We start from the raw sequence: 57,671 nt of genomic DNA, 5'->3' as shown, positions 1-57,671 counted from the left end.
CGCCTCGTCGATGTCGTCCGGGTCGTGGATCACCTGCGTGCCCACGGCCGCCTGACGGTTCGACGGCTTGAGCACGATCGACCGGTGGCCTCGCATGAACGCCAGCACGTCCGCCGGGCTCGTCACCCGGACGCTGACCGGGTTGCGGATGCCGGCGGAAGCGGTGACCTGGCGCAGCAACGTCTTGTCCCGCATGATCTCCGCCGCGCCGAACGTCGCGCCGGGCAGGCCGTAGCGTTCGGCGAGACGGGCGGCGAACGGCGTCGCGTACTCGATCGCCGGGATGATCGCAGCGGGGTCGAGGTCGCGGTGGGTGTGGAAGAACTCGTCGGCCTTGCCCGGGGTGAGGTACTCCCACTCGATCAGGCCGCGGACGAACCCGACGCCCTCGATCTGGTCGCGCACGTGCCGCTTGCGGATCACGTCCGGTTCCTCGACGTAGATCACCGAGTCGTCCGGCTGGAAGTCCGCGACCAGGCCGATCGTGACGCCGACGAACCCGACGACGAGGACGGGCCTCATGCCGCACCTGCTTCGACGGGTTCCTTCTGGGCTTCCCGGACGCCGTACACCGCGAGCAGGCCCGCGACGCCGTTCACCAGCGCGATGACGATCCAGAACGCGCCGCCGAGGGAGTTGAACGTGAACACGCCGAACAGCGGGCCGATCGCGGAGGCGAGTCCGATGACCGCCTGCATCGTGCCGATGTAGCGGGACTTGTACTCGGCCGGGAACTTCGCCGGGTGCGCGAACATCGTCGGGCCGGCGATCATCAGGCCGCTCACCGCGAACACCGCGCCGAGGATCACGAACGTTCCGGACTGGAACGCCAGCGCGTAGAGGACGAAGCCGAGCGAGTTCACCATGTGCCCGGCGAACACCGCGATGTGCTGCGGGATCTTGACGATGTACGACGTGATCTTCAGCTCGCACGTGATGAGCACGAGCGACGAGACCGTGAGCACCGCGCTGTAGAGGCTGGTCGGGTACTTGTCCGCGACGATCTCCAGCGGCAGCGCGGTGACCGACTGCGCGTAGGCGATCGTGCCGAGGAACACCGCCGCGAGATAGGCGAGGTACTTCCGGTCGCCCGCCATCCTCGCGTAGGCCGCGCGGGCGTCCACCGCGGGCTTCTTCTCTTCGTCGTCCTTCGGAGCCTCGACGCGCGGCAGCAGCAGGTATGCCAGCAACCCGTAGAGCAGCGCCGTCGCACCGTCGAGGTAGAAGAGCAGGTCCCAGTCGATCAGGATCAGCCCGGCGGCGATGAGCGGGGCCACCGCGGCACCGGTGTTCAGCGCGATGCGCATCATCGAGAACGCCATCACCTGGTGCTCTTCCGGCATCAGGTCGCTGAGCAGCACCGCGGCGGCCGGCCGGTATGTCTGGGTGACGAGCCCGGCGAGGCCGACGACCAGGAACAACACCACCGGGATCGTGGCCACGAACGGGATCGACGCCACCAGCGGCGCGGACGCCAGCATGGCCATCGTGATCGTCGTGCGCGGCCCGAACCGGTGCGTGAGCTCGCCGCCGAGCAGCGTGCCGAAGATCGACCCGACGCTGTACGCGGCCAGCGACAGCCCGGCGATGCCGAGCGCGTCGCCGCGGAAGGTCAGGTACAGCAGGATGAACGTCTGGACGAAGGCGCCGAGCTGGTTGATCAGCACGCCGCCGAGGAGGTAGCGGACTGGTGTGGGAGTCGCTCGCAACGTGGCGAGAACTCCGCTGTCAGTGGACATCAGGCTGCCTCCTCAAAGGCGTGCAGGGCATCGACGATCCGTCCGGCGACCAGCGGTGCCGTGGCGAAACCGGACCCACCGCAGGCCGCCCGTGCCCAGACGGCCGGAGCCACCTCGGTGAGCAGCGCGCCACCCGTGGCGGCGTCGGTGGTGTAGTGGCAGTGTTTGACCGCGACCACGGTGTATCTGTCCACATCGGACACGATGGACGCGGCGAGCAGGCGGTCGACCCACCTGTGGTCGAGCTCGTCGCTGTCGACGGAGGCCACTTCGCGGCGCACGGCGTCGGAGCTGATCTTCAGCAGGGTGCCGTCGCCCGGCGGCAGCAGCCACCCCCGGCCGTCCCGGCCGAGCCGTCCGGCACCAGGAGCGTTCTCCCACCACTGCATGAGCCGCTCGGGCGGCCGCAGGTACACCATGGTCTGGCGGTGCACGCGAACCGGGACGTCGACCAGCTCGGTCGTCCAGGGACCTTCGGCGACCAGCACCAGATCCGCGTGGACCGTGCTGCCGCCCTCGACCTCGACCCGGCCGGTGTCGACGGCGACGACCCGGCTGTTGGGGCGCAACGACACGAGCGGGTGCTCGATCAGCCAGCGCACGGCGGCGACCAGCACGCGTTCGGCGAGCAGCACTCCGGCGTCGATCTCCAGCACGCCGGCCGTGTCGTCGGCGAGGACCAGGTGCGGCAGCTTCTCCGGCTCCACCGTCTCGACGGGCAGCCCGCACCTCGCCGCCTGCTCGGCCATCGCCACGGCTTCGGCGCGCGGCCAGGCCGTGACGACGCCGACCCGGCGGTAGAACCTGGTGTCCAGCAAGGACTCCAGCTCGAGCCAGCGCCGGTGTGCGGCGACGCGGGCGAGGGTGGCGTCCACGTCGCCCGGGACGAACGTCCGGAGCGCGCGGTGCTGGTCGAACGACGTGGACACCGGACTGGGGATGCTGCGGCGGTCGAGCACCGTCACCCGATGCCCGGCGAGTGCGCACTCGACCGCCGTCAGCAAGCCGGTGACGCCGGCTCCGACGATGACGACTCTGGCCATCACTCGGACAGTTCCGGCAGGTGTCGCGGCGTGAACTCGTGAGCGTCGAACGTCGACGGGATCACGCTGTCCCCCAACGCCTTCCCGGCGAGGTCGGTCAGGATCGGCCCGGCGCAGCGCAGGAACGTGTCGACCTCGTGGCAGAAGTCGCCCGCGTTCTCGGCGGTGAGCGGGAAGGAGTCCAGGCGGGCCAGCTGCTCGGTGAGCGTGAACGCCGCCGCCGTGACGCTGAACCGCCGCACGTCATACGCACCCGCGAACCGTTCGACCATCAGCCGGGCGGCGACACGGGACCGTTCCGAGACCGGCAGCGGAGACTCCGCAAGCGCGTTGACCTTGGCCGCGATCCTGTTCCACGGCGCCACCAGGCGCGACGACGTCACCTCCGCCATCGCGGCACGGGTGAAGTTCGTGCGCTGGAACTCCGGGCTGGTCGAGGCCAGGTAGAACCGGATCAGGTCGCGCGGGACGTCCTCGTCCAGCAGCTCCTGCCCGGTGACGAGGTGGCCGCGGCTGGTCGAGAACTTGTCGTTCTCCAGCTCGTAGAACTCGTTGGTGACGAACTGCTCCGGCAGCACGTACTGCTCCAGCGCCAGCAACATCGCGACGCCCGCAACGGCGAACGCGAAACCCGCGTCCGAGCCGAAGAAGTACACGACCTCGGTGTCGGCGAACCACAGCTGGTCGTCGCTCTCCAGCACCTCACCACGGGCCTGGGCGGCCAGCGCGGAGGCGTGGATGCTCCAGGTGATCGTCTCGGTGTCCGAGTAGAACACCTGACCCGCGACCTCCGGGAACGGCGCCGGGATGCCCCAGGAGATCGGCAGCGTGACCGGGTAGTCCGGCAACGGCCGCGCCAGCATCTCCTCGATCATCCGGGCGAGACGAGGCCGCAACGTCGGCGCGTGCCGGGCGAAGAACTCCTCCAGCCCCGCCCGGTACTCCTCGACCGGCAGGACGAGCACCTTCTCCTCGCGCAGCTCGACCGGGTCCGAAGGGTCCAATGTGGACTTCGGGTCGACCAGCTCGCCCGAGGCGATCCAGTGGCCGCAGCCCTCGCACAGCCCGGCGCAGCCGTCGGTCAGGCACACCGGGCAGCCGCCGCGCACGTACGCGTCGGTGAGGAACTCCCCCGTGCGCGGCGAGTACGGGAACTTCACCGCGCGCAGCCGCAGCTTGCCCGCGCTGTGCAGGCGGTCGAAGAAGGTGACGACGGTCTTGACGTACCGCTCGTCGAACCGCACGAACCCGTCCGGCTGGATGTCCATCGCCGCGAGCGACGCCTCGACCTGCCCCGCCGACTTCTCGCGCAGGTCCTCGGGCTTCACTCCGAGGCGGCGCGCGGTGGTGACGATGTAGTTCTGCGTCGAGTGGATGCCGGTGCCGAACAGCACGTCGCACCCGGCGGCACGGGCGTACCGCGCACAGATGTCCGCGGCGAGGAACGGGCCGGCGAGGTGGCCGAGGTGCAGGTCGCCGTTCGCCGTCGGGCCGGGGGCGATCACGAGAAGCTTGCTCATCAGGCGGTCCTCAGCTCGGCGGTGCGGCGGGCGAGCAGGTCGTTGACGATGTCCTGCGAGCGGTGGGCGAGCACGCTGATCAACGAGTCGGACATGCCGTGCGTCTTCTCGTTGACGCCCTGCAGGTACAGCGCGCCCCACGCCGCGTCGCCGATGTCGACGCGGTACTGGCGGCTCACGGCGATGTCGTCCAGACCGAGCTGCGAGGCGAGATCCCTCGCCATCGCGGGCATCCGCTGGTCGTAGCCGGTGCCGAGCACCACGAGGTCGCAGCGCACCGGCTCGACCTTGCCGGTCCTGCGGTCGTGCAGGTCGAGCACGACCTCGTCGCCGTCCATCCTGGCGCCGCCGACCTCGGTCATCGACCGGACGCTGGAACGCTGCGGCCCCAACGCCTTCTGCTGGTAGAGCATCGTGTAGAGCTCGTCGAGGAACGGCGGCGCGAGACCCGCGTAGTTCGCGAACCGCATCTCGTCGAGGATCTGCGCGCGCACCTCTTCCGGCGTGTCGTAGAACTCGTCCACATAGGACGGGAAGAACGCCTCGTTGATGAACTTGCTGGTCTGGTAGTTCTGCAGGCCGATCGACCGCACCACCATCGTGACCCGGCTGTCGGGCAGGTCTCCGTGCAGCGCGTAGAACATCTCGGCGGCACTCTGCGCGCCACCCACCACGACGGCGTGCAGCGGCCGGTCCTTCGGCACGTCACCGATGCGGTTCAGATACTGCGAGCTGTGCAGGACCTTCTCGGTGGGCAGGCCGGCGAACACGGCGGGCACGTGCGCGTCGCGGCCACCGCCGACGACCAGGTCACGGCACCGGATCACGTCGCCGTTCGCGAGCGTCACGGTCCACCCGGTGATCACGCCGTTCTCGACGGTGGGCTCGATGCGCCCGGCTTTCGCGTTGTAGCGCACCTGCACACGGTCCAAAGAGGACGCGACCCACTGCAGGTAGTCCGACATCTCCCAGCGGTACGGGTGGAAGGTGCCGAGGTTCACGAACTCGTCGAGCCTGCCCTGCTCGTACAGGAAGCTCAGGAACGAGAAGCGGCTGGTCGGGTTGCGCAAGGTCACCAGGTCCTTGAGGAACGAGACCTGGCTGCGCGCCCACGGCATCAGCGTGCCGCGCTGCCACTTGATGTCCTCGTACTGCTCCAGCACGAGCGTATCGCCCGCCAGTTCCCGCGCCCCGGACTCCTCGATCGCGACGGCCAGGGCGAGGTTCGCCGGGCCAGCGCCGATCGCCAGTACGCCCACGTCTTGGACAGTCACAAGTCCCCCTCCAGTCGTCCCCGAGTGCGTTCCAGAGGCTAGGTAGCGGGGTTTCCCAGCAGATAGGGGAACTGTTCCCGGCAGCATGGGCAATTGCCGATTCGCTTATGGGGCTATGAACTCCCGCACCGGTTCACCGAGAGTGATCATGGGCCCGGTCACCGGCTGTCACCTCATGCGGCCCCTCGTTGGGCCGCTTCGCCGAACGGACGCGGCGATCGCAGGCACGCCATTGCTCCGGTTGTCACGGGCATGCGGCAGTACGTTGGGCCGAACGAGTGAAAATCGCCATTCTGAGATCGCGACTCACCCCGATGGAGCGATATACCCTACGGCCGGTGCCGCTCTTTGGGGGAGAACAGGTGACCGCTATGGAATGACACGAAGAGCTATTTATCGGGGGAAGACCGATGACTCAGGTGGAACACTCGGCACTACCGCACCTACGCCGCGGCGTCGACATCGCGGTACTGCACAGACCTGCGGCAGTCACCGTGGTGCTCGCCGACACGCAGCCCGCCATCAGGCACGGAGTGCGTTCCGTGCTCGAACGCGCAGGCGGGCTCACCGTGATAGGTGAAGCTTCTACTTCTTCCGAGGTCGTGGCGGAGACAATGCGCTGCCGACCCGACGTGCTGGTGGTCGACGTCGACACCATCGGTTCGGGAAACTGCCTATTAGTAGAACAAATAGCGCGCGCATGCCCCGAAACGGGCATTCTGGTCTTCAGCGCCCGCGATTGCGATGTGACCGTGATGGCCGCCATTCGCGCAGGCGCACGGGGCTATTTGTTGAAGAACGCCGACCCGGACCAGATCGTGCGCGGCATCCAGGCGGTGGCAGCCGGCGAGTTCCTCATCGGCAAAACCATCGCCTCCCGTTTCGGCGCACTCATGCACCCGGCGAACGACCACTCGCCCTACCCGTTCCCGCAGCTCACCGCCAAGGAGCGGGAGGTGCTCGACAGGATCGCCGCCGGCCGGTCCAACGTGGCCATCGCGCGCGAGTTCGCGCTCGCGTCGAAGACCATCAGCAACCGGGTGTCCGCGATCTTCGCGAAGCTCGGCGTGGCGGACCGCGCGCAGGCGATCGTCATGGCCCGCGACGCCGGCCTGGGGCGGTAGTTCCTGGCAGGTGAGGGAAAGCCTCCCCTGTCGGAAGGGAAGCCCGCGAACCTACGCTCCGCCTCGTCGCCGAACGTCGATCGGAGTTGGGATGCCGACGGACAAAGTGGACTTTCGCCGGAGCGAGCCCGAGAACCTCCAACGCGAGCACGGGCTCGACCTCAAGCTGCTGCACCCGTGGCCGGGCCTGGCCACGCCGTTCCGCGGCGCCTGGTGCGTGCTGCGCCCCGGCGACGTCACCGACCGGCACCAGCATCGCGAGCAGGAGCTGTTCATCGCGATGTCCGGCCGGGCCGAGGTCGTCGTGGGCGGGGACACCCACGTGCTGGAGGCGGGCGACCTGGCGTTGATGCCGGGCAGCGTCGACCACCACATCCAGAACCCGCACGAGGAGGACTTCTCCTACTACGCGATCTGGTGGGACGGGATCATGGCCGGCGAGTACCTGGCCGAGGAGCGCCCGGCGTGATCGACTACAACGGCCGCCGCTTCCGCAAGCCCGACAGCGACCCGCACACCGTCGCCGAGTACCACCAGGACGGCGACCTCGTGTGGGCCGACTTCGCCGGTGGCAAGGTCCGCCGCGGCTCGATCGCGGGCACGCGCGCGCCCGACGGCACCCTCCACATGGGATACACGATGGTGCTCGAGAACGGCGACGTGATCTGCGGGCACACCGTGAACACGCCGGAGTTCACGGCCGAGGGACGGCTCAGGCTGCGCGAGGAGTGGGAGCGCTACGGCCCGCACGCCGCGGCCGGCACCTCCTACATCGACGAGGTCGGCTGATTCCAAGGCGGTGGCTCTGTTGGCGTCTGCAAGTACCACCAACCCTTGATCAAATCGCCTCTAACTACTACCAACAGCCCCGGAACCCGCCGTCGCGCGGCGCAGCGGCCGGGCCGGTTGGTAGTAGGAAAGCGCTGGATGATCTTGGGTTGGTGGTACTTGCAGACGCCATGGCCACCAGACCTTCTAGAGCAGGCCGGCGAACGTCCTGGCGAACAGGTAGGCGTCGCCCGGCCACCGCGCGGACACGTAGTTGCCGTCCCGCACCACGAACGCGGGCCCGTCGTCGGTCGCCGTGCCGCGGCGGGAGAGCTCGGTCGGGCCGCGTTCGAACGTCGCGCCGGCCGCCACCACCTCGTCCTGCACGTAGGCCGGGTAGGTGCGGTAGTAACGACCGCGGCGCCAGGCGGTGAGGTAGTAGGCGGAGCGCTCCATGTACTTCGGCAGGCAGGTCGTGCGGCGGCCGGCCAGCGGACTGCGGCCGGTGACGGGGTCCGTCGCGCGCGCCAGCACCAGCACGCCGTGGCAGATCGTGCCGACCGGCCGTTCCAGAGCCCAGAACGACGCGACCTTGGTCTGCAGGACCGCCGAACCGAGGTACTGGCGCATCCCGGGAGCGTGGCCGCCGGGCAGAACCATTCCGTCGTACGACGACGGCTCGATGGCGCTCCACGCGATCGGTGCGCGGTACTCCGGGGCTTCGGTCAGCAAGTCGTAGAAGGCCTTGGGCTCGGGCTCCGCGCCCAGCTGTCCGAAGAGGACACCGGACAGCAGCAACGGGTCGGCCCGCGGCCGCTGCCCGCCGTGTTCGGTGGCGAAGACGACCTCGTGGCCGGCGTCGGTCAGCACCCGCCAGGGCACCGCGACCTCGGTCACGTCGAAGTCGTGGTCCGGCAACGGCATCAAAATGCGCACGACGGCGATCCTCCTTCATCCGGTGAGAACCGCGGCACGTTCCCGCCCGATCCCGGGCCCGAGTGAGTACAACAACGATCATGAGTGCACGGATCACGGTCTGCCGGGGATGTTGCTGCGGCACCGAGCGCAAGCATCCCGAGGTCGACCACGACCGCCAACTGGACCTGCTGCGTTCCCGGCTCACCGCGGTGAAGGTCGCCGACTGCCTGGACGCGTGCGAGGTGTCGAACGTGGTCGTCGTGCAGCCGAGCCCGTCCGCGCGGGCCGCCGGTGCCAAACCCGTGTGGGTGGGGTCCATCCTCGACGACGCCGCCGTGCACGGGGTGGCCGACTGGGTCGACGCGGGCGGCCCCGGTCTCGCCGCGCCGCCACCGGCGATCGCCACGCTGATCGTCGACACGCCTGGCCCGAAGTAGCCTCGCTGTCATCTTCTCGTCATGCCACTTTCTGCCAGCGCAGAGCCTCGTTTCCGCAGGCCGCGGGTGCTGATACTGGGCACCCGCTCCCCCACGGCACCGAGGAGAACCATGAGAAACACCATCGCCTCCCGCCTGGCGGTGGCCGTGACGGCTGCTGTGACAACTCTTGGGACCGTCGGCCTGATGCCCCCTCCGGCCTGGGCGCAGACGGCCCCCGACACTCTGCTGAACCTGCCCGCCGAAGCGGTCGCGCACGCGAGCCGGTTGCAGGCGGGTCTCGACATCGAGGTCATCGACCCGAGCGCCTACGTGTGCTCGACCTCGACCCCGATCCGGGACTGGCTCACCGCGAGCAAAGCCGGTTGGACCGCCACGGACCACAACCTCGCCAACCTCGCGCAGCAGCTCGTGCTGCTCGACACGGTGTTGTTCCCGGACGACGCGGGCAGCGGCTTCGGGCCGTTCACCACCCAGGTCACCCACACGTTCCGCGACCTCGGCAGGTTCTGGGACATCGACCCGGGCAAGATCCGCCTGCTGCCGCTGCGCAGCACGATGCTGACCGACCGGGCGAAGCTGACCAGGGTCTTCACGGTCGGCTGGGGCTTCCCGGAGCCCGTGTCGGCGAGCCTCGCCGACCAGATGGCGACGCTCATGGACACCGACAAGTTCCAGCACGGCCGCCACCCCGGCTTCACGTTCAACGCCTTCGCCATCAACGGGCTGGAGGTCCCCGGCGTGGGCACGGTGCCGCCGGAGATCGTCATGGGTGACGGCGTGCTCGCGGGCATGCAGGCGGTCGGGCTCGGCGACGTCGCCCCGCAGGCGATCCTCGCGCACGAGTACGGCCACCACGTGCAGTACCAGCGCGACCTGTTCGACTCGGACCTCACCGGTCCCGAGGCGAGCCGGCGCACGGAGCTGATGGCTGACGCGTATGCCGCGTACTACCTGACGCACGCACGCGGCGCGACCATGCAGTGGAAGCGCGTCCAGCAGTTCGTGCAGGTGTTCGGGCAGCTCGGCGACTGCGGGTTCGCGGGCGACAGCCACCACGGCACGCCCAACCAGCGGCTGCACTCCGCAGAGTGGGGCTACGGTTTCTCCTTCTTCTCTCAGAAGCAGGGTCACGTGATGTGTATAAGAGCAGCTCCCGATCCTGGTCGCACCGGACGCCTGACGTGCTGCAGCCGTCCTCTCAAGACGGTTGCGGTGGTACAACGGCAGCTGTGCAGCCGTTGCAGGCCCTCGGACTCTCCGAGGCGGCGGAACGCACCTATCTCGACCTGGTCGAGGTAGGTGCGTCGTCGCTCGCCGACCTCACCGCACGGCTCAAGACCGACTTGTCCGCGCCGCTGGCCGAACTGTCCGCGATGGGCCTGGTCGAGCTGACCGGCGACACCGTCATCCCGACGCCGCCGCGGCTCGCGATGGAGGCGCTCGGGAGATGTTGTCGCGCTTGTGGACCCGCGGTCTCGAACGGCGCACGGACTTCGAGCTGCTGCCGTCCCACGAGGCCGGACGCGCGGTGCTCGACAGCGTCCAGGCCGACGCCCGCGAACGGGTCAGGGCGATGACGCTCGGCAACCTCTCCACCGAGGGTCACAAGATCGTCGAGGGGTTCTTCGAGGCGCTCGCCCGCGGCGTGTCGTACCAGGTCATCTACGGCGCGCACGTACTGCACGACACGCATGCGCTCGAGATGGTGCAGCAGTGCGTGGTGGCGGGCGAAGAGGCCAGGGTGTTCCCGCACGTGCCGATGAACGTGACCATCGTGGACGATCGCTGGGCACTCGTCGCCGCGCGGGCTCCGGTGGCGGGCAAGCCGAACATCGCCGCGGTCGTCGTGCACGACTCGCCGTTCCTCAGTGGACTGGCCGGGTTCTTCGACGCGTTCTGGCGGATGGCGGTGCCGGTCACCGCGAGTACGAAGGTGGACAGCGCACCGCAACAGGAGAACAAGCAGCTGCTCACGTATTTGTTGGCAGGACTGACCGACGAGGCGATCGCGCGCGAGTTCGGGGTCAGCGAACGCACGATCGCTCGGCGGATCAGCAGGCTGCAGGAGACGCTCGGCGCGCAGACCCGGTTCCAGCTGGGCGTGCAGGCCTCGCGCCAGGGCTGGTTGTAAGGGTCCGCACTTTCCCGGTCCACAGACCGGAATTCCCGCACGAGCAGGACATTGATGACATCGATGTCTTGGCTCAGAAATCCTGTCTCGCTTGTCGTATTGACGGCGCAAGTAACGCCGCCGAAGCTTCCTGGCAACGTTGTCAGGAACAGGATCGGAGCTCGCAATGACGCAGGACTTCGGCGACGGCGTCTCGAGACGGCAGGCGCTGACCATGGGCGGCGGGCTGCTCGCGGGCTTCGGGCTGGGCGCGCTGGTGCCCGCCACCGCGTCCGCCGCGCCGGAGCCGACAGCACCACAGACAGCGGACCTGGCGTTGTTCCGCCCCGTCTCGGTCTCCTCCACCGACTACGCGGCCACCCCTGCGGAGTTCGCCGTGGACGGTCTGGCACAGGTCGGCGTGCAGGGTTCCGGCTGGCGCGCGGCGCAGGGCGACGGCCAGTGGATGATCGTGGACCTGCAGGGGCGCTGCGACATCAGCTCGGTCGTGCTCACGTTCGAGGCCAAGCCGGGCGACCCCGCGTTCGACGCCAACGGATCCCGCGCCGACACCATCGGCACCGAGATCCTCTCCAGCTACGCGGTCGTGTTCGACCTCGACGTGTCGGACGACGGCCGTACCTGGCGGACGGTCTACGGCACCGAGTCCGGCACCGGCTCCGTCGTCACCATCCCGCTCACACCGGCAGTCCGGGCGCGCTGGGTCCGGTTCACCGCGTCCCGCCGCTCGACGTCGAACCCGTTGGGACTCAACGGCTTCCAGGTGTTCGGCACGAGCAGGGACAACCGGCCCGCGGTGCAGGGCTGGACCAACTGGCCGGTGCAGAACCGGGAGAACCCGGCGCTGACCGTGGCTCAGGACGGGTCGGTGCCGCTCGAGTCCGGCTGGGTCCTGACCATGCAGGACTTCGCACCCGCCAAGGACGGCGCCGCGCTCTCCGCCCCGGACGTCGACACCCGCGGCTGGGTGCCCGCGACCGTCCCCGGCACGGTCCTCGCGTCGCTCGTCGAGCAGAAGCACCTGCCGGACCCGGTGTACGGCATGAACAACCTGAAGATCCCGGAGGCGCTGTCCCGGCACGTGTGGTGGTACCGGCGCACGTTCAGCTTGCCGCGCGGGCTCGACGTCAGCGCGGGCCGGCACATCTGGCTCGAGTTCGACGGCATCAACCACGAGGCCGAGATCTGGCTCAACGGCACCAAAGCCGGCGCGATGAGCAACCCGTTCGGCCGGGCCGCGCTGGACGTCACCACGACCTTGTACAAGAGCGGCGACCAGAACCTGGCCGTGCGGATCGCGCCGATGCCGTTCCCCGGCAGCCCCGGCGACAAGGGGCCGCGCGGTGAGGCGTGGGTCGGCGCGAACAGCACGATGTTCAAGAACTCGCCGACGTACCTCGCGGTGTCCGGCTGGGACTGGATGCCCGCCGTCCGCGACCGCGCCTCCGGCATCTGGAACCACGTCCGGCTGCGCTCGACCGGTGCCGTGGTGATCGGCGACCCGCGCATCGACACCGTGCTGCCGGACTCCTCGACCGCTGAGGTCACGTTCACCGTGCCGGTCCGCAACGTCGAGGCCACCGCGCAGAACGTCACCGTCACCGCCGAGTTCGACGCCATCTTGGTCAGCAGCACCGTCACCGTGCCCGCGAACTCCGAGTCCTCGGTCAGGTTCGCCCCGTCCACGCACTCCCAGCTGCGGATCAGGAACCCGAAGCTGTGGTGGCCCAACGGATACGGCGACCCCACCCTGCACGACCTGACGCTCACCGTCGCGAAGGGCAGCGCGGTCAGCGACAAGAAGAAGCTGAAGTTCGGCATCCGGCAGATCACCTACCAGTACGAGCTGCCGATCACCATCGTCGACGGCGCCGCCGACCAAACCGTCGACTTCCCCGCCCAGCAGGCCCGCTACGTCCGGATGCAGGGCGGCCGGCGTGCCACCAGCTGGGGTTTCTCCGTCTTCACGCTGTCCGTTGTGGACAGCAAGAACCCGGACACCGACCTCGCGCGCGGCAAGAACGCGGAGGCTTCGTCGAGTGCGGACTGGACCTCGCCCGGCGCCGTGACCGACGGCGACCCGAAGTCCCGGTGGACCTCGAACTACAACGACAACGAGTACGTGCAGGTCGACCTCGGCTCCGCTGTCTCGTTCGACCGCGTGAAGCTGCGCTGGGAGACGGCGTACGCGGCGACGTTCAAGATCCAGGTCTCGCAGGACGGCCAGACCTGGACCGACGTCGCGAACAAGGACAACTCCCCCAAACCGCTGATCATCATCGTCAACGGCGTGAAGATCTTCGCCCGCGGTGGCAGCTGGGGCTGGGACGAGCTGCTGCGCCGCATGCCCGCCTCCCGCGCGGACGCCGCCGTCGCGCTGCACAAGGACATGAACTTCACCCTGATCCGCAACTGGGTCGGCTCGTCCTACCGCGAGGAGCTCTTCGACGCCTGCGACAAGTACGGCATCCTGCTGTGGAACGAGTTCTGGCTCGGCTGGTCCGCCGACCCCGCGAACCACGACAAGTTCTTCGAGCAGGCCAAGGACACCGTCCTGCGCTACCGCTCGCACGCCTGCTGCGCGGTGTGGTTCGGCTGCAACGAGGGCAGCCCGCCGTCCTCAGTGGACAGCGTGCTGAAGGAGATCGTCAGCACCAACACGGACCTGCTGTACCAGCCGAACTCGGCGAGCGGCGTGATCACCGGCGACGGCAACTACCGCTGGATCGACCCGAAGCAGTACTTCACCGGTGAGGCCACCGGCGGGAAGTTCGGGTTCTGGAGCGAGACCGGCCTGCCGACAGTGTCCGTCGTGGAGTCGATGCGCAACCTCGTCGGTCAGGGCAACGCGGGCTGGCCCATCGGCGACGCCTGGTACATGCACGACTGGTCGGAGAACAGCAACCAGCAGCCGAACGGCTACAAGGGCGCGATCGACGCCCGGCTCGCGCCGTCGAGCAGCCTGGAGGAGTTCTGCCGCAAGGCGCAGTTCGTGAACTACGAGAACATGCGCGCGATCTTCGAGGCGTGGAACACCAAGCTGTGGAACGACGCCACCGGTGTGCTGCTGTGGATGTCGCACCCCGCGTGGCACAGCACGGTGTGGCAGACCTACGACTACGACATGGAGGTCAACGGCAGCTTCTACGGCTCGCGCAAGGGCTGCGAGCAGCGCCACGTGCAGGCCAGCCCGACCAACTGGCAGGTCAACGCGGTCAATCACACGGCCTCCGCGCTGACCGGCGTGACGGTGAAGGCCCAGCTGCACGGCCTGGACGGCAAGACGATCGGGCAGGCGCAGGAGCAGAAGCTCGACGTAGCCGCATTCTCCGCTCCCGCGCTGTTCACCGTGCCGTTCGACAGCGCGCTGCCCGCGTTCCACCTGCTGCGCCTCACGCTGACCGACGCCCAGGGCAAGCAGATCTCCGAGAACACCTACTGGCGGTACCGGACGGAAGCGTCGATGCACGCCCTGAACCAGCTGGCGTACACGCAGCTGGCGATCACGATGACGTCCACGAAGGACGGTTACACCGCGATCGTGCGCAACACCGGCAAGACGGTGGCCGCGATGGTCCGGCTGTCCCTGCGGGAGCGCAACGGGACGGATCGCGTGCTGCCGACCCTGTACAGCGACAACTACTTCTGGTTGCTGCCGGGGGAAGCCAGGACCGTGACGATCAGTCCGCAGAGGACGGTTCGTTCGGCGCGGCTGCGGGCGGAGGCCTACAACTCGGCGCCGAAACTGACCTGATGAACGACAAAAGCGAGGAGACTCGTCTCCCCGCCATGTTCAACTTATAGCGCACCGGGGGTCTTGTGGCAAGACCCCCGGTGTGCTGCACACTCTCCGGCCATGGGGATCTATGTGCTGGACCTGCACGACATCGATCAGACTCAGATCGCGACCGCCGGCGGCAAAGGAGCGAATCTCGGCGAACTGACCCGGATCGACGGCATCAGCGTGCCCGCGGGGTTCGTGGTGACGACCGAGGCGTTCTCGCACGTGGTGCGGGACGCGCTCGACGAGCAGCTGGAACCGGCCGAGCTGCGGAAGATCATCGAGGGGATCGCCATTCCGGACGAGGTGGCCGCGGAGATCACCTCGGCGCTCGGTGAGGGCCTGTACGCGGTCCGGTCGAGTGCCACCGCCGAGGACCTGCCCGGTGCGTCGTTCGCCGGTCAGCAGGACTCGTACCTGAACGTCGAGGCGGGGGCAGTCCTGCGGCACGTCAGCCTGTGCTGGGCCTCGCTCTTCACCGACCGCGCGGTCGCGTACCGGCAGCACAACGGGTTCGACCAGCAGGCGGTGACCATGGCCGTCGTGGTGCAGGAGATGGTCGCCCCGCAGGCAGCCGGTGTGCTGTTCACCGCCGACCCCGTCACGTCGAACCGGAAGATCGCCCGCGTGGAGGCGGTTCCGGGGCTCGGCGAGGCGTTCGTGTCCGGCCTGGTGAACGCCGACAGCTACCAGGTGCGCGACGGCGAGATCATCGACCGTGCGGTCGCCGCCGGCGTGATGACGGACGCGCAGGTCGTGGAGCTGGTGCGGCTGGGGCGGCGGATCGAGGAGCACTTCGGGCGCCCGCAGGACATCGAGTGGTGCCTGGCGGACGGCGGGTTCCAAATCGTCCAGAGCCGGCCGATCACGACCCTGTTCCCCGTTCCGGAGGTCGCTGACCAGGACAATCACGTCTACGTCTCCGTCGGCCACCAGCAGATGATGACCGACGCGATGACGCCGCTCGGCCTGTCCGTGTGGCAGCTGACGACCCCTCGGCCGATGGCGGAGGCGGGTGGCCGGTTGTTCGTCGACATCACCCCGGTGCTGTCCGTCACGACGAGCCGCAACGCGTTCCTGGACATGGCCGGGAAGTCCGATCCGCTGATGGGCGACGCCCTGCAGACGGTTCTCTCCCGCGAGGGCTTCGTCGCGTTGTCCGACGACGACGGTCCCGGACTGCCGATCCCCGGCTCCGAACCGGCCACGATCGAGACCGATCCCGCCATCGTCACCGAGCTGATCGAGCAGAACGAGGACTCGGTCGCCGCGTTGAAGCTCGCGATCCGGGAGAAGTCCGGGTCCGAGCTGCTCGACTTCATCCTCGAGGACTTCCAGGAGCTGCGGCGGCTGTTGTTCCACCCGCGCAGCAGCCAGGCGATCATGGCTGGGATGCAGTCGACGTGGTGGCTGAACGGCCACCTGCAGGAGTGGCTGGGCGAGAAGAACGCGGCCGACGTGCTCACGCAGTCCGTCCCGCACAACGTCACCTCGGAGATGGGGCTGGCGTTGCTCGACGTCGCGGACGCGATCCGGCCGCATCCCGAGCTGGTCGAGCTGCTGGAGAACGCCACGGACGAGTCCTTTGTGGACGAGATTCCCGCGCTCCGGGCGTACCTGGACAAGTACGGGATGCGCTGTGTCGGCGAGATCGACATCACCCGGCCGCGGTGGGCCGAGCAGCCGAGCGCGCTGGTGCCGGTGCTGCTCACCAACGTCCGGAACTTCGAGCAGGGCGCGGGCAAGCAGCGCTTCGAGGAAGGACTCCGGCAGGCCGCGGCCAAGGAGCGGGAGGTGCTGGAGCGCCTGCGCGCGTTGCCGGACGGCGAGGAGAAGGCGGACGAGACCCGGCGGATGATCGAGCGCGTCCGGACGTTCACCGGCTACCGCGAGTACCCGAAGTACGGCATGGTCAGCCGCTACTTCGTCTACAAGCAGGCACTTCTCGAAGAAGCGGGTCGCCTGGCGCGGGCCGGTGTCCTCGATGAGCGCGAGGACATCTACTTCCTGCGGTTCCAGGAGATCCAGGAAGTCGTGCGCACGCAGAAGGCCGATGCGGAGCTGATCAGGCAGCGCAGGGACGCGTTCCGGTCGTACCAGGCACTCACGCCGCCTCGGGTGCTCACGTCGGACGGTGAGGCCATCTCGGGCTCGTACCGGCGCGACGACCTGCCTGCTGGTGCGATCGTCGGGCTGCCCGTGTCCGCAGGGGTCGTCGAAGGCCGCGCACGGGTCGTGCTCGACGTGGCGGACGCGGACCTCGAACCGGGCGACATCCTGGTCACGGCGTACACGGACCCGAGCTGGTCGCCGCTGTTCGTCGCGATCGCCGGCCTGGTCACGGAGGTCGGCGGCGTGATGACGCACGGCGCGGTGATCGCCCGCGAGTACGGGCTGCCCGCGGTCGTCGGGGTCGACGGCGCCACACGGCTGATCCAGGACGGGCAGCGGATCCGCGTGCACGGCACCGACGGTTACATCGAGGTCGTCACCGACTGATCGGCCCTGAGCTCGCGGACGGCCGGCGAGTGCCTGGCCGCGGTGGTGGTGACGTGGACCAGCCTGCGGGTGGGCCGGTCAGGTCCGAGGTCGACGACCTGCTCGGCTCCTCCAGCCGCACCGCACAACCTGGCCGAGGTGATGTTCAAGACCCTCGCGTGGAGGGCTTCCTGGTCCGCGAGCACCTGGACGCGCGCCCGCGGTTCGAAAGCTTCTGGTGCCGCACATCCAGAACGGCTCGGTGACCGTTGACGAGACCGTTGTGGACGGTTTCGCCAACGTCGTCCCGGCGTTCCTGGGCGTGCTGCGCGGCAACACGGGCAAGATGCTCGTGCGGCTCTAGGGGTAGTAGCCCTCCACCGGCACCTTCGCCTCGTCGTAGAGGTGCGGTCCGTCCGCGGGCACGTCGGTGAACCCGCCCGTGGTCTTCAGCCCGTTGAGCTGACGGGTCGCGAGCGCGAACACCACCTGCCCGATCCCCGACCGCGCCAACGCTCCACCGCACATCCCGCACGGCTCGCAGCTCGTGTACATCGTGGTGCCGGCGGCGGTGTCCGCGTCGAGGTTCCGCGCGGCCCACCTCGCCAGCTTGAGCTCGGGGTGGGCCGTGATGTCGTCGTCGGTCAGGCAGGAGTTGCGCTCCTCGGCGAGCACGGCTCCGTCCGGCCCGACCAGCAACGACCCGAACGGCGGGTTGCCGCTCTCCCGCGCCTCGCCCGCCAGCTCGATCGCCCGCCGCAGGTGTGCCTCGTTCACCGGAACTCCTTCCGCACCGCGGCGAGGGCGTGCCAGGCGACTTCCGGATGCCGCGTCTCCTCCGGATCGCCTACGAACGGGTCGAGCACCACGGCGTGAGCACCGTCGGTCTGCAGCTGCCGCAGGTCCGCGACGACCTGCTCGATCGTGCCCTCACCCAGCCTGCGTTCCTCGATGGGCTCATCGGTGAGCCTCAGCATGATGCGCGGCGCCAGCAGCGGCAGCTCCCGGTTCTCCTCGGCGGCGCGGACCTTCAAGCGCTGCAACGACTCCCGCCACGCTTCGGGCGTCTGCCGCAACGGGTGCCAGGCGTCGCCGAGCCGGGCCACGCGGCGCAGGGCTCCGTCGCTGTGCCCGCCGACCCAGATCGGGATGTGCCCGGCGCGGTAACCCTCGTCCTGCCACGCCTCGCGCACGGTCGTGATCAGCTCGTCGGTCAGCTTTCCCCTGCGCTCGAACGGAACCCCGAGCTTGTCGAACTCCTGCCGCGCCCACCCGACCCCGAGGCCGAGCACGAACCGCCCGCCGCTGAGGTCGCTGAGGTTCGCCGCCGTCCGCGCCACCAGCAGCGGATGCCGGTACGCCGCGATCAGCACGGTGGTGCCGAGGGTGACCCGCTCGGTGACCCCGGCGAGCCACGCCAGCGTGGTGAACGGCTCGTAGAACGGCGCCGGGTACTGCTCGGCCACGTCCGGCGTCACCACCACGTGGTCCGACATCATCAGCAGGTCGAGCCCCAGGCCCTCGACCGTGCGCGCCCAGTCGCGCAGCACGGCGGGGTTCGTGCCGGGGCCGAAGTTCGGGACGTTCACGCCGATCAGCACGCCCCCAGGCTATGTCGCCGAGCCCGCGAACGTGTCCAACTGGCGCGGGCCGGCTCTGCTCCCCCGTGGCAGAGCCGGCCCGTCTGATCGGCCCCCAGGTCTCCGACCCGCGTCAAGCTTCGCGGGGCGCCGGGTGCGCCGCTATTGGCGGTTCCGCCAGAACGCCACCGCCGCGCCCACCCTGGACGCGACGCCGAGCTTGTGGATGATCTGGCTGACGTGGGCGCGAACGGTGCGTTCGCTGATCCCCAGCCTGGTCGCGATCTGGCGGTCTGTCCGGTCCTCGGCGAGCTCTCGCAGGACTTCGTACTCACGCGGACTGAGCATGCGCGCAATCTCCTTCGCACGGCGAAGAAGGAGCGCCTGGACCTCCACGGCCGAGCGGGGAGGCGGACCTCTCCCGGTCACCGAAGCAGGAGCAGACGACCCTGTGGTCGTTTCCAGTGTGTCACGCGGTCGCCGCGGGCGGACACTGTCGAGGTGCTCCCGTTCACCGGCAGAGACGCGTTGCTCGGCGAGATCAGCGCCGCGGCCGACCGCGCGCGGGCCGGGCGGGGTGGGCTCGTGCTGCTCACCGGCGCGGCGGGAGCCGGCAAGACGCGACTGGCCGCGGAAGCCGTGGCGCGGTTGGACGGCGTGCGGGTCGTGTGGGCGTGGTGCCCGCCGGGTGACGACCGTGAGGCGTTCGCGCCGTGGTCGTTGGTCGTGCGGGAGCTCGTGGCCCAGGACGCGGACGGGCTTGCCGGACGCTCGCCCGCGATCCAGGGACTCATCGGCGGGCGCACCGCACAGCCGGCGCTCGCGTCCGATCCCGAGGGCGCGCGCATAAGACTGACCGGTGAGGTCGCGCAGCTGCTGCGCGCCTGTGCTGAGACAGCCCCTGTGGTCGTGGTGCTGGACGACCTCCATGCGGCCGATCCCTCGACTGTGCGGTTGTTGCTCGACCTCACGGCTACGGCACGCACGAGCCGTCTGATGTTCCTCGGCACGTGCCGTGAGCATCAGCTGACGGCCTCGCTGCTCAGCGCGGCAGTCTGTTTGCCGGTCGGGCCGCTGTCCCACCAGGACGTCGAGGTGCTCCTGGCAGCGGCACACGGCCGGCCACCCGCTGCCGATGACGTGCGGGCCTTGCTCGACCGGACGGGCGGGGACGCGTTCCTGGTGACCGAGCTGCTCAGGGCCGGGCCGGGTGTGCCCGCCTCGGTGCGGGCGGCGGTCGAGGCCAGGATCGCGTCGCTGCCCTCGCCCCGCGTCGTGGGAGCGGCGGCGGTCCTGGGTACGAGAGTGCGGCTCGACGTGCTCGCCGAGCTCGTGGACGTCGGGCTGGGAGAGCTCCGGCCGCTGTTCGACGCAGCTGCCGGTTTGCTGGTCACCGCCGGGCCTGGCGAGGTGCGCTTCCTGCACGAGTTGCTCCGTGACGCGGTTTACGACGCGTTGCCGTCCGCTGAGCGGGTGGCGTTGCACGTGCGGGCGGGCGAGGTGCTGGCGCGGTTCGCTGAACGCGGGCGTGCGGCCGGGTCCGCCGAGGTCGCCCACCACCTGATGCTCGCCGGGCCCGAGCACGCCGAGGAAGCCGGTGCGTTCGCGCGGCGGGCCGGCGACGAGGCGGCCGCGATGCGGGCCTATGACGACGCCCTGCGGTGGTACGACCGGGCAGCGCAAGCCACCGGCAGCGACGCGGAACTTCTCGTCGCGCAAGGGAATGCGCGACTCGGCAGCGGTGATCGGGTGGGCGCGCGGGCGGACTTCCTGGCTGCCGCGCGGAAGGCGGGTGACCGGGGTGACCTGCTGGCGCGCGCGGCGCTCGGACTCGGCGGTATGGAGGTCGACCTCCTGGACCGCGAGCAGATCGACCTGCTGGTCAAGGCGAGAGAGGCGTTGCCCGGCGAGGAGAGCGCCCTCCGAGCTGTGGTGGTCGCGCGGTTGTCGGTGGCGACCACGTTGATCGAGTCCGACGAGCACCGGATCGCGCTCACCGACGAAGCGCTCGAGCTCGCGCACCGCAGCGGTGACGAAGCCGCGCTCGCACAGGTGCTCGCGGCGCGCTGTGACGCGTTGTCCGGGCCCGAGCACGTCGCCGACCGGCTCGGCTGGGCCACGCGGATCGTCAGCATCGCGCAGCGACTTCCTGACCTCGGGCTGGAGCTGCTCGGGCGGCGGTTGCGGCAGGTGGCGCTGCTGGAGAGCGGTGCGGTCCCGGCCGCCGACGCCGAGGTGCTCGCCTTCGAGGCGGCCGCTCGCCCGCTGGGCAGTCCCCTGCACGACTGGTACGTGCCGCTGTGGCGCGGGATGCGGGCGCTCGCGGAGGGGCGGTTCGACGACTGCGCGGAGCACCTCGCGGTCGTCGAGGAGATCGGGCAGGGCCGGGGCAACGCCGCCATGCTCGCCACCACGCAGCGGTGGTTCCTGCTCAGCGACACCCGTGACGCGACCGGCATGGCGGAGATGATCGCCGAGGCCCACCTGGAGCTGGTTCCTGGCGTGTGGCCGTCGGTCACGCTGGCGCTCGTCGCCACGCAACTCGGCCACCTCGACGAGGCGCGCGACAGGTTGTCCGCCGTGGCCGGACGGCTGGCCGACGCGCCCCGGGACTCCGAGTGGCTGCCGATGCTCTCGCAGGTCGCCGAGACCGTCGCCGTGATCGGCGAACACCCCGTGTCCCGCGTCGTGTACGACTGGATGCTGCCGTTCGCCGGCCTGTACGTGGTGGAGGGCATCGGCGCGGCGCTGCGAGGACCCGTCAGCTGGTACCTGTCGTTGCTGGCCAAGGCGTTCGGGGACGATGATCTTGCGCGTACCCACGCCGCCACGGCGTTGGAGGCCGCTCGCCGCGCCTGCCTGAACGTCCTGGTCAAGCGCATCGAAAGCGATCACGAACCGGCGACGGGCGAGCACGTGTTCGCCGAGGACGGTGAGATCTGGGTGCTGCGGTACGCGGGCCAGGAAGCGCGGCTCACGACGAGCAAGGGCATGCGGGACCTCGCCACGTTGCTGGAGCGTCCCGGCAGTCCGGTGAGCGCGGCGGACCTGATGGGCGCGGTGTCCGCTGGTGATCTCGGTGACGTGCTCGACGCCACCGCACGGTCGGCCTACCAGCGGAGGTTGCACGAGCTCACAGCCGAAGCCGACGAGGCGGACGCGGACGGCGACGCCGAGCGATCCGCCCGGCTGGCCGTCGAACGCGACGCGCTGGTGCAGCAGCTGACCTCCGCCTACGGGCTCGGCGGACGTGTGCGGAAAGCCGGTTCCGCGTCGGAACGAGCCCGCACCGCCGTGACCGCACGGATCCGCGCGACGATCGACCGCATCGCGCGCGCCCACCCCGAGCTCGGACGCCACCTGCGCGCCTCGGTGCGCACCGGAACCGTGTGCGTCTACGAGCCCGAAACACCACGTCGGTGGACGACCTCACATCGTGCGATGGGATCTCACGCCTGAAGGGTGTCTCTGGAAGGAGCACCCCATGCCACGCACGACCAAGGCCGAAGCGCCCGTGTCCCTCGACGAGGAAGTCATCGAGGGCCGTTACGTCGAGCTCGGCGGCTACACCGTCGGCTTCGAGACCCACAAGGCCGACCTCGACCCCGCCCCGCTGTTCAAGGGCCTGCCCGACGACCGCTGCCAGTGCCCGCACTGGGGCGTCGTGGTGAGCGGCAAGGTCATCTTCCGCTACGCCGGCCACGACGAGGTCTACCAGCAGGGCGACGTCTACTACGGCGCGCCCGGCCACGTCCCGCTGATCTTCGACGGCACCGAGCTGATCGAGTTCAGCCCCACCGACGCGCTGAACGCCACCATGGCGGTCGTCGGCGCGAACATGGAAGCCAGGTGATCACCGTGTTCCTCAGCGTCTACCACTTCGACGGCGACCCCGCCGCGCTGTTGCCGGGCTACGACCGGATGTTCGCCGGCCTGCAGCCCGACGGTGTGCACGCGTGCGTCGTGCGCGAGGACGGCATCAGCGTCTACGACGGCTGCCCCACCCGTGCGGAGTTCGAGGCGTTCAGCACCGGTGAGGCGTTCCGCACGGCGCTCGCGACGGCCGGGCTGCCCTCGCCTCGGATCGAGGCGCTCGGCGAGGTCCACGAACCCGCAATGGCGACGTGATGACCGCCCTGTCCACCGAGCTCGCCACGCTCGACGCCACGGCGCAGGCAGACCTCGTGCGCCGTGGCGAGGTGGGCCCGGCCGAGCTGGTCACGGCCGCGATCGACCGGATCGAGTCGCTGAACCCGTCGTTGAACGCGGTGATCACGCCGATGTACGACGCGCCGCCCGCCTCGGACGGACCGTTCACCGGGGTTCCCTTCCTGCTCAAGGACCTCGTCGTCGAGGTGGCCGGAGTGCCGTTCAGCGAAGGCTCGGTCTTCCTGCGGGACAACGTGTCCACTCAGGACTCCGAGCTCGTCACCCGGCTGCGCCGAGCCGGTCTCGTGCTCATCGGCAAGACCAGCACGCCCGAGTTCGGCATGGTCCCGACGTGTGAGCCCGCGCTGCGCGGCGCGACCCGCAATCCTTGGGACACCACACGTTCGACGAGCGGATCGTCGGGCGGCTCGGCCGCCGCCGTCGCGTCCGGGATGGTCCCGATGGCGCACGGCAACGACCTCGGCGGCTCACTGCGGTTCCCCGCTTCGGCGTGCGGGCTGTTCGGGTTGAAGCCGACCCGGGCCCGCAACCCGCTCGGCCCGGAGTACGGCGACGCGATCGGTGGCTGGGCCGTCGAGCACGCCCTCACCCGTTCCGTGCGGGACAGCGCAGCACTGCTCGACGCCACCAGCGGCCCCGCACCCGGCGACCCGTACCCCGCTCCCCCGCGCGCCCGACCGTTCCTCGACGAGGTCGGCGCCGACCCGGGACGACTGCGGATCGCACGGATCACTCGGCCACCCCGACTGCCTGGCCGCCCTCGACGACGCGGTCGCGCTGTGCACGGACCTCGGCCACGAGCTCGTCGAAGCGGACCTGCCCGGCCTCACTCCTGAAGTCGGTGACGCGATCGGCACGGTGTTCGGCGCCGCGACCACCTGGATCGTCGACTACTGGGTCCGCAGAACCGGCCGCACGCCGGCCGACGACGAGCTCGAACCGATCACCAGGGCCTACTGGGAGGCGGGGCGAGCCGTCAGCGCCGGGAAGTACCTGCTCGCGATCACCGACCTGCAGGCGTTCAGCCGCACGGTCGCGGGATTCCTGGGCCCCTGCGACCTCTGGCTCACCCCGACGATGTCCAGCCCTCCCCCGCCGCTCGGCGAGATCACGGGCCTCGACCACGGCGCGTCCACCGTCGCCTACCCCGCCGTCGTCGCCAACATCACCGGCAGCCCGGCGATGTCCGTACCGCTGTGGTGGAACGCTGCGGGACTGCCGATCGGGGTGCACTTCCTCGGCCGCTTCGGTGACGAGGCAACGCTGTTCCGCCTTGCCGCGCAGCTCGAAGCCGCTCGCTCGTGGCATCACCGGTGGCCGGGTCAGCCGAGCACCGCCAGCCACGGATGACCGGGATGAACGCGCTTCAGCCACCCGGCGAGCGCCGTACGCCGATCCCGCCCGAGCAGGGGCAGCACCCCGTCGAAGTCCTGCTGGTCCTTCGGCCGCACCGCCTTCGCCTTGAACAGCAGCACCAGCTCCGGCACCAGGAAGGGGATGCCCGTCGCGGTCCGCTCGATGATCACGTCGTACGGCAGTCGCAGGTTCTCGTCCCGCCGGCAGATCCACGTGCCGCCGTCGTGCGGTTCGCGGAACACGTCGACCAGGTACCGGCCACTCGTCAGGTCGCGCACCCACGTCTGGTGCGCGGCCGCCAGTACCTCCGGCTCCGCGTCGAACCAGATCCGGCCCAACCCGGCCACGTCGAAGGCGTGTCCGGCCAGGCGGTCGCGGATCTCCGCGAAGCCCGCCAGCGGCACCGCGATCTCCAGATCGCCGTGCGGGCGCGACTGCCCGCCGCGGAACAGGTCCAGCGCCCATCCCGCGGCGACGTACCAGGGCGTTCGCACGCCCTCCAGTCGTTCGGCGACTTCTTCCGGCCGCCACGCATGAGCCCAGCGCGCCTCCAGTTCCTCCTCGTCGAGCACGACGCCACCGGCAGGCAGAGAGTCCGTCACCACCGCATGATCCCCCAGCCGGACGTCAGCCCGACTCGCTGACCGGCTGCGGGCACTGGCCGCCGGGCGTGGTCAGCAGCTCGAAGTGCCACATCTCGTTGGCGTACTTCTGGCACAACCCGTAGTCCGCACCGTGCTGGATCAGCCAGTCGTCGGCGTTGGTCGGGCCGATGTCGATCGCCTTGCCCGTGACGTGGTTCGACTTGTCCGGAGGCTGCACCCACTTCCGCGCCTCCTTCTCGCTCGCGTACCGGGTGACGGCCTCGTCGAACAGCCGCTGCTGGTACTCCTTGCTGCGCCAGCCCGACGTCACCCGCAGCTCCACCCCACGCGCCCGAGCGTCCACGGCGGCCTTCCGCATCGCCGCGAGCAGCGCCGGGTCGAGGTTCGCGATGGCGGCGTGCTCGTCGTCGTCCAACGAGATGCTGCCGTTCTCCGGGATGCTGCCGTCGCCCTGGACACGCACCGAAGTGCTCGTCGGACCGGGCACGGGAGCGGGTGCCGGCGAGGGCGCTGTCGAGCACGCCGTTGTCGCGAGGACGAGCATTGCGAGGATTCCACGGATCGCTGCCACGGGATCGACCCTGCCGAACCCATGTCCCCGGCCGGCCAGCGGAATGTGCGCGTTCTGCAACGAGATGTCGACAGCGGTGGTTACAAGTAAGAATCACGGCGTGAAGAACCTCGACCGGCTGCTGGTGTCCGGAAGCACCACGTCCGCCGTGACCGATCTGGTGATCCCGGCACTGCTGTTGCGCTCGACCCACGCGACGTGGACCGAGCTGGTCCACATCTACGTGCCGCAGAGCCCCACCGTCGCGTTCAGCGCACGAGACGTGCGCTCACCCGGCATCACCAAGGCCACCGAGATCGCCAGGGCCGCCGGGTTCGAGACGGTCGTGCGGTCACCCGGCGGGCGGATGGTCGCCTACGACAGCGGTGCCGTCGTCATCGACCACCTCGACCGCACCACCGGCATCCGGCACGCGGGCAGCGCGACCTTCGCCGCCAACGCCGAGAGCCACGCGCGTGTCCTGCGTGGACTCGGTGACGTCGACGCCCGCGTCGGCGAGGTCGACGGCGAGTACTGCCCCGGCGAATACAGCATCAACGTCGGCGGTACCGCGAAGGTCGTGGGCTCGGCGCAGCGCGTGACGTCGACCGGCTCGCTGTTCAGCACGGTCGTCCAGGTCACCGTCTCGGACCGGGTGCGCGCGGTGATCGCGGACGTGTCGGACGCACTCGGCTACGACCTGCGCCGAAGCTCCATCGCCGGGCTCGCCGACCACGCGCCCGCACTGACCGCCGGCGAGGTGGCCGAGGCGTTCCTGAACGACTACCGCGTCCGGCTCGGCCTGACCGACGGACCGTTGCCCAGCGAGGTGGTCACGCACGCTTCGACCGTCACGCCGCGCGAGTGGCCCTTCCACGTCGACGACTGGTCACGGGCGAACCCCGTGCCGGGCGCCTGACCTCAGCCGGCCTCCGGGCATTCGCTCAACGGGACGGCCGCCACGTCGCGGTAGGCCCGCACCATGTCGGACACCACCCGGTCCCAGGCGTAGCGGACGCTGGTGCGGTCCTGGCCGGCGGCGGCCAGCTCCTGGCGCCGGGTGTCGTCGCCCAGCAGCGTGCGCAGCGCCCGCGCCAGCAGTGCGGGTTTGCGCGGCGGCACGTGCAGGCCCGTCACCTCGTGCACCACGGACTCGGTGAGGCCGCCGACCGACGACGCCACCACCGGCACGCCGCACGCCATCGCTTCGAGCGGCACGACGCCGAACGACTCGTGCCGCTGAGGGCACGCCACGACGTCCGCGGACCGCAGGAGTGCGGGCATGCCCGAGTGCGGCACGCGGCCGAGGAACAGGACACGGTCCGCGACTCCCTGCTGCACCGCCAGCGCGTGCAGGCGCCGGAACTCCGCGTTGCCGGGCAGCGACGATCGGCCCGGACCGCCGGCCACCACCAGCTCGGTCCAGGTCACCACGGCGAGGGCGCAGATCAGGTCGTCGAGGCCGTCGTGCGGGGCGAGGCCCGACACCGCGAGGACGCGCGGCATCCCGTTGCGCGGCGCGCTCGGGCCGTTCAGCGTGAACATCCGGGTGTCCACGCCCCAGGGGACGACCGAGATCGCCGAGCGGCGCACGCCGAGGCGGGCGAGCGAGTTCGCCTCGTGGCCGGACGTGGCGATCACGGCCGCCGCCTCACGTCCGACGAGCCGCTCGATTCCCGCGGACTCGCCGCCCTCGAGCCCGTGGTAGCTCTGCACGATCGGGATTCCGGTGCGCCGGGCGCCGAGCACCGCCGCCAGGCCGGACGTCCAGTGGTGCGCGTGGATGACGTCCGGTGCCTCCGCTGCCCACCGCGCTGTCAGGAACCGCGCGAACTCCCCGAGGTGCGGGACGACGTCGTCCTGGCCGAGCTCGTGCGCGGGACCGGCCGGCGCGTGCACGACCTCGAACCCGCGGTCGATCCGCACCTGGCCGGGCGTCCGCCGGTCCGTCCGTCGCGTGTGGACGGTCACCTCGTGTCCCTGCCGCACCAGCGCTTCCGACAGTTCGGCGACGTGCAGGCGCTCGCCCACCGCGTCCGGGTCGCGCCGCGCGGTGAGCGGGTTCTCCCGCACCGAGATCATCGCGATCTTCACCTGGTCACCTCCGGGTGGGGCCACGGGTTCGCGACGCACGTCCTGCCGTCCTTGGGGACGGTCAGGCCCTGCGGCCTCGCGGCGGTGATCTCGGCGAGCTGGTCGTTCGACACGGAGAAAGTCTGCTGCATCATCACGGGCGCGGGGGCGCCGTCGGCGGGGCAGGGCTCGTGGCCGTGCCCGAGGAAGTGCCCGATCTCGTGGTTGATCAGGTAGCTCCGGTAACCCTCCAGGTCGCCGGCGAACGACTCGGCGCCGCGAAACCACCGCGGCGCGCTCACGTACACGACGCCGCCGACGTAGCAGGAAGTGTCGTACGGCAGGTCGTACCCGCAGGTCGCCCGCGCCGTCTCCGTTGCGGTGAGGCGGATCCGCACGTCCGGCTGCGCCACGTCCACGCGGCGGAAGGCCACGTCACCGGACGCGGTCCAGCCCCGCGGGTCTGCCAGAGCCCGGTCCACGGCCGCGGCGAACGGGTGCTGCGCCTGCGGTGGCACGGCGCCCTGTTCGACCTCGACGGAGTAGGTGCGCACCCGGCCGGAGCCGACCTGCGTGCTCGTGCCCGCGACCGTGCGCCACCAGCCCTCGCCCTGCGACGGCACCGGTTGCCCTGGCGGGAGCTCCGGCCCCGGCCGAGGCGCGGCCTGGCCGACCACGGCGGCCGGTGTCCCGGCATTCGACGACGGCGGCTGCGACGACGGCTGCGACGACGGTGAAGGCGATGTCCGCACCGAAATGCTCGCCACCACCGGTGGCACCTGCGCGACGTTCTGCGGGAGCGGCGGCGCGGGATCCGGCCAGCTCTTGAGCAAGCCGATCGTCACCCCGGCCAGCATCGCGGCGAAGACGTACACGACGATTCTGCCGATGCTCATCTGAGATCCCCCTGTCACGAACAGCTGAACAGCACCGGGCAACGCGCTTGGCGCAACGCCGCCCCTGCCGCCGGTTGAAGACCTTCGGCCGCAGCGCCTTCCCGCCCGGACACCACGATCAGGTCACTCGGGAACAGCCGCACCTCCTCACCCACGGACCTGGTCTCGCGCACCAGTTCGACGATCACGCCGGGACAGGCCGCGTGCACGAGATCGGCGGTGGCGTCGAGCGAACCGGCGGCACCGTTGTACGGACGCGTCAGCACCCGCAGGCGAGTTACCTGCCGCACCCGGCAGAACGTGATCGCCCGCCGCAACACACCTTCGCCCCCAACGGGATCGAGGACAGCGGTCACGACCCCGTGGCAACCGGCGATCGCGGCGGGGGTGCCGCCCAGCACCACGACATCGCGGCGGTCACGGCCCGCGAGTGGTGGCGCGATCACGGCACAGGACCGGGAGATGACCACCAGTCCGCCTTCCCAGCGACCCGGCGGGCCGTCGTGGTGTTCGAAGTGGACGGACAGGTCCGGGTGCTCCGCCAGCAGGGCCGCGACGTCGGCGTGCGCGGGATCGTTCTCCCCCGCCGCGCGCACGACGAGGCCGACGCGGAGCGCATCCGCACACGCGGCCGCCCATCGGACGCCGACGACGCCGCAGTCGCGGAGGCCGACCAGCACGCACGTGGCGGTGACGGCCGCGGACCGCTGCGCGACGGCGGTCATCGCGTCACGCTCGACTCGTCGGCGACGGTCCCGACCGGCGCGGGTTCGCCTTGCCTGGGCAACGGCATGCTCGGTGCGGCCGCGCCCTCGGCGTACCAGTGCTCCAGCAACCGTTGCCGCTCAGCCAGATCAGCCTGCACGAGGCGGAACTGCTCCAGCGCCTCGCCGACGATCTCCCTGGCGCGCCGGTTCGCCTCGGTCAGCCGGCGCTGGGTCTCCTGTTCGGTCTCGTCGAGCAGGCGGGCCTGGCGGACGGCGGTCTCCTCCGCCTGCCGCACCGCCTGTTCCGCCCGTGCGCGGGCGTCGGCTTCGATCTCCTCCGCCTTGCGCCTCGCCACGTGCAGCAGATACCGCACACACCCGGACACTGCGTTGTCCTTGCTATGTCCCGCGTGGATCATCCGGTACTCGCCGAGCTCCGAGCGCGCTTCCTCCAGGTGGCGGGTCAGGTCCTCGGCGGTGGCGAGGGCGGCGTCTCGATCCGCGCAGGCGCCGGCGAGCACACCTTCCAGCCTGGCGAACTCGTCGTCGACCTGGTCCCGGTCGTAGCCGAGCCATCGCGTGCGGAAGGCTTTGGGTCCCTCGTTCAGGAGGTCGTCGATGGCCATTGCCCTGTCCTTTCCTGAACATGGGCGGTAGTTCCGTCGAGGTGCTGATACCCGAGCGCCGACCTGGCAGTCATTCTTAACGAGGTAAGCACTCTCTCTAGTGAATTCCTCACGGAGCGTCATCGGCCCGGCGGAAATGCCCAGACAGACGCGTAGCGCGCCGGTGTTCACCGACGCGCTACGCCACGTGCCCGGATCAGCTCGGCCTGGTCCGCAGGAAGCCGATGTACGCCTCGGCCGCGGCACGGGCCCTGTCCCTCAGCGCCACCGGATCCGTCGCGGCCGCGGCCTTGAGCCCTTCACAGCTCGAGGCGAGCGCCTCGGGCCCCAGCGCGGTCATCGCCATGTCCGGCAGCTCGCTCTTCATGCACCGGGTCGCGCGCCCCACTGCGTCCGGACTGCAGTAGTCCTGCGGCGAGTAGCACTTCTCGACCACACCGTCGAGGGCGGGCTTCGCGCGCTTGTAGATCAGTTCGAGCCCGCCGAGCCCGGAGACGGCACCGGGAAGCACGACGTCCTTGAGCTGTTGCACGTCCCGCTGATCTGTCCCGGGGTGCAGCCCGGTGCCGCAGACGCGCGACATGAACTCCTCACGCGTGATTTTCGTCAGCGTGCCGACGGTGTCGCTGAGGTTCCCGTAGCACGCGATCGCGTTCGCGGCCGCGGGAGCGACCACCAGCGGGATTGCGGCGCACAATGCGGCGAGCGCGGTCGTCCTGGTTTTCACGTGTTCCTCCTCGGAATCCAGCCGATCGGTCAGTCGCTGGTACCCGCGCACGAACACGAAAAGAACATTTCCCGCCGGGTTCAACCGAATCGAGTGACGGTGAATTGGTGCTCGACTTCGGCAGCGAGCACCAATGGTGCGAGGCTGCGGACTCGGGCCAGGAACAGGTGGCTGCCTTCAGCCGGTGCGAAATTGTCGAGGGTCAGCCGGTCTCCGTCGCGGTGCGTGGCGATTCGGGTGTCGTCGACGAGAACCTCCACCCGATCCAGGACGGTGCGGTCACCGACCGTCAGGCTGATGTCCGGCACGGCGGCGGCCGTCAGCACCGTGCCGTCGCCGAGACCGTGCACGACCAGACCGGTCCGCTCGATGTGCACCACGGAACCCACCACGACGGTCGACGCCACGGCGAACACCACGGCGAGGTAGACGAGCAGGACGAGCTCCGACCTGCGGACGGGGGCGGGCACCGGTCATCCCGACGCCAGTGCGGCGAGCCGGTCCGCGCCACCGTTGAACACGTTCTGGTCGATCGGCGACGAGGTGTACTGCCAGATCGTGTGGAACGGCCAGCGGTAGGGCATCGGGCCGACCGAGGGCGCGTACCTGGCGAGCCACAACGCGTTGGTGGAGCTGAAGTCACCCGTGCGGCCCGTGCACCTGTCCCACCACAACACCGACGTGTAGATCACCGGCGACGTGTAGATCACCGGCCAGCGCTTGGTGAGCGCGTGGTAGGTGTCGCTGAAGCTGCGGATCCAGCCCACCATCGCGCCGTGGCCGAGGCCGTAGCAGGTGTCGCCGCCGTACGGGTTGTACTCGATGTCGAGCGTTCCCGGCAGCGTCCTGCCGTCCCGCGACCAGCCTCCGCCGTTCTGCACGAAGAACCTCGCCTGCGACGCGCCGTCGGAGCGGTTGGGCAGGGCGAAGTGGTAGGAGCCCCTGGTCATGCCGGCGGCCGCGGAACCGGTGTACTGCCCGGTGAAGTTCGGGTTGCGGTAGCCGGTTCCCTCGGTGGCCTTGACGTAGGCGAACCGCTTGCCCGAACGCCACCAGTGCCCCCAGTCGACGGCGCCCTGGTGACTGCTGACGTCGATGCCGTGCACACTGCCCACACCGAGCTCGGCCGCCGTCAGCGGCATCTCGCCGGCACCTTCGTGCTTGGCGATCTGCGAGCCCGCGGCGTGGTCCTCCGAACCTTCCTCGGTGTGCCCGGTCTCCGGACTCAGAATTCCCACGACCAACGCGATCGCGGCGGCGCGAATGACGAGCTGGCCAGCACGTGGTTGCGACAGCATTGGTTTTCCTCCCCGCACGTGAATGGTTCTGCTGGCCAGCTACCCGTGCGCGGAAGCGAAAAACCGCACGTGGATTTGTTGACACCAGTGAGTGAGCGAATCCGTGTCCTGACACTCGCGGTGACGAATTCCGGCGTTCGGTTCATTCGATTTGGGAGCCTGATCGCTGTGGTGCCGGGTAACCGTCGGAGGCCGCATTCAGTGAGGGGAGCCCGATCGTGGACCGCAAGAGGATCGCGACCTGTGCCGGCAAGCTCGCCGGCTGCTGCCTGCTCGCCGGGATGCTGCTCGCCGGGCTGCTTCTCCCCGCCACCATGACGCTGGGAGCGTTGTCCAACAAGATCAGCGACCAGGTCGGGTCGACCCTGGCCCTCATGCTGACCACGGACCCGCCGCTGATGACGACGGTGACGGACAAGGACGGCAACCCGATCGCGCACCTGTACGACCAGTACCGGGTGCGGACGCCGCCGGACAGGATCTCCCCGCACATGAAGACGGCGTTGCTGGCGGTCGAGGACCGCCGGTTCTACGATCACCACGGCGTCGACTGGCTCGCGACCCTGCGTGCCGCGGTCCGCAACAACTCCAGCGGCTCGGTGCAGCAGGGCGCGTCCACGCTCACCCAGCAGTACGTGAAGAACTACCTCGTGCACGTGCTCGCCCGCACGAACAAGGACGCCCAACGCGCGGCCCAGGAACAGAGCGTCACCCGCAAGCTCCGCGAGGCGCGCATCGCGGTGGGGCTGGAAACCGCGCTGAGCAAGGACGAGATCCTCGCGCGGTATCTCGACCTGGTCCCGTTCGGTTCGACGATCTTCGGTGTCGGCGCGGCCGCACAGGCGTACTTCGACACGACGCCGGACAAGCTGACGGTCACCCAGGCCGCGACGCTCGCGGGCATGGTGAACAGCCCGACGGCCCTGGACCCGGAGGCACGGCCGGACAAGGCGCTGGAACGCAGGAACCTCGTGATCGACGCGATGGTGGCGGGTGAGAAGCTGCCGAAGGACGAGGCCGACCGCCACAAGGCCGAGCCGCTCGGTCTCAGCGAACCCGTCCGCCCACTGCAGACGGGGTGCGTCGGAGCGGGAACCTCGTACGGGTTCTTCTGCTCGTTCCTCCTGAACCACCTGACCGAGGCCGGGTTCAGCCTCGAGGAGCTGAAGATCGGCGGCTACCGGGTCGAGACCACCCTGGACCCGAAGATCACCGAGATGGCCAAGCAGTCGGTCGAGGCGCAGGCGCCGAAGACGACCCCCGGCGTGGCGAACACCATGGCGGTCGTGCGGCCGGGCAAGGACGCGCACGAGGTCGTCGCGCTGGTGGCCAACCGCGACTACGGCCTGAAGAAGGAGCAGTTCCAGACCCAGTTCGACCTGCCGAGCGGAGTGGAGAACAAGTTCGGCACCGGTTCGGTGTACAAGGTCTTCACGGCGGCTGCCGCGCTGCAGAAGGGAATCGGCATCGACACGATCGTCGCCGCTCCCAACACCTACACCTCGAAGGTGTTCAAGGGCGGCGCCACGTCCTGCCCGGCCACCGGCGAACCGAACACCCACTGGTACTGCCTCGCCAACCACAACGACCGCTATCCACCGCAGATGCCGCTGCACCAGGCACTCGCGACCTCCCCCAACACGGCATTCGTCATCCTGGAGGAGAAGGCGGGCCTCGACGCGGTGGTGGACATGGCCTCCCGGCTCGGCATGCGCAGGACGATGGCCGCGAACATCGCCGGGACGACGCCGGATCCCAAGGCGGACAAGGAGCTCCGCGTCTCCCAGGCCCAGTACTACACGGCCGGCCGCAACGCCTCGTTCACCCTCGGGCCGGCGCCGTCGAGCACCCTCGAGCTCGCCAACGTCGCCGCGACGATCATCAGCGGCGGCACGTGGTGCGAACCCACCCCGATCCGGCGGGTCCTCGACCGCGACGGCAAGCCGGTGGAGCTGAAACGGCCGCCGTGCGAGCAGGCCGTGCCGGAACCGCTGGCCAACGCGCTCGCGGTCGGCCTGAGCGAGGACAGCAAGGGCATGGGCACCGCGGCCCTCACCGCGCGCAAGGCCGGGTGGAAGCGCCCGATGCTGGGCAAGACCGGCACGACCGAGGAGTACAAGTCCGCCGCGTACCTCGGCGCCACCCCCGACTACGCCGGCGCCGTGCAGGTGTTCAACGACAGCACCTCACCGAGGGGCATCTGCGTCGGAGCGGGACCGCCGCGCCTGTGCGCCGAGGGCAACATCTACGGCGGCACCGTGCCCGCCGCGACCTGGTTCGACACGATGGTGAAGGTGCACGCGGACCTGCCGGAGAAGCCCCTGCCCGAGGTCGAGGACCGCTACCGGCACGGCGACGCCCAGGTGAAGGTCCCCGACGTGGTGGGGTCGGAGGTCACCAGGGCGTCGGCCGTGCTGCGCGACGCGGGCTACCAGGTCACGACCGTGGAGGTCAGCTCACCGCAGCCACCCGGCGCCGTGGTCGCGCAGTCGCCGCGCGGTGTCGCGCAGCGCGGCACACCCGTGACGCTCTCGGTGAGCAGCGGTTGACGGGTCAGCGCCAGCCGAGGGCCGGGGCCACGTGCGTGAGGATGTTGTCGAGCACGTGCACGTTGTAGTCCACACCGAGCTGGTTCGGCACGGTCAACAACACCGTGTCGGCCTCGGCGATCGCCTCGTCCCCGGCCAGCTGCTCGACCAGCACGTCCGGCTCGGCGGCGTACGACCGGCCGAAGATCGCCTGCTGCGGGCCGTCGATGAAGCCGACCTGGTCCCTGCTCTCACCGTCGCCGCCGAAGTACGCGTCGTCGAGGTCGTTGGTGATCGCGAAGATGCTGCGCGACACCGAGACGCGCGGCTCGCGCTCCCAGCCGGCCTCCGTCCAGGCCTTGCGGAACGCCCGGATCTGCTCGGCCTGCTGGACGTGGAACGGCGCGCCGCCCTCGTCGAACTTCAGCGTCGAGCTCATCAGGTTCATGCCCTGCTCGGCGGCCCAGGCTGCGGTGCCGTTCGACCCTGCACCCCACCAGATGCGGTCGCGCAGGCCCGGCGCGTGCGGTTCGAGGCGCAGCAGCCCTGGCGGGTTCGGGAACATCGGGCGCGGGTTCGGGCGGGCGAAACCCTCGCCCTCCAGCACCTTCAGGAACACCTCCGCGTGCTTGCGGGCCATGTCGGCCTCGGTCTCGCCCTCCGAGGGGCCGTAGCCGAAGTAGCGCCAGCCGTCGACGACCTGCTCCGGCGATCCCCTGGAGATGCCGAGCTGCAGCCTGCCGCCCGCGATGAGGTCGGCCGAGCCGGCGTCCTCGACCATGTACATCGGGTTCTCGTAACGCATGTCGATCACGCCGGTGCCGATCTCGATGCGCTCGGTCTTCGCGCCGATCGCGGCCAGCAACGGGAACGGCGACGCGAGCTGCTGGGCGAAGTGGTGCACGCGGAAGTACGCGCCGTCCGCGCCCAGCTCCTCGGCCGCGACGGCCAGGTCTATCGACTGCAGCAACGTGTCCGACGCGGACCGCGTCTGGGAGTGTGCGCTGTCCGACCAATGCCCGAAGGACAGAAAACCGATCTTCTTCACGATATCCGGAACGCATGCAAAGGCATGGAAATTCCGGTCACCACCGATGCACTTCCAGCGCGACACCGACGTGCACCAGGTTGTGCTCCAGCGGCCGTGGCAGCAGCTTCTCCGCACGGGCCAGGCGGCGCAGCAGCGTGTTGCGGTGCACGTAGAGCGCTGCCGCTGCCTCAGTCGCGTTGCACTGAGCCGCGATGAACGCACGCAACGCCTCGACCGCTTCGGAGTCGCCGGTGAGAGCCCCGAGGGTGCGGCGGACGAACCGGTCGGCTCGCTCGGCGTCCGTGGTGAGCAGCGCGACCAGCTCGACCTCCTCGTGCGTCGCGAGCTGTTGCGGTGACGCCAGCCGGGCGAGCATCCGCTGGACCGTCACGGCATCGAGATGGCTGCGCCGGAACCCGTCCGCGTCCAGGGCGCTCGACCCCAGCGCCACCCGCACGGCCGGGAAACGGGCGACGCCCGCGCGGAGCACGTCCAGGTCCGGCGAGCCGTGCACCCACACCCACCTGGTGGCGGCGCTGGCCAGGACGGTCAGTGGACGGGAGTCCCCTGCGGCGGAAGCGAGCACGTCGGCCACCCGGTCCAGGTCGCCCAGCGCGTCGTCGCTCCACACGATCGCGGCCGTGTGCTCGCCGGAGAGCCGGTAGCCGAGGCGTTGTTCGGCACGAGCGGTGGTGATCGGCGCGCCGTCGAGCAGCAGCGTCACGGTCTCCAGGCGCTCCGCGTGCGTGCCGCGGGTGAGCTGCTCGCGTTCACGGGTCATCTGCACCGATATCGCGGCCACGGTGTCGTCGACGAACGCCGAGATCGACCGGCACGACACGTCGGTCAGCTCGCGCAGCTCGTCGGGATCGGACGTCAGCGAGAACACGATCCGCATCCACAACCGCAGTGCGACCCCCTGCCCGGTGCGGTAGGCGTCGAGCGCCGACTCGTCGAGTCCGCGGCGGATCAGGTCGCGCGCGAACGCCAGCGGCGCCTCGCCCAGGTCCGCGGGCACGCGCTCTCCCGGTGCCCGGACGTTGGCCGACGCCCAGCCGAGCAGGTTCGAGCGGTTCGTGCGCTTCAACGCGGCGGCGAGCACCGGATCCTCGGCGACCTGGCGGCGGTTCTCCCCGGCCAGCGTCGCCGTGTCCAGCTCGGCCAGCCACTCGGCGGGCGGATCGAGTGCGATCTCCGCGCCACGCCGGATCAGCTCGCGCACCCGCCGCGACGGACGCTCCCACGACATGGTGCACATTGCACCACAAGCCGGGTGAACAGGTGCAGTTCGTGCTTTCGTGACCGGCGTCACCCCGGCCACTATGAGTACATGGCTGACCTCGACGTCCTCATCGTCGGCGCGGGTATCTCGGGCCTCGGCGCCGCGTACTACCTGCAGCGCGAACACCCGCAGAAGAAGTACGCGATCCTCGAGGCGCGCGGGGCCATCGGCGGCACGTGGGACCTGTTCCGCTACCCCGGCATCCGGTCGGACTCGGACCTGCACACGTTCGGGTACGAGTTCAAGCCGTGGCGCGACGAGGACTCGATCGCGGGCGCGGGCAAGATCCTGGCCTACCTGAAGGAAACGGCCTCGGAGCACGGCATCGACCAGGCCGTGCGGTTCAACTCCAAGGTGATCGCCGCGTCCTGGTCGTCGGAGCACGCGCACTGGACCGTCGAGGTCGAGAAGAACGGCGAACGCGAGACGCTGACCTGCTCGTGGCTGTTCTGCGCGGGCGGCTACTACCGCTACGACGAGGGCTACACGCCGAAGTTCGAGGGCAGGGAACGCTTCGGCGGGCAGATCGTGCACCCGCAGCACTGGCCGGAGGGCCTCGACTACGCGGGCAAGCGGGTGCTCGTCATCGGATCAGGCGCCACGGCGGTGACGATCGTGCCGGCCATGGCTCCCGCGGCCGGCCACGTGACCATGCTGCAGCGCACTCCGACCTACGTGCTGCCGTTGCCTGCCCAGGATCCGATCCGCAACCTGCTGCGCAAGGTGCTCAGCGAGGAACGGGCGTTCGCGCTCACCCGGCGCAAGAACATCCTGCAGCAGCAACTGACCTGGCGGTTCTCGCAGCGTTTCCCGCAGGCGGCGCGACGGTTGATCCGGCGGTTCAACGCCAAGCTGCTGCCCGAGGGCTATCCGGTCGACGAGCACTTCAACCCGCCGTACAACCCGTGGGACCAAAGGCTTTGCGTCGTGCCGGACGGTGACCTGTTCAAGGCCATCAGCCGCGGCAAGGCGTCCGTGGTGACGGACCGGATCACGACGTTCACCGAGACCGGGGTGCAGCTCGCGTCCGGCCGCACGATCGACGCCGACATCGTGGTCACCGCGACCGGGCTCAACGTGCAGGCGTTCGGCGGGATGTCCCTGACCGTCGACGGCTCGCCGGTGAACCTGCCGGACACCTTGGCGTACAAGGGAATGATGCTGTCCGGCGTGCCGAACTTCGCCTACGCCATCGGGTACACGAACTCGTCGTGGACGCTGAAGGTCGGCCTGCTGTGCGAGCACTTCTGCCGGCTGCTCGCCCACATGGACGCGCACGGCTACGACACCGCGCGGCCGGTGGTGGCCGATCCTGGCGCGCCGACCCGCCCGTTCCTGGACTTCGGGGCGGGCTACCTGCAGCGCGTCGTGGACCAGCTGCCACGACAGGGCGAGCGGGCACCGTGGCTCACGTCGATGAGCTACTTCAGCGACGTGAAGCTGTTGCGCCGCTTGCCCGTCGTGGACAGCGAGCTGCGGTTCTCGCGCAGCCGGGCGGTCACGCCCGTCATCAGCTGAGCACGCGCTCCCGAACCCAGGTCACCAGGGCGTCCAGCTCTCGCCGCAGGGTGCCCAGATCGGCGAGACCACGCCGGTCCCCCTCACTGCCACCCCGGTCCTGGTGTTCTCGTACCGCATCTTGAGCAACGGCACCGGGGCGCGGCGCGGGTCGGCGAATCGCAGGTCGTGGCGCACCCGCACGTACGCCTCGTCGAAGGTCTCCACACCGGAGAACTCGATCTCACGGGAAGAAGACCTGGCAGGTGCCCTGACGGCACCGGTCCGGTCACGCCGTCCGGATCGCCGGGTCGCTGACGCCGGGAGCGCCGGTCTCCACGTGACCTGCGAACCTGCGCAGGTAACCGGAGTCCTCAGTGGACACCACCGAGATGTCGTACCAGCGCTTCGACTTCGTCAGCTCGATGACGCGCGTGATGGTCCGGCCGGGCTGCACCGTCACGTTGATCGAGCCGCCGTACGCGTTCGTGACCTCGAGGTGCCTCGTCGCGGTGGCCGCGTTCGTGAACCGCAGCACCAGGTTGCAGCCCGAATGCCGCGCGGTCACCTCAGCGGCGGCCGCGCTGCCCTTGAACTCGCGCAGGAACCCGTTGGGGCCGTGGACGGTCAGGTCGTAGGCACCCAGCGAGTACGCCGTGTTCCAGGTGTCGGAGAGCTGCTTGCCCGCCGCGGTCGTGTAGGTCCAAGGGCCGTCACCCCGGTTCTGCGCCGTGATGTAGAACTGCGCGCCCGCCTTGGTGCCGCCGGTGAAGCTGAGCGTGATCTTGCCGCCGTTCACCGAGGCGTCGACGACCGGCTCGTACGGCAGCGGCCTGGTCCGGCGCGATCCGCGTTCCTGCACCGGCATCGACCCGGCCAGCGGCGGCACCGGCACGTAGTCGGGGTGCCGGTCGCGGTCCGGCGGCGCGTAACCGGTGGTGTCGGGCAGCGCTGGCGACTTGGTGTTCTTGGCGGTGAAGTCGAACGCCGACGTCAGGTCGCCGCAGATCGCGCGCCGCCACGGCGAGATGTTCGGCTCGTGCACGCCGAACCGCGTTTCCAGGAACCGGATGATCGACGTGTGGTCGAACACCTCCGAGCACGTGTAGCCGCCGGTGCTCCACGGCGACACCACGAGCATCGGCACCCGCTGCCCCAGCCCGTACGTGCCCGCCACATAGCCGCCACCACCGGGGTGCAGCTCATCCTTCACGTCCACACTGGACAGTCCTTGTGCCGCGGACGACGGCGGGTACGGCGGCACGACGTGGTCGAAGAAGCCGTCGTTCTCGTCGTAGGTGATGAACAGCGCGGTCTTGGCCCACACGGCCGGATTGGACGTCAGCGCGTCGAGGACCTTCGCGATGTACCAGGCGCCGTAGTTCGCGGGCCAGTTCGGGTGCTCGGTGTACGCCTCGGGCGCCGCGATCCACGAGACCCGCGGCAGCCGGTTGTTCTCGACATCCGCCGCCAGCACGTCGAACAACGTGCCGCCCGCCTTGATGTTCGTGCCGGTGCGCGCCTTCTCGTACAGCGCGTCGCCCGGCTTGGCGTTGCGGTAGTTGTTGAAGTACAGCAACGAGTTGTCGCCGTAGTTGCCGCGGTAGGCGTCGTTGATCCAGCCCCAGCCGCCCTTCGCGTCGAGCCCGTCACCGGCGTCCTGGTAGATCTTCCACGAGACGCCGGCCTTCTCCAGCCGCTCGGGATACGTGCTCCAGCCGTAGCCCTTCTCGTCGTTGCCCAGTACCGGCCCGCCACCAGTGCCGTCGTTGCCGGTGAAGCCCGTCCACATGTAGTACCGGTTCGGGTCCGTCGCCCCGATGAACGAGCAGTGGTACGCGTCGCAGATCGTGAACGCGTCGGCGAGCGCGTAGTGGAACGGGATGTCGCGGCGGTTCAGGTACGCCATGGTGGTCGCGGTCTTCGCGGGCACCCACCTGTCGTACTTGCCGCCGTTGAACGCGAGGTGGCCACCGTTCCAGTCGTGGTCGAGGTCCTGCAGGAACTGCATGCCCAGGTCGTCGGCCGCGGGGTGGAACGGCAGCACGTCCGTGACGCCGTTGGACTGGTGCCACACGGACTTGCCGCTCGGCAGCGTCACCGGCCGCGGATCACCGAACCCGCGCACGCCCCGCAGCGAGCCGAAGTAGTGGTCGAACGACCGGTTCTCCTGCATCAGCACGACGACGTGCTCGACGTCCTCGATGGTGCCGGTCCGGGAGGCGGGCGCGATCTCGGCGGCCCGCGCGATGCTCCCCGACAGCGCGGTGAGAGCCGTCGTCGCGGCGCTGAGTTTCAGAAATTGACGGCGGTCGACACCGGACATGGCTGACTCCCTCGGCAGCGGGTGGAGGAGTCAGATGTCACCTGCTACCGAAGAACGTCCGGCGATCGCCAGGACACGACCGGAAGAACTCGGGGTGACCTTCAGCTCTCGGCGGACAAGATCGCGGAGAGCAGCCCAGGATACCGCGCATCCAGGTCGTCCCGCCGGACCGTCCCGATGCGCGACGTGCCCTCCTTGCGCATCCGGATCACCCCGGCCTCCCGCAACGTCCGCAGGTGATGGGTGCGCGTCGACTTGGTCACCGGCAGCTCGATCGCGCCGCACGCCACCCCGACGCCGATCCGGTCCATCTCCCTGACCAGGTGCAACCGCACCGGGTCGGCGAGCGCGTGCAGCACCGCCTCGATGCGGATCTCGTCGCGCTCGGGATGCACCAGCTCGTCACTCATGGTGTCCATAGTACGAGATTCATCGTAGTTCGACGAGTTTCGTAGTACGGTGACTCTCGTACTAGCCGTCGAAGGGGTCACCTTGTCTCGCATCCACCTGCTCGCGGCCGGCGCTTTCGCGGTCGGCACCAGCGGCTACATCGTCACCGGAGTCCTGCCAGCCGTCAGCCGCGAACTGCAGGTCTCCCCTGCCGCGGCCGGCCAGCTCGTCACCGCGTTCGCCATCGCCTACGCGCTCACCTCGCCCGTGCTGGCCGTGGTCACCGGCCGCTGGGAGCGCAGAAAACTCATGATCGCCGCGCTGCTGACCAGTGCGGTGGGCAACGCGCTGGCCGCCATCGCGCCGACGTTCGAACTGCTGCTCGGCGCCCGCGTGATCAGCGCACTCGGCGCCGCCGCCTTCACCCCGGTGGCCACCACCGTCGCCACCGTCCTCGCCCCGCCGGACCACCGCGGCCGCGCCGTCGCGACCGTGTTCGGCGGCCTGACGTTCGCACTGATCCTGGGCGTGCCGCTGGGCAACGTCATCGGCGAGCAACTCGGCTACCAGGGCGTGTTCGCGTCCGTCGCGGTCATCTCGGTGCTCGGCGCGTTCGCCATCCAGTTCGGCGTGCCCAGGGTCCCGGCGCCGCCGTTCGCCGGCCTGCGCGAGCGGTTCGAGGCCGCGAAGGACCGCCGTGTGCTGCTGGTGCTCGGCATGACCGTGCTCGCCTGCCTCGCCGCGTTCAGCGTGTTCACCTACATCGCGCCGATCCTGACGAGCATCGCGAACGTGCACGGCTGGACGATCAGCGTGCTGCTGCTCGTCTACGGCGTGGGCGGCGCGATCGGCAACACGCTCGGCGGCCGCATCACCGACCGCTTCGGCAGCCGCGTGCCGTTGCTCGTGATCTTCGCCGTGTTCATCGTCGTCCTGGCCACGCTCCCGTTCACCGCGACGACGGCCGCGACCGCGGGCATCGTGCTGTTCGTGTGGGGCCTGTTCACGTGGTCGGTGAACCCGCCGATCCAGAACTGGCTGATCGAGCTCGCGCCCGGTGAGTCGAGCGGGCTCCTGTTGTCCGTCAACGCCTCCGCGATCTACTTCGGCGTGGGACTGTCGGGGGTGTTCGGCGGCGTGATCGTCAGCAACGTCGGCCTGCTCGCACTGCCGCCGATCGCCGCGTTGATCGCACTCGGCGCTCTCGGCCTGCTCCTCGCCCAGCCGAAGCCCGCGCTCCAGACTGCCTGACCACCGCGGGCGGTGCCTGGCACCGCCCGCGCGGCAGCCGCCAGATCCGTCCGATGTGGACGGTCCTTATTACACATCCGACGAGAAGACAAGGGCTTGGCAGGAGCCGGACCTTGGTTCAGGATGCCGCGGATGCGGAGTGCGGACGAGGTGCTGACCGCGGCGCGCCTGGGCGACGAGGACGCCTTCCGAACCCTCTACCGGGATGTCCAGCCGAAGCTGCTGCGGTACCTCCAGGTGCTCGTGGGTGCGGACGCGGAGGACGTCGCGTCCGACGCCTGGCTGCAGATCGCGCGTGACCTGAGCTCGTTCCGCGGCGACCTCGACGGGTTCCGCGGCTGGACGACCACGATCGCCCGCAACCGTGCGATGGACCACCTGCGCCGTCAGCAGCGGCGGCCGCTGGTGCCGGTCGAGGACGTGGCCGAGCGGGCCTCGCTGGACGACACCGCTCAGGCGGCCCTGGACTCCGTCTCCACCGGCGACGCGCTCGCACTGATCGCCGGGCTCCCCCCGGACCAGGCCGAAGCCGTGCTGTTGCGCGTCGTCGTCGGTCTGGACGCGAAGTCGGCAGCGAAGGTGCTCGGCAAACGCCCCGGCGCCGTCCGCACCGCCGCGCACCGCGGTCTGCGCACCCTGTCCGCACAGCTCGACGCAGCGCCCCTACCAGTGCGAACACCATCGGAGTGACAAAAACCGGAGCACTGACGCTGAAGGACGTGAGATGAGCGACCACCGTGCCGGACACGACCGCCTGAGCGACCTGCTCGCGGCGGCGACCGCACCTGCCCGCGACCACGAGCTGGCCGGCGAGCAGGCCGCGGTGACGGCGTTCCTGGCCGCTCGTCCGACCGCCGCCCCTCAGCCACGGAGACCCCGGATGCTCAGCCTGCTGTCTGTGAAGATCGCCGCGACCGCGGCGGCCGCCGCCGGTGGAATCGCGCTGGCCGCCGCGGCCGGAGCACTGCCCGGTCAGCAGCGTGAGGAACCCGCGCCCACGGCCGGCACGAAGGTCGTCAGCACGTCCACGACCACAAAACCCGCCAATCCCGGCACGCCTGACAGGAAGCCGGACAACAGCGCTTCTCCCTCGCCGTCGCTCAAGGGGCTGTGCCAGGCCTACAGCTCGGGCGCGGGGGCGGAACACGGCAAGGCCCGCGAGAACCCGGCGTTCAGCGCCCTGGTCACCGCCGCGGGCGGTGCCGACCGGGTCCCCGCCTTCTGCGCCGGCCTGCTCGCCGACAAGCCCGGCAACACGGACAAGGGCGACAAGCCCGAGAAGCCCGACACGCCGGGCAACCCCGATCACACGCCGGGCAAACCCACCCGCTGACCTGCCCAGGCGACCCGGTCACTCTCCCCTCACCGGGTCGCCTGTTCCAGGACGGGCGGCGGCCTGCCCCCCAGCGCCGCCGCTCGTCCACTCCCTGCCCCGAAGACGTGGAGGAGTGCCTTGCCCGACGCCTGTCCGCACGCCGTTTCCGCCGGCAGCTACCTGCTCGAGATGCTCTCACCCGACGAGACCGCCGAGTTCCGGCGCCACAGCAGCCACTGCGTCGCCTGTCAGCGGGAGATCGTGGCGCTGATGCCCGGCGTCCTCTTCCTGCAGGAGCTCAGAGCGGACGTCCTCGCGGCGAACCGAAGGCGATGCGTGGACCGGCCCGTGCTGTCCACTGTGGCCGCGCGCGAACCGTGGTGGATCGCCGGCTGCGGCACGTCCTGGTAGCACTTTGGACTGGTAGCACTTTGGACGCGCCGGAGCGCGCGGCCGGGATGACACTGGTGGTCCGCGGTGCTGGGGGAATCTCCTTCCAGTGAAAGGCAGACCGCCATGCGCGCAGTTCGTTTCCACGAGTTCGGCGACCCGCACGTCCTCACGGTCGAGGACGCGCCCGACCCGCACGCCGGTCCCGGCGAGGTCCGGATCAGAGTCCAGGCCGCCAGCGTCAACCCGTTCGACCTGAAAGTCAGGGCCGGCTACCTCGCCCAGGTCATGCCGACCACGTTCCCCGCGATCACCGGCATCGACGCGGCCGGGGTCGTCGACGAGGTCGGCGAGGGCGTCACCGGCGTCGAGGCCGGCGACCACGTGTTCGGCCTCGGTCAGGGCACCACGGCCGAGCACGCGGTCCTCACCGCCTGGGCGCCCGTGCCCAGCACCTGGACCGCGGAACAGGCCGCCGCCGCCGGGCTGGCGTCCGTCACCGCCCTGGCCTGCTTCGACGCCGTCGGCGACATCTCCGGCCAGACCGTGCTCATCGAGGGAGCGGCCGGCGGTGTCGGTTCCGCCGCCGTGCAGATCGCCGTCGCCAGAGGCGCCACGGTGATCGGCACCGCGAGCGAGGCGAACCACGAGTTCCTCCGTGGGCTCGGCGCCGTCCCCCTCACCTACGGAGCGGGCTTGGCCGAGCGGGTCGCCGCCGTCGCACCGAACGGAGTCGACGCCGCGGTGGACACGGCGGGTTCCGGCTCGCTGACCGACATCGTGGCGATCGTCGGTGACAACTCCCGCGTCGCGACGATCGCCGACTTCGGTGCCGCCGCTCTCGGCGTCACCCTCGTCTCGGGCAACGCGAACGCCGCCACGCACCTCGCCGAAGCGTCCCGGCTGGGCGAGAACGGCTCGTACACCCCGCCCCTGCAGGCCACCTACCCGCTGGAGAAAGCCGCCGACGCGCACGCCCACGTCCAGGGCGGCCACACCCGCGGCAAAGTTCTCATCGGTCTCTGACGCACGTCATCTGCGGAGGCTGTCGCCGACACGTGCGCGGAGGTTGAATCCGCGCACGCCGCAACGCCTCGTGTCGCTGCACCAGAACCTCGACGACACGTCCTGGGTGGTCGCCGGCCACGGCACGAACGTCGTCCACCGGCTCGACACCCCCGGAACGCGGGACTTCCCGCGCCCGTTCGACACCCTGCCCTGAACGATCGTCGCCCGGCCTGAGTCACGGCTCGTGGCGGAACGACGCGGTGGCGGGCTCGCTGCACACCGCGTCGGCCGCGCGATCCGAGTCCTGCAGGTACCAGACCTTCGCCCGGTACTCGGTCCACCCCGCCACCGCACGGCCGTTGACCGAGTCCGGGCCGATGGCACCGGGACGATCCAGTTTCGCCACGCCGTCCGAACCCGTCGCGACCGTGCCGAGCACGACGCCGTCCGTTCCCAGCATGGAGAACTCGATCTTCACACCGTCGACCGCGCCGTCCCCGCTCAACCGGGCCGACAAGCTCAGATCCGATCCCCGCGCCGTCACCGGTTCGACGCTCAGGTGGTAGCCGCAGCCACCGCACGCGGTGACCGCGGCGGGCGACGCCAGCACGAGTGCCAGCGCCGCCGCCCGGGACTTCCTCAGCAAGGACCGCCTCCGCTTTCGCCCTCGGCCGGGAACGGGCTGAACGCCCGCGACACCGCGATGTCGAGCAGCTGGGCGGACTCGCCGTCCAGGTACTGCATCTGACCGTTCACCACCTTGCCCGGATCCATCATGCTGAACACGAACTTCCGCGTGGCCGGGTCGCCCAGGTTCGTCGGCGGCAGCACCGTGATCCCGGAGATGCCCGGATCGGCCGGGATCTGGTAGCCCAGCAGGCCCGGGCTCGACTCGTCCGCGTACACCCCGACCGGGATCGGGCCGATCTGCACCTGGAACTCGGCGTTCGTCCGCTTCTTCATGTCGTACACGTGGAAGCGCAGTCCACTGTAGACGTCGTTCGGATTCGTCTTGAATGCCCACTTGTACAACGGGAACAGGGGTTGGTCGAACTTCTCGATGCGCAGGCTCAGGTCCATGTCCAGCTGGGCGTGCACGTCCGGCGCGACCATGCTGAACCTGTCGTACGAGCCCTCGACGCCGAGCGCGACGTACGCCTTGCCCGGCTTGATCGTCATGTCCCGCACCCCGTCGACCACCACGTACACGCCGCCGATGCGCACGTTCGGCGCCTGGATGTGGCCGTCGTTCACGTGCAGCGTGAGGATCGGGATGCTGATGCAGGACACGATGTCCTGCTCGAACTCGTTGATCTTGAACGGGCTCGTCTGCTTGAGCTCGAACGCTCCGCCGACCAGCATCGAGCCGGTCGGGCCCGGTTCCGAGCGCAGCCGCGTGCTGAACGTGCCGAGGTCGTTCTCCTCGATGGTGACGGTGACCTTCTCGCCGAGGTCGAGGAGCTTCGCGAACACGTCGTTGGTCTGGAACCGCAGCCCGGACTCGTTGTTCTCCACGGCGAACCTGCCCTGCACGAACGCCTCGGCGTCGAGTCCAGGTGCCGCCGACACGACGGTGATCACCGGCACCTTGAGCGCGTTGCCCTGGTTGTCGGTGCCCTTGATGTCGACGTCCACGCACGGCGCGTCCGGCCCGGCGTCACAGGCCGGGATGTCCGTGAGCCGGGCTCGCGCGGACGCGGCCCCGCCCTGGTACATGCCGGTCACGTGGGCGTTCACCATGCTGATCGGGCTGTTCGCGGCGACCCGCACGTGGCTGTTGTCGCCGAAGTCCCCCGTCACCTGCAGGCTCGACGGCACCCCGTGCACGTCCGCCGCTCCACGCAGGTTCCCGTACTTCGCCGTGTTCGCCTCTGCCCGCAGCTCCAGCACGTCGATGCCGCCCGACGCGGTGTACTGCACCTGCAGGTCGTGTGCCCGGTTCGGATCGGTCTGGTCGAACCCGAACGGGCCGATGTGCAGGTCGAACGGCGATGGCAGGCCACGCAGGGTGGCCTTCGCCGCGGCGTACGGCGCGACGTCGAACAGGCCGTCGAGGCGCACATAGGCGTTGAGCGGCACGCCAGCAGGCGGCCGGTAGCCGACGACGTCGATCTTCTTGGCCGCCATGTCGACCTCGACCACCGTGGGCAGCCCCGGCAACGACACCGTGCTCACGAGGCCGAAGCACTTGCCCAGCAACGAACAGATCGGCGAGTCGTCCTTCGCGCAGCCCGCGCCCGAGCACGCCCTGGCCTCGGCGGCGATGCCGTGCTCGTACAGCGGGACCTGCCCGATCGCGTCGAGCGCCGCGACCTTGCCGACGCGGGCCTCGGCGAGCAGTCCCACCGGGCGGTCGGTGCGGTAGCTCAGCTTCCCGTCGCCGTACCGCACGTCGAGCGAGCTCGGCAGGCTGACCCGGCCGAACGCCGTGTACCGGTTGTCCGCGGCGAGCAGGAAGTCGCCGTCGAACGCGAACGTGCCGTCACCCGACCGCATGTCGAACCCGACACCGTCCGGCTTGGGTGCCACCGCCACCAGCGACAGCGAGCCGACCGCGGCGCTCGCGTCGAGATCACCGTTGCCCTGGTTGTAGTGCGCGGCCACGTGTTGGCCCTGCGGAGCGGTCGTGCCGGCGTGGTTCGTGACCGCGAACGCCGCCGACCCGATCGCCCCGGTCGTGCTCTGGAACCTGAAGTTGCCGTCGGCCCAGTCCGCCGTCATCTTCGCGGGGATGTTCAGGGCCTGCGCGAACGCGTGGTACTCGCGTCCGCCGAACGGCACCTTCGCCGCGCGGAAGGTGATGCCGCCCAGCGGGGCCGACGCCACCGACTCGAAGTGCTTCGCCGGCGCGTCGACCACCACGTCGAGATCGGCGGGCACGCCGTTCGCGGACGCGTTCAGGTACCCGGCGTCCACTCCGGACAGTGCGGCCTTGATCTCGTTGATAGCAGCCGAGTTGTGCACGCCGAGCGTCGTGCGGGCGTCGAACGTGCCGACGACGTGCACGGTCGCGGGCAGCTTGTCGACCGATGCCCTGGCCCTCAGCGTGCCGAACGACGTCTGGGTGTCGGCCTCCGCGGCGACCGTGAGCACACCCAGCGGTGCCGACGCGCGGTAGCCGACGTCGACGCGTGCGGGGTTGCCGTCGACCGTGATCGGGCCGACGGTGAGGTCCACGTTGGACGGCAGTCCGTCCAGCGTGACCTGGCCTTCGAGCCTGGGCAGGTTCGGCAGCAACCCGCTGATCTCCACGTACGCCGTCAGCGGCGCCGTGGCGGTGTAGCCGGTGAGCTCGATCTCCTTGCCCACCAGGTCGACCGCGAGCGACGTCGGCAGGCCGGGCAGCCGGATCGTGCCGACGAGCCCGAGGCACTTGCCGAACAGCGTGCAGATCGGCGAGCCGTCCTTCACACAGCCCGCGCCCTCGGCACAGCCCCTCGCCCGCACCGCGACGCCGTTCTCGAACAGCGGCGCGCCGAGCCCGTTCAGTGCCGAGACCTTGCCGACGTGCACATCCGCGGCCAGGCTGATCGACTTGTCACCGGTGTAGGTGAGCTTGCCGTCGGCGAGGTCGATCGTGAGCGTGAGATTCGTCGGCAGGTGGTCGATGCGCGAGGTCACGGCGAGGCGCGTGTCATCAGCACCGTTCGCGGCGAGCACCACGTCCGCGTCCACGAACACCGGCTGGCCGTCGGTGTTCAGCTGCAGGTTCGCCACCTGCTTCGCAGGCCCGCGGGCGTACTCGGCCAGCGTGAGGTTGCGGATGCTCACACTGCCGTCGAAGTCGCCGGTGACCTGGCGGTAGTGCGCCGAGACGTGCTGCCCGGCCGGCATGGTGGCGCCGCCGTGGTTCGTGACGGAGAACCGTGCCGCCCCGAGCGCGCCCGACAGGCCGCGGAACCGCATGAGTCCGTCGGCGAAGTCCGCGTCGTACTTGGCCGGAACGCCGGTGAGCTCACCGATCGCGAGGAAGTCGCGGCCGGAGAACGGCACCCGCGCGACGGCCGCGATGGACCCGATCGGCGCGGACGACGTGCCGTCCAGGTGCCGCTTGGGCAGGTCGACCAGCACGTCGACCTCGGTCGGCAGGTCGGTGAGAGCCGTGGAGAGGTAGTGGTTGCCGGTCGGATCGAGCCGCTCGACCCCTTGCGGGCTCACGAAGAGCTCGGCCCGCGGCACCGCACTGGACGCCCGGTAGCTCACCTTGGGCTTGTCACCGAGGTCGTAGCGCACGTCCACGGTCTGCGGCAGCCCGTTGATAGCGGCGACCGCGCTCGGCCCGGAAGCGGTGTCGACGTAGGCGGCCTTGACCCGTTGCACCACGTCGCTCGCGTTGAACTGCACGCGGCGCGCTGTGGTGTCGAGGTCGAATCCCAGGGTGGCGGGCAGGTTCGACACGTCGAGGCGGGTCTTCTGCTTGCCGTCGATCACTCCCGCGGCGACGAACGGCTGGCCGCCCGGTGAGAACTCGGTGCCACCACGGGGATGCTGGTCGAAGTACACGTCGATCTTGCGCAGCCCGGTGACACGGGCGCTGGCGCCGAGCTTCGTCCCGCTCAGCACGGCCGTCGCGTGGTCGCCCTGGAGCGGCGCGTAGTCGCCGAGTTCCTTGGACACGAACACCTCCGCCGAACCGAGCGGCGTGCTCGCGTCGAACAGGACGTGCCTGCCGGGCAGGTTCGCGTCCACGTTGATCACGGTCGGCAGGTCCTTCAACACGCCGCGCAGCACGATGGCCGGATCGCGGTCGAAGAACGAGACGTCCAAACTGGACAGTGCGGCGTTCGCGTCGTAGTCGAGCGTCACCCGGTCGCTCGCCGAGTTGAGCGCACCACGCCACTGGGTGGGCAGGTTCTTCGCCGCGGCCCGGACGGACGCGTCGAGCCGCTCCCCGGCGTAGACGAAGTCGGCGAACAGCACGTCGTTGATCGCGTCGCTCGCGGTGTAGTCGACGATGTCGTCACCGCCGTCGCGTGGACGGGTGAGCGCGGCCGACACCGAGTTCGGCAGCTGGTCGACGACGAGCTGGTCGAACCTGTCGGCAGCACTGGAGTTCGACAGCACCTGCACGTCGAGCTTGGTGCGTTTGGTGACCTGCGCGTCGACCGTGGCCTTCTGGTCGCGGTCGCTCGCGCCGGGATCGATGAACGCGTGCGCGGTGAAGACGTTCGGCACGGGCTCGAACCGCGCGCTCGCCACAGTCGGGTCGTAGGCCAGGCCCTGGTCGTCGTCCGTGACGTTCGAGAGCCCGGCGGTGATGGCGAGCGACCCGGCCGCGCCGGCCTGCAGCACGTTCGCCTTGATGTCGAAGATGCCGCGCAGCACCTGCAACGGTGCGAAGGTGTAGAGCCCGACCGCCGCGGTGGGCAGCCCCGCGCCGCGCCGGAACCCGTCGAAGCCGACCGACAGCCGCTTGTGCGTCGGGAGGTCGTAGACGGCCCACACGTGCGCGGGCAGGTCGCGTCCGGCGAACTCGCTGGTGGGCAACCGGAGGTTGACCACGCCGAGGCCGAGGTGGATGAGGTTGAGCAGCGCCTCGGTCTTGGTCTTGAGCGTGTTCCCCAGGTCTTCCAGCAGCTTTTCGAGGTTGAGCCGCTCGATCAGCAGCTCGGGGTGCAGGATGACGTTGAGCGGGTCCTTCAGCAGCTCGTTGACGACGTTGAGCCGGTCTGTGGCGGTTTTGATCTCGCGGTCGAGGTTCGTGAGCTCCCTGACGACGCCCGCGATGTCGCCGGGCGCGGCGACGGGCACGAGGTCGGTCAGCACGTCCGGCGTGCGGTCACCGGTGACGTCGACGATCGCGGGCACACCGAGCGGCAGGGTGAGCGAGCAGGACACGGCCTTGGTCTGCGACTCGGAGCAGACGCGGTAGGTGATCCTCGGGATGCCGTCGGGCAGCTGCTGCAGCAACGCCAATGGGTCGACGGGCAGCGGCGGTGGCAGGTTGCCGGACGTCAGCGCGTCGATCAGCTCCTGCAGCGTGGCCGGCCGGCTCGGGTCGACCACCTGCGCGGACTTCACCTGCGGCTGCAACGCATCGGCGTCGAGTGCGGGCTTGCCGTCCTTGGTGCGCCCGGCGTTCGCGAGCGTGGCCAGCGCCTCTGCGCTCGTGGCGTCGACGAGCTCCTGACCGGGTCGCTGTGGAAGGTCCAAATTGGACGGCGTGACCGGAGGGTTCGGCGCGATCGGCACGCGGTCGACCGGCACGCGGCCGTCAGGTCCGGGGTCCAGCGCGGGCAGCGGCGCGATGGGCTGCGCCTTGGAGGGTTCCTTCGCGATGTCCGGCGAGCCGTCCTTGCCGGGGTCGATCGGTCCCAGCTCGCCCGGCGCCGCGGGAGGTGTCGCCGTGGCCTGCGCGCCGAGTCTGTCCTGGGTCTGCTTGGGATTCTGGGCGAGTTGTGGTGGTGGCGTCGCGTTCTGGTCCGGCTGGGTCGTCGGTGGTGGTGCGGGTGCCGGCTCGGCGTGGGCCGGTGCCACGGCGAGCGTGGTCGCCAGAGCGGTGATCACGGCCAACGTGCCCATGCGCAGACGTGCTGATGCCACAACGACTCCCCCGTCGGTAGAGCCTTCCCCTTGGCTCTACGGCAGACGGAGCGAAGCACACGGTGCGAATGGAGCACAGTCAACCTTCACCAAGACCACTCGAACGGCCTAGCGCGACACTGGTTCTGACCAGCAAAAACAGAGTGATCGTCACCTATTCTTGGTTGCTACGAAGGAAAGTACGAAAGCTAGCTCTCCGCGCGGCGCTCCCGGAACGCGATCATGTTCATCCGGTTGCCGCACCGCTTGAGCCCGTTGCGCGACAGGTCGAGCAGCAACCCGGTGCAGTCGTCGGCCGCGCAGATCCGCAGCCGGCCCATCTCGTTCATCCTGATCACGTCGATGAACGCGAGCGCGGCCTCCACCCGCATCCGTTCGGCCAGCGGTGCGTCGGGCTCGGTGGCGTGCATGTGCCAGTCCTGCTCGTCGTGCCGGACGAGGCGCGGCAACGCCCGAGCGTCGCGCAGCATCTTGTTCACGGCCTCGACGCAGTCGTCGCGGTCCAGCGTCCACGCGTGCCGCAGCAGCGTGCGTGTGCGGTGGACGTCGCGCAGTTCCGCCTCGTCGTGGTCCACGCGTCCGGTGTAGCCGTGTGCCACGAGCAGCGCGTCGAGCTGCTCGATCGTGGCCAGCTCGTCGGCACCGCTGCGCGAGGCCGGCGGTTCGGTATTGCACAGGGCCACGACGAAGCCGAGCACCTCCTCCGTGTCATGGGCAAAACGCAAATTGACTCCTTACTCGCACCAGCCTACCGTCAGGGGTGTGAGCCAGGTTAGGCCATGACACGACCAAGGAGTGGGAGGCAGGCGTGGGGGTTGGGTCGAAGTCCGCGGGTCTGATCGCGGCGGCGGTCTCGTTCATCTCGTTCGGCACGTCGGGAGCGTTCGTCAAACCGCTGCTGGAAGCCGGGTGGTCGCCGGCTGCCGCGGTCACGGTGCGAGCGTTCACGGCCGGGCTCGTGTTGCTGCCGTTCGTCGTGTTCTCCCTGAGAGGCAGATGGGACCTGCTCTGGCAGGCGCGGTGGCCCGTGCTCGGCATGGGCGTCGTCGGGGTCGCGGCCACGCAGGTCCTCTACTTCGCCGCGATCAGCCGCATCCCGGTGGCGACGGCGTTGCTCATCGAGTTCCTCGCGCCGTTGCTGCTGGTCGGGTTCGCCTGGGCGGTCAGCGGCAGGACACCCGCGCCGGTCGTGCTGATCGGCTCGCTGCTCGCGATCGGCGGGCTGGTGCTCGTGATCGGGCCGGGTGCGATCCAGGCCGTCGACCCGATCGGCGTGGTCGCCGCGTTCGGTGCCGCCATCGCGTGCGCCGTGTACTTCGCGATCGCCGGGCGTCCCAACAACGGCCTTCCGCCGGTCGCGCTCGCCGGGGCGGGGATGTTGCTGGCCGCACCGGTGCTGGCGGTCGTCGGGGCGACCGGGCTGCTGCCGTTCACCGCGACGTTCGGCGATGTGCCGCTGTTCGACGGCCAGACGGCCACTGCCTGGTGGGTGCCGTTGCTGGTGGTCGCGGTCATCGGTACCGCGCTGGCCTACGCGACCGGCATCACCGCGTCCGGGATCCTCGGGTCGCGGCTCGGGTCGTTCGTCGCGCTGCTGGAGGTCGTGTCGGCGTCGCTGTTCGCGTGGCTGCTGCTGGGTGAGGGCCTCACGCTGTTGCAGCTGTCCGGCGGCTTGCTGATCGTCGGTGGCATCGCCGCGGTCCGGGCGGAGCGGCCGGTCGAGCCGGCCGCACCCGCCCTCGCTCAGGCCTGAGCCACGTCGACGATCCAGGTGACGCCGAACCGGTCGGCCAGCATCCCGAACGCCGGTGCCCACTGCGCCGGGCCGAACTTCTCGATCACGGAAGCTCCGTCGGCGAGGCCGTCCCAGATCGGGGCGACCTCGCCGACGCTGGAGCCCCGCACGGACAGGAAGAACGGCTCCTCGGTGATCGTCGTGCCGTTCTCGCGACGGGTGGTGCGCCTGTCGACGACCGGCTCGTCCGTGCCGGGCACGTCGTAGGCCATGACGCGGAAGCCGTTCTCGGCCACGACCTCGCCGAAGACGACGTTCTGGGCACCGGGCACCTCCGCGGGCATGCCGAAGTCGCCGTAGGTGATGACGGTGAGCTGCCCGCCGAAGACCGACCGGTAGAACTCCAGGGCCTCCCTGGCCTGGCCGCGGAAGTTCAGGTGAGGGACTGCGTTGAGTGACATGAGACGGACTTTGTCAGCAGTAGCGGACAGGGAACGTCCGCTACTCGTGCCAAGCTGAGAACATGCCCATCGCCACCTCGACGACCACCTCTGGCCGCCTGCTGTCGTTGCTGTCGCTGCTGCAGGTCCGCCGCGACTGGCCGGGTCTGCTGCTGGCCGAACGGCTCGGCGTCAGCGAACGCACGGTCCGCCGCGACGTCGACCGGTTGCGCGAGCTCGGATACGTCGTGCACGCGGTCAAGGGGCCCGACGGCGGCTACCGGCTCGAAGCGGGCAGCCAGGTTCCGCCGCTGCTGTTCGACGAGGACCAGGCGGTCGCGCTCGCCGTGGCGTTGCGGATCGCCGTCGGCACCGGGGCGGGCATCGAGGAGGCCGCGGCACGGGCACTCGCGACCGTCCGCCAGGTGATGCCTGTACGGCTACGTCAACGCATCGACGCGCTGGAGATCGAACCGGCCAGTGGTGGCGCCCAGGTGGACACGGAACTGCTGGTGGCGTTGAGCACCGCGATCCGCGCCCGCGAGGAGCTCCGGTTCGACTACCTCGCACCCGGACACGAGTCCCGGCAACGTCGGGTGCAGCCGCACCACCTCGTGGTCCGCGCGGGCCGCTGGTACCTCGTCGGGTGGAGTCCGGAACGCGACGACTGGCGGACCTATCGCGCCGACCGGATGACCCTCCGCGTGCCCAACGGACCCCGGTTCACACCGCGACAGGTGCCCGGCGGCGACGTGTCGGCCTTCCTGTCCGCGCGGTTCAAGGGCTCGGACACGGTCAACGCCTGGCCGTGCCGCGGCGAGGTCGTGCTCGCCCTGTCCCTCGCCGACGTCGCCCCGTTCACCGGCGACGACACCGCAGAGGAGGTCGGTCCGGCGAAGACCCGGCTGCTGACCGGATCGTGGTCGTGGGCCGCGCTGGCCGCGAAACTGGCCCGGTTCGACGCGGAGATCGAGGTGATCGGACCGCCCGAGCTGCGCGAGGCGTTCGCCGAGCTGTCCGAACGCGCCGCGCGGTGGTCGGTCACGCAGCAGGCGGCGGCAGCAGCGGATCCGCTCAGGAGATCACCGACTCTGCACGCGCCGGCAGGATCCGCTGGATGACCGGGATGACGAGCGAGCGGGGCGGGTCCCAGACGTGCCGGTCCTCGAACCTCCAGGCGTAGGTCAGGGCGCCGTCGCGAACGCAGTCGAGCAGGCCGGGCGCCGCCAGTTCGCGGGCCGACCACTCGTAGAGCTGCCGCAGCCGGGGCGCGATCATCCCGAAGTCGACGAGCCGGGCGAACCCGTGCTCCTGGCCGAGGAAGTACGGCACGTCGTCGCTCAGCGGGTACCGGTCCGGCAGCACGCGGGACAGCTGCAGGAAGATGCCCGTCATCCCGAGCCTCGGGTCGCCGAGCAGCGGTGCGAGCGCACGCAACCAGCCCAGCGAGAGCCGGGGCGCGGCGACCAGGGCGTGGGTGTAGAGCACCCGGCACAGGATGACGTTCATGAAGAACCGCTCCGGCTCGTTCTCCTTCTCCGCCAGCTCGCGGTGTTCCAGATAAGCCGCGACCACGCTGCCGTTGTGCGCGCGGTACCAGGCCTGCGCGGTGGGGCGGCGCGCGAAGGCCAGCCACTGAGCGGCCGTGTGCGACGACGGCGGCCCGCTCAGCCCGCCGCTCAGCCCCACCGACTCGCAGCCGTCACGCAGGATTCGTTCGTTCACCGCCCGCCACCACGGGCTGCCGGGACGGTCGGCGAACGCGGGCTGCAACACGCCGCGACGAAGCTGCCAGCGCATGAACGACCTCGCGGCCCGGCGGAACGGCAAGTGCTGCGGCGCATGGCCGAACGGGCCGTAGTAACAGCGTTCCATCAACGCCAAGCGGCCGGCGGGGTCGTCGCGGACCCGGCCGGCCTCCTGCTCGGCCCACGCCCCGGCCGTGAGCTCAGGCATCACGCGGACATGGTGGCATGTGCGACCCGCACGAGCTTGCGGTTGAGGAACTCGCCGATGCCCAGCTCGGCCAGCTCGCGGCCGAACCCGGAGTTCTTCACCCCGCCGAACGGCAGCCGCGGCGAGTCGGCGAAGCAGGAGTTGATGTAGACCGTGCCCGCCTCGATCCGGCTCGCCACCTCCTGGGCGTGCTCTGCACCGGCGTCGAAGACATAGCCGCCCAGGCCGTACTTCGCCGCGTTGGCGAGGCGGATCGCCTCCTCCCCGGTTGTCCTCGCCGATGTCCGTGATGATCGTCGGCTCGAGGTAGAACCCGGAGCGGTCGACGCGGTGGCCGCCGTGCACGATCGTCGCTCCCGCGGCCTCGGCGGCGATCTGCCCGCAGACCTTCCAGAGCGGTCTCCATGCTCGCCCGGTGCTGGGCGGCTTCTTCGCCTGCTGACGTTCTGAACTACGTGTCCCGCGTGCGGTCGCCGGTGATACGGGCGGCCTCACGTGCCGCGATCTCGACACGATCGTGGAACTCGGACCGCCCGTCGGGAAGGTTGCTGACCGTTGGGTGGTAGCCGGCGCGGCCATCGATGAGCTCGCGGACGATGTCGGCGTGACCGGCGTGCCGGCAGGTCTCGGTGATCATGTGGACGAGCATCCACTGCAAGGTCACGTCGCGCATGCCGTCGGGAAAGTGGGGCACCTTGCCGGGTGAGTCGAGATCGAGTGCCGCGATGGTGGCGTCAGCGTGCTCCCACGACCGTTTGTACTGCGCGATGACGTCCTCGCGGTTCTCCTCGGGGCGGGCGAGGAAGTCCTCCGATTGAGTGCGGTCGACCAGCCACTCCCCCGCGTCGGCAGGTCGGTCGAACACTTCGCCGAAGTAGCCGAACTCGTTGCCCGTCAGGTGTTTCACCAGTCCGAGCAGATTGGTTCCGGTCGGGGTGAGCGGCCGGCGCGCGTCGTACTCGGACAGGCCGTCGAGTTTCCACACCAGGACGTCGCGCACCTGCTGCAAGTACAGGTGCAGGTAGGTTTTCGGATCCACGTCCCGACCCTAGAAATCCGGTACCGCCGCGGTCTTGGACACGCGTGCCGTCTCGATCGACGATGCGTGCCACGTGATTGGATGGCCGGATGGACTCGGTACGCGGCTCGGTTCGGCTGGACACCGAACGGCTCGGTGTCGACGCCTTCCGCGACGGCTGGGAAGCGCAGATCGGCGACGGTTTCACGTTGCCCGCGTTCCACCACGAGGCCACAGCCGGAGCCGTCGTTCGTGGTCTCGCCTCCCGCGTCGGGGACTCGGTCATCACGAACTTCGAAACCGCCACGCGCGTACGGGTCGATTCCGCGTTTCCCGACATTGGCGAACTGCGGCTCTACGTCGTGCATCGTGGCGCCTACGTCCTCAGACGTGAACGCGACACGATAGCTGTCGACGCCGGCCAGTTCCTGCTGAGCCGCTCGACCGGGTTGACCGGCTACGACGTCGCCGCGGGCACTACCGCCCAGGTGATCGGGCTGCCCGCCGAGGCGCTGGGCTTGTTCGCCGACGGCACGCAAGCGACCGGCCCGGCCGCCGCCGCGGAAGTTCATGTGCTGCTGGCACACACGAGTGTTGTCCACGCGACACTCGGCGACCTCAGCGATGGCGGCGTCCGCGCCAGCCGCGACGCATTGGTGGAGCTGGTCCGCGGGGTTCTGCACGGATATCTCGACGGCGGCGAACCCGGCCTGGCCGGCCCGCTGGTCCACGCGGCCCGCGACCTCGCCGATCAACTGCTCACCGACCCGGACCTGACACCAGCGCTGCTGGCGCGCCACCTCAAGGTCTCGCTGCGAACGTTGCACCGGGCCTTCGCGTCAACCGGCGAGCCCGTCGCGGCGTACATCCGCCGACGTCGCCTCGAGCAGGCGCGCCGCGCGCTCCTCTCGCCGTCCCACCCCACGGTTTCGGAGATCGCGGCGCACTGGCAGTTCGCCGACAGCAGCCACTTCATCCGGACGTTTCGTCGCCACTACGGCCAGACGCCGGCCCAGTTCGCCCGCGATCACGATCACTGAGCGTTTCTCAACCTGGGTAGATCGGGTTCTCGGGGGAGGGTCAGGTCTGCCCGCCCCGCACCAGCTCCCAGCTTTGAACCACGCGCTAGTAGTACTTCGTCAGGTCGCGCTGACCTGG

At 69.9% G+C, this 57,671-nt stretch carries 54 protein-coding genes and 2 pseudogenes (1 of these 56 running past the window's edge); 25 read left to right on the top strand and 31 right to left on the bottom strand.

The features are described 5' to 3' along the window. The 5 genes in view from UK23_RS17775 to UK23_RS17755 are tightly spaced (each overlapping or abutting the next) and all read right to left on the bottom strand, a layout consistent with a single transcriptional unit that may run on beyond the window. Positions 1-522, bottom strand: partial view of an ATP-grasp domain-containing protein gene (locus UK23_RS17775; protein ID WP_045312659.1) — the 5' end (the start) only. Its footprint begins 717 nt before the window's first position; the window shows 522 of its 1,239 coding nt (coding positions 1-522); it begins with the start codon at positions 520-522; its stop codon lies beyond the left edge, outside the window. Continuing rightward, the gene (locus tag UK23_RS17770; RefSeq protein WP_045312658.1) at positions 519-1,739 is read right to left on the bottom strand and encodes an MFS transporter; all 1,221 of its coding nucleotides are present in this window, start codon (positions 1,737-1,739) and stop codon (positions 519-521) included. Before UK23_RS17770 ends, UK23_RS17775 begins: the two co-directional genes overlap by 4 nt. Then, entirely contained in the window at positions 1,739-2,782 is a 1,044-nt protein-coding gene (locus UK23_RS17765) for an NAD(P)/FAD-dependent oxidoreductase (RefSeq protein ID WP_045312657.1), read from the bottom strand. The genes UK23_RS17770 and UK23_RS17765 overlap by 1 nt, the downstream gene beginning before the upstream one ends. Next, positions 2,782-4,302, bottom strand: a complete 1,521-nt coding sequence (locus UK23_RS17760) for a class I tRNA ligase family protein (RefSeq protein ID WP_045312656.1) — start codon at positions 4,300-4,302, stop codon at positions 2,782-2,784. Before UK23_RS17760 ends, UK23_RS17765 begins: the two co-directional genes overlap by 1 nt. Then, a complete protein-coding gene (locus tag UK23_RS17755; RefSeq protein WP_045312655.1) occupies positions 4,302-5,576 on the bottom strand; it encodes a lysine N(6)-hydroxylase/L-ornithine N(5)-oxygenase family protein in 1,275 nt (424 codons plus the stop codon). Before UK23_RS17755 ends, UK23_RS17760 begins: the two co-directional genes overlap by 1 nt. Positions 5,577-6,070: 494 nt before the next feature. Between UK23_RS17755 and UK23_RS17750 the strand changes: the two genes are divergently transcribed. The 3 genes from UK23_RS17750 to UK23_RS17740 all read left to right on the top strand — a co-directional run bounded on the left by UK23_RS17750 (position 6,071) and on the right by UK23_RS17740 (position 7,489). Next, positions 6,071-6,700 (top strand): LuxR C-terminal-related transcriptional regulator, encoded by a 630-nt coding sequence (locus tag UK23_RS17750; protein ID WP_231114543.1) that lies wholly within the window; start codon positions 6,071-6,073, stop codon positions 6,698-6,700. A gap of 91 nt (positions 6,701-6,791) precedes the next feature. After that, on the top strand, positions 6,792-7,169 hold the full coding sequence (locus UK23_RS17745) for a cupin domain-containing protein (protein WP_052684767.1): 378 nt from the start codon (positions 6,792-6,794) through the stop codon (positions 7,167-7,169). Further along, a complete protein-coding gene (locus UK23_RS17740; protein ID WP_045312654.1) occupies positions 7,166-7,489 on the top strand; it encodes a hypothetical protein in 324 nt (107 codons plus the stop codon). Before UK23_RS17745 ends, UK23_RS17740 begins: the two co-directional genes overlap by 4 nt. A 186-nt stretch (positions 7,490-7,675) precedes the next feature. Here UK23_RS17740 and UK23_RS17735 read toward each other — a convergent pair whose 3' ends face one another. Then, positions 7,676-8,404, bottom strand: coding sequence for a type 1 glutamine amidotransferase domain-containing protein (locus UK23_RS17735; RefSeq protein ID WP_082114745.1), 729 nt, complete (start codon positions 8,402-8,404; stop codon positions 7,676-7,678). Positions 8,405-8,484: 80 nt separating this feature from the next. Here UK23_RS17735 and UK23_RS17730 point away from each other — a divergent pair, with 80 nt between their 5' ends. The 5 genes from UK23_RS17730 to rph all read left to right on the top strand — a co-directional run bounded on the left by UK23_RS17730 (position 8,485) and on the right by rph (position 17,237). Next, positions 8,485-8,823, top strand: coding sequence for a hypothetical protein (locus tag UK23_RS17730; RefSeq protein WP_196777782.1), 339 nt, complete (start codon positions 8,485-8,487; stop codon positions 8,821-8,823). Between the two features lie 111 nt (positions 8,824-8,934). Beyond that, the gene (locus UK23_RS17725) at positions 8,935-10,125 is read left to right on the top strand and encodes a hypothetical protein (RefSeq protein ID WP_045312652.1); all 1,191 of its coding nucleotides are present in this window, start codon (positions 8,935-8,937) and stop codon (positions 10,123-10,125) included. 148 nt (positions 10,126-10,273) lie between these two features. Then, on the top strand, positions 10,274-10,957 hold the full coding sequence (locus UK23_RS17720; protein WP_052684766.1) for a DUF7436 family protein: 684 nt from the start codon (positions 10,274-10,276) through the stop codon (positions 10,955-10,957). Between the two features lie 166 nt (positions 10,958-11,123). Further along, a complete protein-coding gene (locus UK23_RS17715) occupies positions 11,124-14,711 on the top strand; it encodes a discoidin domain-containing protein (RefSeq protein ID WP_045312651.1) in 3,588 nt (1,195 codons plus the stop codon). A 102-nt stretch (positions 14,712-14,813) separates the two neighbouring features. Next, positions 14,814-17,237 carry a rifamycin-inactivating phosphotransferase gene (rph, locus tag UK23_RS17710; RefSeq protein WP_045312650.1) on the top strand — a complete coding sequence of 808 codons (2,424 nt, stop codon included), beginning with the start codon at positions 14,814-14,816 and terminating at the stop codon, positions 17,235-17,237. Here rph and UK23_RS17705 read toward each other — a convergent pair. Next, on the bottom strand, positions 17,213-17,386 hold the full coding sequence (locus UK23_RS17705) for a hypothetical protein (RefSeq protein WP_156213191.1): 174 nt from the start codon (positions 17,384-17,386) through the stop codon (positions 17,213-17,215). The genes rph and UK23_RS17705 overlap by 25 nt on opposite strands. 68 nt (positions 17,387-17,454) lie before the next feature. Here UK23_RS17705 and UK23_RS54610 point away from each other — a divergent pair, with 68 nt between their 5' ends. Further along, positions 17,455-17,580, top strand: a complete 126-nt coding sequence (locus tag UK23_RS54610) for a hypothetical protein (RefSeq protein ID WP_269112286.1) — start codon at positions 17,455-17,457, stop codon at positions 17,578-17,580. Here the strand turns inward: UK23_RS54610 and UK23_RS17700 are convergent. From UK23_RS17700 to UK23_RS17690, 3 genes are all read right to left on the bottom strand, one after another. Further along, positions 17,577-17,993, bottom strand: a complete 417-nt coding sequence (locus tag UK23_RS17700) for a nucleoside deaminase (RefSeq protein WP_045312648.1) — start codon at positions 17,991-17,993, stop codon at positions 17,577-17,579. The genes UK23_RS54610 and UK23_RS17700 overlap by 4 nt on opposite strands. Beyond that, entirely contained in the window at positions 17,990-18,817 is an 828-nt protein-coding gene (locus tag UK23_RS17695; RefSeq protein WP_045312647.1) for an LLM class flavin-dependent oxidoreductase, read from the bottom strand. The genes UK23_RS17700 and UK23_RS17695 overlap by 4 nt, the downstream gene beginning before the upstream one ends. A 141-nt stretch (positions 18,818-18,958) precedes the next feature. Then, the gene (locus tag UK23_RS17690; protein ID WP_045312646.1) at positions 18,959-19,144 is read right to left on the bottom strand and encodes a response regulator transcription factor; all 186 of its coding nucleotides are present in this window, start codon (positions 19,142-19,144) and stop codon (positions 18,959-18,961) included. Positions 19,145-19,297: 153 nt separating this feature from the next. On the opposite strand from UK23_RS17690, the gene UK23_RS17685 reads away from it, so the two are divergent. From UK23_RS17685 to UK23_RS17670, 4 genes and pseudogenes are all read left to right on the top strand, one after another. Continuing rightward, positions 19,298-22,255 (top strand): ATP-binding protein, encoded by a 2,958-nt coding sequence (locus UK23_RS17685; RefSeq protein WP_045312645.1) that lies wholly within the window; start codon positions 19,298-19,300, stop codon positions 22,253-22,255. 25 nt (positions 22,256-22,280) lie between these two features. Then, the gene (locus UK23_RS17680) at positions 22,281-22,649 is read left to right on the top strand and encodes a hypothetical protein (RefSeq protein ID WP_045312644.1); all 369 of its coding nucleotides are present in this window, start codon (positions 22,281-22,283) and stop codon (positions 22,647-22,649) included. Further along, positions 22,646-22,924, top strand: a complete 279-nt coding sequence (locus UK23_RS17675; RefSeq protein ID WP_045312643.1) for a hypothetical protein — start codon at positions 22,646-22,648, stop codon at positions 22,922-22,924. Before UK23_RS17680 ends, UK23_RS17675 begins: the two co-directional genes overlap by 4 nt. Further along, a pseudogene (locus UK23_RS17670) lies at positions 22,924-24,316 on the top strand (amidase). Before UK23_RS17675 ends, UK23_RS17670 begins: the two are co-directional and overlap by 1 nt. On the opposite strand, the gene UK23_RS17665 reads toward UK23_RS17670, so the two are convergent. After that, a complete protein-coding gene (locus UK23_RS17665) occupies positions 24,289-24,924 on the bottom strand; it encodes a nucleotidyltransferase domain-containing protein (RefSeq protein ID WP_045312669.1) in 636 nt (211 codons plus the stop codon). The pseudogene UK23_RS17670 and the gene UK23_RS17665 sit on opposite strands and share 28 nt — an antisense overlap. A 25-nt stretch (positions 24,925-24,949) precedes the next feature. Continuing rightward, a complete protein-coding gene (locus UK23_RS17660) occupies positions 24,950-25,498 on the bottom strand; it encodes a M15 family metallopeptidase (protein ID WP_231114542.1) in 549 nt (182 codons plus the stop codon). Between the two features lie 100 nt (positions 25,499-25,598). Between UK23_RS17660 and UK23_RS17655 the strand changes: the two genes are divergently transcribed. Next, positions 25,599-26,396 (top strand): lipoyl protein ligase domain-containing protein, encoded by a 798-nt coding sequence (locus UK23_RS17655; protein WP_052684765.1) that lies wholly within the window; start codon positions 25,599-25,601, stop codon positions 26,394-26,396. 2 nt (positions 26,397-26,398) lie between these two features. Here UK23_RS17655 and UK23_RS17650 read toward each other — a convergent pair whose 3' ends face one another. The 7 genes from UK23_RS17650 to UK23_RS17620 form a co-directional block, all read right to left on the bottom strand. Next, complete coding sequence (locus UK23_RS17650; RefSeq protein ID WP_045312666.1) at positions 26,399-27,571, bottom strand: glycosyltransferase; 1,173 nt, start codon at positions 27,569-27,571, stop codon at positions 26,399-26,401. After that, a complete protein-coding gene (locus UK23_RS17645) occupies positions 27,568-28,446 on the bottom strand; it encodes a DUF3152 domain-containing protein (RefSeq protein WP_082114741.1) in 879 nt (292 codons plus the stop codon). Before UK23_RS17645 ends, UK23_RS17650 begins: the two co-directional genes overlap by 4 nt. Before the next feature lie 14 nt (positions 28,447-28,460). Next, positions 28,461-29,171 carry a hypothetical protein gene (locus tag UK23_RS17640; RefSeq protein ID WP_045312642.1) on the bottom strand — a complete coding sequence of 237 codons (711 nt, stop codon included), beginning with the start codon at positions 29,169-29,171 and terminating at the stop codon, positions 28,461-28,463. Next, positions 29,168-29,779, bottom strand: a complete 612-nt coding sequence (locus UK23_RS17635) for a hypothetical protein (RefSeq protein WP_052684762.1) — start codon at positions 29,777-29,779, stop codon at positions 29,168-29,170. The genes UK23_RS17640 and UK23_RS17635 overlap by 4 nt, the downstream gene beginning before the upstream one ends. 196 nt (positions 29,780-29,975) lie before the next feature. Continuing rightward, positions 29,976-30,506: a hypothetical protein gene (locus UK23_RS17630; RefSeq protein ID WP_156213189.1), complete on the bottom strand. Its 531-nt coding sequence runs from the start codon at positions 30,504-30,506 to the stop codon at positions 29,976-29,978. Positions 30,507-30,586: 80 nt separating this feature from the next. After that, positions 30,587-30,976: a hypothetical protein gene (locus UK23_RS17625; RefSeq protein WP_045312640.1), complete on the bottom strand. Its 390-nt coding sequence runs from the start codon at positions 30,974-30,976 to the stop codon at positions 30,587-30,589. 3 nt (positions 30,977-30,979) lie between these two features. Beyond that, complete coding sequence (locus UK23_RS17620) at positions 30,980-31,804, bottom strand: GH25 family lysozyme (RefSeq protein WP_045312639.1); 825 nt, start codon at positions 31,802-31,804, stop codon at positions 30,980-30,982. Positions 31,805-32,022: 218 nt separating this feature from the next. Between UK23_RS17620 and UK23_RS17615 the strand changes: the two genes are divergently transcribed. Beyond that, positions 32,023-34,353, top strand: a complete 2,331-nt coding sequence (locus UK23_RS17615; protein ID WP_052684761.1) for a penicillin-binding protein — start codon at positions 32,023-32,025, stop codon at positions 34,351-34,353. 4 nt (positions 34,354-34,357) lie between these two features. Here UK23_RS17615 and UK23_RS17610 read toward each other — a convergent pair whose 3' ends face one another. Together UK23_RS17610 and UK23_RS17605 are read right to left on the bottom strand one after the other, a co-directional pair. Then, positions 34,358-35,380 (bottom strand): LLM class flavin-dependent oxidoreductase, encoded by a 1,023-nt coding sequence (locus UK23_RS17610; RefSeq protein ID WP_045312638.1) that lies wholly within the window; start codon positions 35,378-35,380, stop codon positions 34,358-34,360. A 37-nt stretch (positions 35,381-35,417) separates the two neighbouring features. Continuing rightward, complete coding sequence (locus tag UK23_RS17605) at positions 35,418-36,611, bottom strand: PucR family transcriptional regulator (RefSeq protein ID WP_045312662.1); 1,194 nt, start codon at positions 36,609-36,611, stop codon at positions 35,418-35,420. A gap of 81 nt (positions 36,612-36,692) precedes the next feature. Between UK23_RS17605 and UK23_RS17600 the strand changes: the two genes are divergently transcribed. Next, positions 36,693-38,162, top strand: a complete 1,470-nt coding sequence (locus tag UK23_RS17600; RefSeq protein WP_045312637.1) for a flavin-containing monooxygenase — start codon at positions 36,693-36,695, stop codon at positions 38,160-38,162. A 21-nt stretch (positions 38,163-38,183) separates the two neighbouring features. Here UK23_RS17600 and UK23_RS17595 read toward each other — a convergent pair whose 3' ends face one another. The 3 genes from UK23_RS17595 to UK23_RS17585 all read right to left on the bottom strand — a co-directional run bounded on the left by UK23_RS17595 (position 38,184) and on the right by UK23_RS17585 (position 40,886). Continuing rightward, positions 38,184-38,369 carry a hypothetical protein gene (locus tag UK23_RS17595; protein ID WP_045312636.1) on the bottom strand — a complete coding sequence of 62 codons (186 nt, stop codon included), beginning with the start codon at positions 38,367-38,369 and terminating at the stop codon, positions 38,184-38,186. Between the two features lie 61 nt (positions 38,370-38,430). Further along, positions 38,431-40,467 (bottom strand): phosphocholine-specific phospholipase C, encoded by a 2,037-nt coding sequence (locus UK23_RS17590; protein WP_045312635.1) that lies wholly within the window; start codon positions 40,465-40,467, stop codon positions 38,431-38,433. A 101-nt stretch (positions 40,468-40,568) separates the two neighbouring features. Then, entirely contained in the window at positions 40,569-40,886 is a 318-nt protein-coding gene (locus UK23_RS17585) for an ArsR/SmtB family transcription factor (RefSeq protein ID WP_045312634.1), read from the bottom strand. A 73-nt stretch (positions 40,887-40,959) separates the two neighbouring features. Between UK23_RS17585 and UK23_RS17580 the strand changes: the two genes are divergently transcribed. The 6 genes from UK23_RS17580 (at position 40,960) to UK23_RS51680 (ending at position 45,035) form a co-directional block, all read left to right on the top strand. Continuing rightward, positions 40,960-42,108 (top strand): MFS transporter, encoded by a 1,149-nt coding sequence (locus UK23_RS17580; protein ID WP_231114541.1) that lies wholly within the window; start codon positions 40,960-40,962, stop codon positions 42,106-42,108. Positions 42,109-42,240: 132 nt separating this feature from the next. Then, entirely contained in the window at positions 42,241-42,798 is a 558-nt protein-coding gene (locus tag UK23_RS17575; protein WP_045312632.1) for an RNA polymerase sigma factor, read from the top strand. A 34-nt stretch (positions 42,799-42,832) separates the two neighbouring features. Then, positions 42,833-43,441 (top strand): hypothetical protein, encoded by a 609-nt coding sequence (locus tag UK23_RS17570; protein ID WP_045312631.1) that lies wholly within the window; start codon positions 42,833-42,835, stop codon positions 43,439-43,441. 120 nt (positions 43,442-43,561) lie between these two features. Further along, the gene (locus UK23_RS17565; protein WP_045312630.1) at positions 43,562-43,834 is read left to right on the top strand and encodes a hypothetical protein; all 273 of its coding nucleotides are present in this window, start codon (positions 43,562-43,564) and stop codon (positions 43,832-43,834) included. Positions 43,835-43,939: 105 nt separating this feature from the next. Then, positions 43,940-44,839, top strand: coding sequence for an NADP-dependent oxidoreductase (locus UK23_RS17560; RefSeq protein WP_045312629.1), 900 nt, complete (start codon positions 43,940-43,942; stop codon positions 44,837-44,839). Positions 44,840-44,882: 43 nt separating this feature from the next. Further along, complete coding sequence (locus UK23_RS51680; RefSeq protein WP_156213187.1) at positions 44,883-45,035, top strand: hypothetical protein; 153 nt, start codon at positions 44,883-44,885, stop codon at positions 45,033-45,035. Positions 45,036-45,056: 21 nt separating this feature from the next. Here UK23_RS51680 and UK23_RS17555 read toward each other — a convergent pair whose 3' ends face one another. From UK23_RS17555 to UK23_RS17545, 3 genes are all read right to left on the bottom strand, one after another. Beyond that, a complete protein-coding gene (locus tag UK23_RS17555; RefSeq protein WP_156213186.1) occupies positions 45,057-45,467 on the bottom strand; it encodes a hypothetical protein in 411 nt (136 codons plus the stop codon). Beyond that, entirely contained in the window at positions 45,461-51,364 is a 5,904-nt protein-coding gene (locus UK23_RS17550; protein WP_156213185.1) for a hypothetical protein, read from the bottom strand. Before UK23_RS17550 ends, UK23_RS17555 begins: the two co-directional genes overlap by 7 nt. A gap of 188 nt (positions 51,365-51,552) precedes the next feature. Next, complete coding sequence (locus tag UK23_RS17545) at positions 51,553-52,089, bottom strand: CGNR zinc finger domain-containing protein (protein WP_082114740.1); 537 nt, start codon at positions 52,087-52,089, stop codon at positions 51,553-51,555. A gap of 83 nt (positions 52,090-52,172) precedes the next feature. Between UK23_RS17545 and UK23_RS17540 the strand changes: the two genes are divergently transcribed. Then, positions 52,173-53,117, top strand: a complete 945-nt coding sequence (locus UK23_RS17540) for an EamA family transporter (protein ID WP_045312626.1) — start codon at positions 52,173-52,175, stop codon at positions 53,115-53,117. On the opposite strand, the gene UK23_RS17535 is transcribed toward UK23_RS17540, so the two are convergent. After that, positions 53,108-53,560, bottom strand: a complete 453-nt coding sequence (locus UK23_RS17535; protein ID WP_045312625.1) for a VOC family protein — start codon at positions 53,558-53,560, stop codon at positions 53,108-53,110. The two genes, UK23_RS17540 and UK23_RS17535, sit on opposite strands and share 10 nt — an antisense overlap. Positions 53,561-53,622: 62 nt before the next feature. On the opposite strand from UK23_RS17535, the gene UK23_RS17530 reads away from it, so the two are divergent. Beyond that, complete coding sequence (locus tag UK23_RS17530; RefSeq protein ID WP_045312624.1) at positions 53,623-54,660, top strand: helix-turn-helix transcriptional regulator; 1,038 nt, start codon at positions 53,623-53,625, stop codon at positions 54,658-54,660. Here the strand turns inward: UK23_RS17530 and UK23_RS17525 are convergent. From UK23_RS17525 to UK23_RS17515, 3 genes and pseudogenes are all read right to left on the bottom strand, one after another. Then, positions 54,614-55,495 (bottom strand): hypothetical protein, encoded by an 882-nt coding sequence (locus UK23_RS17525; RefSeq protein WP_045312623.1) that lies wholly within the window; start codon positions 55,493-55,495, stop codon positions 54,614-54,616. The two genes, UK23_RS17530 and UK23_RS17525, sit on opposite strands and share 47 nt — an antisense overlap. Then, positions 55,495-55,752 (bottom strand): annotated as a pseudogene (locus tag UK23_RS17520) (aldehyde dehydrogenase family protein); the annotation flags it as partial. The gene UK23_RS17525 and the pseudogene UK23_RS17520, both read right to left, overlap by 1 nt. Before the next feature lie 194 nt (positions 55,753-55,946). Continuing rightward, entirely contained in the window at positions 55,947-56,534 is a 588-nt protein-coding gene (locus tag UK23_RS17515; RefSeq protein ID WP_045312621.1) for a DinB family protein, read from the bottom strand. A gap of 89 nt (positions 56,535-56,623) precedes the next feature. Here UK23_RS17515 and UK23_RS49715 point away from each other — a divergent pair, with 89 nt between their 5' ends. Continuing rightward, positions 56,624-57,553: a helix-turn-helix domain-containing protein gene (locus tag UK23_RS49715; protein ID WP_045312620.1), complete on the top strand. Its 930-nt coding sequence runs from the start codon at positions 56,624-56,626 to the stop codon at positions 57,551-57,553. The last annotated feature ends 118 nt before the right edge of the window (positions 57,554-57,671 follow it).

This window comes from Lentzea aerocolonigenes (assembly GCF_000955955.1).
Taxonomy (GTDB): Bacteria; Actinomycetota; Actinomycetes; order Mycobacteriales; family Pseudonocardiaceae; genus Lentzea; species Lentzea aerocolonigenes_A.
Note: the sequence above shows the minus strand (reverse complement) of the source record. Positions and strands in the feature narration are given on the sequence as shown.

Coding starts and splice junctions, on each gene's coding strand:
- UK23_RS17765 (WP_045312657.1), bottom strand. CDS start 2,782: ATGGCCAGAGTCGTCATCGTCGGAGCCGGCGTCACCGGCTTGCTGACG.
- rph (WP_045312650.1), top strand. CDS start 14,814: ATGGGGATCTATGTGCTGGACCTGCACGACATCGATCAGACTCAGATC.
- UK23_RS17680 (WP_045312644.1), top strand. CDS start 22,281: ATGCCACGCACGACCAAGGCCGAAGCGCCCGTGTCCCTCGACGAGGAA.
- UK23_RS17725 (WP_045312652.1), top strand. CDS start 8,935: ATGAGAAACACCATCGCCTCCCGCCTGGCGGTGGCCGTGACGGCTGCT.
- UK23_RS17560 (WP_045312629.1), top strand. CDS start 43,940: ATGCGCGCAGTTCGTTTCCACGAGTTCGGCGACCCGCACGTCCTCACG.
- UK23_RS17575 (WP_045312632.1), top strand. CDS start 42,241: ATGCGGAGTGCGGACGAGGTGCTGACCGCGGCGCGCCTGGGCGACGAG.
- UK23_RS17730 (WP_196777782.1), top strand. CDS start 8,485: ATGAGTGCACGGATCACGGTCTGCCGGGGATGTTGCTGCGGCACCGAG.
- UK23_RS17745 (WP_052684767.1), top strand. CDS start 6,792: ATGCCGACGGACAAAGTGGACTTTCGCCGGAGCGAGCCCGAGAACCTC.
- UK23_RS49715 (WP_045312620.1), top strand. CDS start 56,624: ATGGACTCGGTACGCGGCTCGGTTCGGCTGGACACCGAACGGCTCGGT.
- UK23_RS17590 (WP_045312635.1), bottom strand. CDS start 40,467: ATGTCCGGTGTCGACCGCCGTCAATTTCTGAAACTCAGCGCCGCGACG.
- UK23_RS17620 (WP_045312639.1), bottom strand. CDS start 31,804: ATGCTGTCGCAACCACGTGCTGGCCAGCTCGTCATTCGCGCCGCCGCG.
- UK23_RS17605 (WP_045312662.1), bottom strand. CDS start 36,611: ATGTCGTGGGAGCGTCCGTCGCGGCGGGTGCGCGAGCTGATCCGGCGT.
- UK23_RS17535 (WP_045312625.1), bottom strand. CDS start 53,560: ATGTCACTCAACGCAGTCCCTCACCTGAACTTCCGCGGCCAGGCCAGG.
- UK23_RS17770 (WP_045312658.1), bottom strand. CDS start 1,739: ATGTCCACTGACAGCGGAGTTCTCGCCACGTTGCGAGCGACTCCCACA.
- UK23_RS17645 (WP_082114741.1), bottom strand. CDS start 28,446: ATGAGCATCGGCAGAATCGTCGTGTACGTCTTCGCCGCGATGCTGGCC.
- UK23_RS17600 (WP_045312637.1), top strand. CDS start 36,693: ATGGCTGACCTCGACGTCCTCATCGTCGGCGCGGGTATCTCGGGCCTC.
- UK23_RS17640 (WP_045312642.1), bottom strand. CDS start 29,171: ATGACCGCCGTCGCGCAGCGGTCCGCGGCCGTCACCGCCACGTGCGTG.
- UK23_RS17690 (WP_045312646.1), bottom strand. CDS start 19,144: ATGCTCAGTCCGCGTGAGTACGAAGTCCTGCGAGAGCTCGCCGAGGAC.
- UK23_RS17530 (WP_045312624.1), top strand. CDS start 53,623: ATGCCCATCGCCACCTCGACGACCACCTCTGGCCGCCTGCTGTCGTTG.
- UK23_RS17715 (WP_045312651.1), top strand. CDS start 11,124: ATGACGCAGGACTTCGGCGACGGCGTCTCGAGACGGCAGGCGCTGACC.
- UK23_RS17760 (WP_045312656.1), bottom strand. CDS start 4,302: ATGAGCAAGCTTCTCGTGATCGCCCCCGGCCCGACGGCGAACGGCGAC.
- UK23_RS17585 (WP_045312634.1), bottom strand. CDS start 40,886: ATGGACACCATGAGTGACGAGCTGGTGCATCCCGAGCGCGACGAGATC.
- UK23_RS17525 (WP_045312623.1), bottom strand. CDS start 55,495: ATGCCTGAGCTCACGGCCGGGGCGTGGGCCGAGCAGGAGGCCGGCCGG.
- UK23_RS17570 (WP_045312631.1), top strand. CDS start 42,833: ATGAGCGACCACCGTGCCGGACACGACCGCCTGAGCGACCTGCTCGCG.
- UK23_RS17720 (WP_052684766.1), top strand. CDS start 10,274: ATGTTGTCGCGCTTGTGGACCCGCGGTCTCGAACGGCGCACGGACTTC.
- UK23_RS17635 (WP_052684762.1), bottom strand. CDS start 29,779: ATGGCCATCGACGACCTCCTGAACGAGGGACCCAAAGCCTTCCGCACG.